Origin of the sequence: Phenylobacterium sp. RIFCSPHIGHO2_01_FULL_69_31 (genome assembly GCF_001824475.1) — a bacterium.
GTDB lineage: Bacteria > Pseudomonadota > Alphaproteobacteria > Caulobacterales > Caulobacteraceae > Phenylobacterium.
The window spans coordinates 1-56,476 of the sequence record NZ_MHXN01000006.1; the positions used below are offsets into that span (position 1 = coordinate 1).

The 56,476-nt window shown below is 69.2% G+C and carries 51 protein-coding genes (1 of these 51 cut by a window edge); 16 read left to right on the plus strand and 35 right to left on the minus strand.

Going from position 1 to position 56,476, the window contains the following annotated elements:
* Positions 1-195: 195 nt before the first annotated feature.
* Entirely contained in the window at positions 196-795 is a 600-nt protein-coding gene (locus A2790_RS02830) for a TetR/AcrR family transcriptional regulator (RefSeq protein WP_293387380.1), read from the minus strand.
* A 161-nt stretch (positions 796-956) separates the two neighbouring features.
* On the opposite strand from A2790_RS02830, the gene A2790_RS02835 reads away from it, so the two are divergent.
* From A2790_RS02835 to A2790_RS02860, 6 genes are all read left to right on the plus strand, one after another.
* The gene (locus A2790_RS02835; protein WP_293387382.1) at positions 957-2,147 is read left to right on the plus strand and encodes an efflux RND transporter periplasmic adaptor subunit; all 1,191 of its coding nucleotides are present in this window, start codon (positions 957-959) and stop codon (positions 2,145-2,147) included.
* Positions 2,148-2,356: 209 nt separating this feature from the next.
* Positions 2,357-5,530 carry an efflux RND transporter permease subunit gene (locus tag A2790_RS02840; protein WP_293387384.1) on the plus strand — a complete coding sequence of 1,058 codons (3,174 nt, stop codon included), beginning with the start codon at positions 2,357-2,359 and terminating at the stop codon, positions 5,528-5,530.
* A gap of 11 nt (positions 5,531-5,541) precedes the next feature.
* The gene (locus A2790_RS02845; protein WP_293387386.1) at positions 5,542-6,948 is read left to right on the plus strand and encodes a TolC family protein; all 1,407 of its coding nucleotides are present in this window, start codon (positions 5,542-5,544) and stop codon (positions 6,946-6,948) included.
* 136 nt (positions 6,949-7,084) lie between these two features.
* Positions 7,085-8,167 carry a recombinase RecA gene (gene recA / locus A2790_RS02850; protein WP_293387388.1) on the plus strand — a complete coding sequence of 361 codons (1,083 nt, stop codon included), beginning with the start codon at positions 7,085-7,087 and terminating at the stop codon, positions 8,165-8,167.
* A gap of 268 nt (positions 8,168-8,435) precedes the next feature.
* On the plus strand, positions 8,436-11,093 hold the full coding sequence (gene alaS, locus A2790_RS02855) for an alanine--tRNA ligase (protein ID WP_293387390.1): 2,658 nt from the start codon (positions 8,436-8,438) through the stop codon (positions 11,091-11,093).
* Between the two features lie 94 nt (positions 11,094-11,187).
* Positions 11,188-11,844: a PEPxxWA-CTERM sorting domain-containing protein gene (locus A2790_RS02860; RefSeq protein ID WP_293387392.1), complete on the plus strand. Its 657-nt coding sequence runs from the start codon at positions 11,188-11,190 to the stop codon at positions 11,842-11,844.
* Positions 11,845-11,908: 64 nt separating this feature from the next.
* Here A2790_RS02860 and A2790_RS02865 read toward each other — a convergent pair whose 3' ends face one another.
* Positions 11,909-12,292 carry a VOC family protein gene (locus A2790_RS02865; protein WP_293387394.1) on the minus strand — a complete coding sequence of 128 codons (384 nt, stop codon included), beginning with the start codon at positions 12,290-12,292 and terminating at the stop codon, positions 11,909-11,911.
* A 122-nt stretch (positions 12,293-12,414) separates the two neighbouring features.
* Between A2790_RS02865 and A2790_RS02870 the strand changes: the two genes are divergently transcribed.
* Entirely contained in the window at positions 12,415-12,675 is a 261-nt protein-coding gene (locus tag A2790_RS02870; protein ID WP_293387396.1) for a hypothetical protein, read from the plus strand.
* Between the two features lie 67 nt (positions 12,676-12,742).
* On the opposite strand, the gene A2790_RS02875 is transcribed toward A2790_RS02870, so the two are convergent.
* Positions 12,743-13,957 carry an NADP-dependent isocitrate dehydrogenase gene (locus A2790_RS02875; RefSeq protein WP_293387398.1) on the minus strand — a complete coding sequence of 405 codons (1,215 nt, stop codon included), beginning with the start codon at positions 13,955-13,957 and terminating at the stop codon, positions 12,743-12,745.
* A gap of 78 nt (positions 13,958-14,035) precedes the next feature.
* Positions 14,036-15,094: a class A beta-lactamase gene (bla, locus tag A2790_RS02880; RefSeq protein ID WP_293387400.1), complete on the minus strand. Its 1,059-nt coding sequence runs from the start codon at positions 15,092-15,094 to the stop codon at positions 14,036-14,038.
* Between bla and A2790_RS02885 the strand changes: the two genes are divergently transcribed.
* The 6 genes from A2790_RS02885 (at position 15,093) to A2790_RS02910 (ending at position 21,072) form a co-directional block, all read left to right on the plus strand.
* Positions 15,093-15,872 carry an RNA methyltransferase gene (locus A2790_RS02885; protein ID WP_293387402.1) on the plus strand — a complete coding sequence of 260 codons (780 nt, stop codon included), beginning with the start codon at positions 15,093-15,095 and terminating at the stop codon, positions 15,870-15,872. The genes bla and A2790_RS02885 overlap by 2 nt on opposite strands.
* On the plus strand, positions 15,869-16,957 hold the full coding sequence (locus tag A2790_RS02890) for a nitronate monooxygenase (RefSeq protein WP_293387404.1): 1,089 nt from the start codon (positions 15,869-15,871) through the stop codon (positions 16,955-16,957). The genes A2790_RS02885 and A2790_RS02890 overlap by 4 nt, the downstream gene beginning before the upstream one ends.
* Positions 16,954-18,195 (plus strand): DUF1254 domain-containing protein, encoded by a 1,242-nt coding sequence (locus A2790_RS02895; RefSeq protein ID WP_293387406.1) that lies wholly within the window; start codon positions 16,954-16,956, stop codon positions 18,193-18,195. Before A2790_RS02890 ends, A2790_RS02895 begins: the two co-directional genes overlap by 4 nt.
* A gap of 47 nt (positions 18,196-18,242) precedes the next feature.
* Entirely contained in the window at positions 18,243-19,568 is a 1,326-nt protein-coding gene (locus A2790_RS02900) for a DUF1254 domain-containing protein (protein WP_293387408.1), read from the plus strand.
* Positions 19,569-19,992: 424 nt separating this feature from the next.
* Positions 19,993-20,610, plus strand: a complete 618-nt coding sequence (gene rpsD / locus A2790_RS02905; protein WP_068873960.1) for a 30S ribosomal protein S4 — start codon at positions 19,993-19,995, stop codon at positions 20,608-20,610.
* A gap of 87 nt (positions 20,611-20,697) precedes the next feature.
* Positions 20,698-21,072: a hypothetical protein gene (locus A2790_RS02910; protein ID WP_293387411.1), complete on the plus strand. Its 375-nt coding sequence runs from the start codon at positions 20,698-20,700 to the stop codon at positions 21,070-21,072.
* Here A2790_RS02910 and A2790_RS02915 read toward each other — a convergent pair.
* From A2790_RS02915 to A2790_RS02945, 7 genes are all read right to left on the minus strand, one after another.
* Positions 21,031-22,161, minus strand: a complete 1,131-nt coding sequence (locus A2790_RS02915; protein WP_293387413.1) for a mechanosensitive ion channel family protein — start codon at positions 22,159-22,161, stop codon at positions 21,031-21,033. The two genes, A2790_RS02910 and A2790_RS02915, sit on opposite strands and share 42 nt — an antisense overlap.
* A 41-nt stretch (positions 22,162-22,202) precedes the next feature.
* Positions 22,203-22,622, minus strand: a complete 420-nt coding sequence (locus tag A2790_RS02920; RefSeq protein ID WP_293387415.1) for a thioesterase family protein — start codon at positions 22,620-22,622, stop codon at positions 22,203-22,205.
* The gene (gene grxD, locus A2790_RS02925) at positions 22,619-22,963 is read right to left on the minus strand and encodes a Grx4 family monothiol glutaredoxin (RefSeq protein WP_293387417.1); all 345 of its coding nucleotides are present in this window, start codon (positions 22,961-22,963) and stop codon (positions 22,619-22,621) included. The genes A2790_RS02920 and grxD overlap by 4 nt, the downstream gene beginning before the upstream one ends.
* 67 nt (positions 22,964-23,030) lie before the next feature.
* The gene (locus tag A2790_RS02930) at positions 23,031-23,264 is read right to left on the minus strand and encodes a BolA family transcriptional regulator (RefSeq protein WP_293387419.1); all 234 of its coding nucleotides are present in this window, start codon (positions 23,262-23,264) and stop codon (positions 23,031-23,033) included.
* 20 nt (positions 23,265-23,284) lie between these two features.
* Positions 23,285-23,902 (minus strand): LysE family transporter, encoded by a 618-nt coding sequence (locus tag A2790_RS02935; RefSeq protein ID WP_293387420.1) that lies wholly within the window; start codon positions 23,900-23,902, stop codon positions 23,285-23,287.
* Between the two features lie 7 nt (positions 23,903-23,909).
* A complete protein-coding gene (locus tag A2790_RS02940) occupies positions 23,910-24,389 on the minus strand; it encodes a DUF1579 domain-containing protein (RefSeq protein ID WP_293387421.1) in 480 nt (159 codons plus the stop codon).
* A gap of 81 nt (positions 24,390-24,470) precedes the next feature.
* Entirely contained in the window at positions 24,471-25,703 is a 1,233-nt protein-coding gene (locus tag A2790_RS02945; RefSeq protein WP_293387422.1) for a serine hydrolase domain-containing protein, read from the minus strand.
* Between the two features lie 87 nt (positions 25,704-25,790).
* Here A2790_RS02945 and A2790_RS02950 point away from each other — a divergent pair, with 87 nt between their 5' ends.
* Positions 25,791-26,273, plus strand: coding sequence for a CinA family protein (locus A2790_RS02950; protein WP_293387424.1), 483 nt, complete (start codon positions 25,791-25,793; stop codon positions 26,271-26,273).
* A gap of 42 nt (positions 26,274-26,315) precedes the next feature.
* Here A2790_RS02950 and A2790_RS24380 read toward each other — a convergent pair whose 3' ends face one another.
* The 17 genes from A2790_RS24380 to purC all read right to left on the minus strand — a co-directional run bounded on the left by A2790_RS24380 (position 26,316) and on the right by purC (position 45,349).
* Positions 26,316-27,923, minus strand: coding sequence for a TonB-dependent receptor (locus A2790_RS24380; protein ID WP_363080282.1), 1,608 nt, complete (start codon positions 27,921-27,923; stop codon positions 26,316-26,318).
* Positions 27,924-28,988 carry a TonB-dependent receptor plug domain-containing protein gene (locus A2790_RS24385; protein WP_363080284.1) on the minus strand — a complete coding sequence of 355 codons (1,065 nt, stop codon included), beginning with the start codon at positions 28,986-28,988 and terminating at the stop codon, positions 27,924-27,926.
* Between the two features lie 144 nt (positions 28,989-29,132).
* A complete protein-coding gene (locus tag A2790_RS02960; RefSeq protein ID WP_293387425.1) occupies positions 29,133-30,176 on the minus strand; it encodes an NADP-dependent oxidoreductase in 1,044 nt (347 codons plus the stop codon).
* On the minus strand, positions 30,173-31,345 hold the full coding sequence (locus A2790_RS02965) for an alanine racemase (protein ID WP_293387426.1): 1,173 nt from the start codon (positions 31,343-31,345) through the stop codon (positions 30,173-30,175). The genes A2790_RS02960 and A2790_RS02965 overlap by 4 nt, the downstream gene beginning before the upstream one ends.
* Positions 31,346-31,393: 48 nt before the next feature.
* Entirely contained in the window at positions 31,394-33,589 is a 2,196-nt protein-coding gene (gene purL / locus A2790_RS02970; RefSeq protein ID WP_293387427.1) for a phosphoribosylformylglycinamidine synthase subunit PurL, read from the minus strand.
* Between the two features lie 47 nt (positions 33,590-33,636).
* Positions 33,637-34,890 (minus strand): PepSY-associated TM helix domain-containing protein, encoded by a 1,254-nt coding sequence (locus A2790_RS02975; RefSeq protein WP_293387428.1) that lies wholly within the window; start codon positions 34,888-34,890, stop codon positions 33,637-33,639.
* Positions 34,884-37,007, minus strand: a complete 2,124-nt coding sequence (locus A2790_RS02980) for a TonB-dependent receptor (RefSeq protein ID WP_293387430.1) — start codon at positions 37,005-37,007, stop codon at positions 34,884-34,886. The genes A2790_RS02975 and A2790_RS02980 overlap by 7 nt, the downstream gene beginning before the upstream one ends.
* A gap of 72 nt (positions 37,008-37,079) precedes the next feature.
* Positions 37,080-37,853, minus strand: a complete 774-nt coding sequence (locus A2790_RS02985; RefSeq protein ID WP_293387432.1) for an SDR family oxidoreductase — start codon at positions 37,851-37,853, stop codon at positions 37,080-37,082.
* 9 nt (positions 37,854-37,862) lie between these two features.
* The gene (locus tag A2790_RS02990; protein ID WP_293387434.1) at positions 37,863-38,915 is read right to left on the minus strand and encodes a phosphotransferase family protein; all 1,053 of its coding nucleotides are present in this window, start codon (positions 38,913-38,915) and stop codon (positions 37,863-37,865) included.
* 52 nt (positions 38,916-38,967) lie between these two features.
* Positions 38,968-39,816 carry a flagellin gene (locus tag A2790_RS02995; protein ID WP_293387436.1) on the minus strand — a complete coding sequence of 283 codons (849 nt, stop codon included), beginning with the start codon at positions 39,814-39,816 and terminating at the stop codon, positions 38,968-38,970.
* Between the two features lie 84 nt (positions 39,817-39,900).
* On the minus strand, positions 39,901-40,551 hold the full coding sequence (locus A2790_RS03000) for a PEPxxWA-CTERM sorting domain-containing protein (RefSeq protein ID WP_293387438.1): 651 nt from the start codon (positions 40,549-40,551) through the stop codon (positions 39,901-39,903).
* A gap of 231 nt (positions 40,552-40,782) precedes the next feature.
* Entirely contained in the window at positions 40,783-42,717 is a 1,935-nt protein-coding gene (locus A2790_RS03005; protein WP_293387440.1) for a CocE/NonD family hydrolase, read from the minus strand.
* 75 nt (positions 42,718-42,792) lie between these two features.
* The gene (gene purQ, locus A2790_RS03010) at positions 42,793-43,455 is read right to left on the minus strand and encodes a phosphoribosylformylglycinamidine synthase subunit PurQ (RefSeq protein ID WP_068873984.1); all 663 of its coding nucleotides are present in this window, start codon (positions 43,453-43,455) and stop codon (positions 42,793-42,795) included.
* A 10-nt stretch (positions 43,456-43,465) separates the two neighbouring features.
* The gene (locus tag A2790_RS03015) at positions 43,466-43,951 is read right to left on the minus strand and encodes a DUF3291 domain-containing protein (RefSeq protein WP_293387443.1); all 486 of its coding nucleotides are present in this window, start codon (positions 43,949-43,951) and stop codon (positions 43,466-43,468) included.
* A complete protein-coding gene (locus A2790_RS03020; RefSeq protein ID WP_293387445.1) occupies positions 43,948-44,358 on the minus strand; it encodes a hypothetical protein in 411 nt (136 codons plus the stop codon). The genes A2790_RS03015 and A2790_RS03020 overlap by 4 nt, the downstream gene beginning before the upstream one ends.
* Positions 44,355-44,594, minus strand: a complete 240-nt coding sequence (purS, locus tag A2790_RS03025; protein WP_293387447.1) for a phosphoribosylformylglycinamidine synthase subunit PurS — start codon at positions 44,592-44,594, stop codon at positions 44,355-44,357. The genes A2790_RS03020 and purS overlap by 4 nt, the downstream gene beginning before the upstream one ends.
* The gene (gene purC / locus A2790_RS03030) at positions 44,594-45,349 is read right to left on the minus strand and encodes a phosphoribosylaminoimidazolesuccinocarboxamide synthase (protein ID WP_293387449.1); all 756 of its coding nucleotides are present in this window, start codon (positions 45,347-45,349) and stop codon (positions 44,594-44,596) included. Before purC ends, purS begins: the two co-directional genes overlap by 1 nt.
* A gap of 231 nt (positions 45,350-45,580) precedes the next feature.
* Here purC and A2790_RS03035 point away from each other — a divergent pair, with 231 nt between their 5' ends.
* Positions 45,581-45,904, plus strand: coding sequence for a DUF1476 domain-containing protein (locus A2790_RS03035; protein ID WP_293387451.1), 324 nt, complete (start codon positions 45,581-45,583; stop codon positions 45,902-45,904).
* Between the two features lie 172 nt (positions 45,905-46,076).
* On the opposite strand, the gene A2790_RS03040 is transcribed toward A2790_RS03035, so the two are convergent.
* The 7 genes from A2790_RS03040 to A2790_RS03070 all read right to left on the minus strand — a co-directional run bounded on the left by A2790_RS03040 (position 46,077) and on the right by A2790_RS03070 (position 55,323).
* Positions 46,077-47,495 (minus strand): coniferyl aldehyde dehydrogenase, encoded by a 1,419-nt coding sequence (locus A2790_RS03040; protein ID WP_293387453.1) that lies wholly within the window; start codon positions 47,493-47,495, stop codon positions 46,077-46,079.
* A gap of 74 nt (positions 47,496-47,569) precedes the next feature.
* Complete coding sequence (locus A2790_RS03045) at positions 47,570-47,905, minus strand: MmcQ/YjbR family DNA-binding protein (protein ID WP_293387455.1); 336 nt, start codon at positions 47,903-47,905, stop codon at positions 47,570-47,572.
* A gap of 74 nt (positions 47,906-47,979) precedes the next feature.
* Positions 47,980-49,284, minus strand: coding sequence for an adenylosuccinate lyase (gene purB, locus A2790_RS03050; RefSeq protein WP_293387457.1), 1,305 nt, complete (start codon positions 49,282-49,284; stop codon positions 47,980-47,982).
* A 45-nt stretch (positions 49,285-49,329) separates the two neighbouring features.
* Entirely contained in the window at positions 49,330-52,164 is a 2,835-nt protein-coding gene (locus A2790_RS03055; RefSeq protein WP_293387459.1) for a TonB-dependent receptor, read from the minus strand.
* A gap of 124 nt (positions 52,165-52,288) precedes the next feature.
* On the minus strand, positions 52,289-52,909 hold the full coding sequence (locus tag A2790_RS03060; protein ID WP_293387461.1) for a PEPxxWA-CTERM sorting domain-containing protein: 621 nt from the start codon (positions 52,907-52,909) through the stop codon (positions 52,289-52,291).
* Between the two features lie 129 nt (positions 52,910-53,038).
* Positions 53,039-53,701: a PEPxxWA-CTERM sorting domain-containing protein gene (locus A2790_RS03065; RefSeq protein ID WP_293387463.1), complete on the minus strand. Its 663-nt coding sequence runs from the start codon at positions 53,699-53,701 to the stop codon at positions 53,039-53,041.
* Positions 53,702-53,805: 104 nt separating this feature from the next.
* On the minus strand, positions 53,806-55,323 hold the full coding sequence (locus tag A2790_RS03070; protein WP_293387465.1) for an MFS transporter: 1,518 nt from the start codon (positions 55,321-55,323) through the stop codon (positions 53,806-53,808).
* A 225-nt stretch (positions 55,324-55,548) separates the two neighbouring features.
* On the opposite strand from A2790_RS03070, the gene A2790_RS03075 reads away from it, so the two are divergent.
* Positions 55,549-56,476, plus strand: the 5' portion of a protein-coding gene (locus tag A2790_RS03075) for a hypothetical protein (protein ID WP_293387467.1). It continues 281 nt past the right edge of the window; 928 of the gene's 1,209 nt are visible here — the first part of the coding sequence; its start codon is at positions 55,549-55,551; its stop codon lies off the right edge, out of view.

Genomic DNA, 56,476 nt, shown 5'->3' on the forward strand with positions numbered 1-56,476 from the left:
GGCTGCGCCGGCCTCGCCCCGTGGTCCCCCTCCCCCGCTTCGCAGGGGAGGTAAAGGTCACCGGGTCGGAGGCCGAAATTGGCGTCCCGCCGCAGAGTGGATGTTGCGCGAAGCCAGCCCTTAGCGAGAGCCAAACCGTCTCTCCAACACCTCGCCGCATCTTCGGGGGCCTTGCCGGCCCGCCGCGGCCCCCGCCTAACCCAGGAACGCCTTGATCAGCGTCCGGGCGGTCGTGGCCAGGGAGCGGACCGGCCCGGATTCCTGCAGGGTCACGCGCGAAACATGGCCGCCTTCCAGCAGCATCATCAGGGCGTCGGCGAGGCCGCTGTCCTTGGCGCCGGCCGCGGCCGCCATCTCGCTGAGCCGGCGGTGCATCTCGCGCTTGTGCTCGACGGCCACCATCCGGGCCGGATGGTCCGGCTCGTGCAGCTCCAGCGCGGCGTTCGACAGGGCGCAGCCATGGCTCTCTGCGCAGGTCTTGTTCGCGAAGCCCTCGAACAGCGCCTCCAGCTGGCGCCGCGGGTCGCCGGCGTAGGGGGCGATCACCTCGTCCCACCAGGCCAGGCCGTCGCGCGATTCCTCGCGGAGGCACTCGGCCACCAGTTCGTCCTTGGACGGGAAGTTCCGATAGAGCGTCATCTTGGTCGCGCCGGCCTCGGCCGCGATGGTCTCGACCCCCACGGCGCGGATGCCGCGCTCGTAGAACAGTTCCTTTGCCGTATCGAAGATCCGGTCGCGGGCCGACTTTCGCGTGAGGCCGGCGGTGTCCGCCGCGCCGCTGCGATCAGCTTCCATCCCCATTTTTATCGTTGTCCTTCCATTGACGTGAGAGTGACCGGTCAGTATCTATTGCGCAGATGATACCGAACGGTCTCGTCACATTTTCAATGTGCGCCTAGGCGACCCGGTTTTCAAGCGCCGGGCCCTGCGGCGCAAAATCACTCCCGGAGACGGTCATGCGTGTGTGGACCCTGGCGCGGACAGGCGCCCTTCTGGCTCTTTCGTTGTTCGTCGCCGGCTGCGGCGCCCAGGCCCAGGACAAGGCGGGCGATCCCCCGCCGCCCGAGGTCACCACCGCCGCCGTGGTCACCCGGGCGCTCCGCCCCTGGGACGAGTTCACCGGGCGACTGGAGGCCGTCGACACGGTTCAGGTCCGCCCGCGGGTCGGCGGCTATGTGGACAGCGTCCGCTTCACCGAGGGGGCCGTGGTCCGCCAGGGCCAGGTCCTGTTCCAGATCGACCCGCGCCCGTTCCAGGCCGAGGTCGCCCGCCTCACCGCCGAGGTGGCGGCGAACCGGGCCAAGCTCGATCTGGCCGCTGCGAACCGCCAGCGGGCCGAGCGCCTGGTGGAAGAGCAGGCGCTCTCGCGCAGCGAGTACGACCGCCTGGTGTCCGAGGAGAAGGCGCAGCGCGCCGTCCTGGACGCCGCCGCAGCCGCGCTGGATTCCGCCCGTCTCAACCTCGAATTCACCCGCATCACGGCCCCGATCAGCGGCCGCGTCTCGCGCGCCATCGTCACGCCGGGCAACCTGGTCACCAGCGCCGACGTGCTGACCACCGTGGTCTCCGACACCCCGATCTACGCGACCTTCAACGCCGACGAGCAGACCTACCTCCGCTATGCCGCCTCGGCGCGCAGCCGGCCGGGGCCGGTCTATCTCGGCCTGATGACCGACGAGGGCTACCCGCACGAGGGCCGGCTGGTGTTCGTCGACAACGTCGTCAACGCCCAGAGCGGCACCATCCAGGGGCGGGCCCTGTTCCAGAACGCCGACGGCCGGTTCACCCCGGGCCTCTTCGCCCGCATCAAGCTGGTGGGCGAGGAGGCGCAGCCGACGGCCCTGGTCCCCGACCGCGCCATCGCCGCCGACCTCGGCAAACGCTTCGTCCTCGCCGTGGGGCCGGGCGACGTGGCCCAGTACCGGGCCATCGAGGTCGGCCCGCGGGTCGGCGACCTGCGGATCGTGCGCAGCGGCCTCAAGCCCGGCGAGGTCATCATCGTCGGCGGCGGCCAGCGGGTGAAGCCGGGCCAGAAGGTCGCGCCCACCCGCACCGTGATCAAGCTGCCCGAAGCCGAACTGGCCCAGGTCGAGGCCCGCCCCGCGCGCATCGCCCTGGCCGACCGATCCGCGGTACGCGCCGAATAAGGCTCTTCTCCTCACCCGTAGGGGGAGGGGGACCGTCCGAAGGACGGTGGAGGGGGAGCGACCATACTCGGTGCTCCCGGCACACCCCCTCCACCATGCTGCGCATGGTCCCCCTCCCCCTACGGAGGAGGAGGGGTGATCACCCTCGAACGCCGAATTTGATCGGTCCGAGAGACCGACGCCATCCCCTCAAAGCCCGGACTCCGTCCATGAACTTCTCGCAGTTCTTCGTGAACCGCCCGCGCTTCGCGGCGGTGCTCTCGATCATCATCTTCGTGGTCGGCCTCATCGCCCTGCCGCGCCTGCCGATCAGCGAATATCCGGAGGTCGTGCCCCCCACGGTGGTGGTGCGCGCCGTCTATCCGGGCGCCAATCCCGCCACCATCGCCGAGACCGTGGCCTCGCCGCTGGAACAGGCGATCAACGGCGTGGAGGGGATGCTCTACCAGTCGTCCCAGACCACCGCCGACGGGGTGATGACGCTCACCGTCACCTTCGCGCTCGGCGTCGACCTGGATAAGGCCCAGGTCCAGGTGCAGAACCGGGTGGCCCAGACCCTGCCCAAGCTGCCGCAGGAAGTGCAGCGCGCCGGGGTGGTGACCAACAAGGCCTCGCCCGACCTGACCATGGTCGTCCACCTGATCTCGCCGGATCAGCGCTACGACATGCTGTACCTGTCCAACTACGCCCAGCTCCGGGTCCGCGACCAGCTCGCCCGGCTGGAGGGCGTGGGCGACGTGCAGATGTTCGGCTCCGGGCCCTACGCCATGCGCGTCTGGTTGGACCCTGAGAAGGTGGCGGCCCGCGGCCTGACCGCCGGCGACGTGATCCGCGCGATCCGCGAGCAGAATGTCCAGATCGCCGCCGGCCAGCTCGGCGCCCCGCCGGCGCCCGGGGCCGCAGACTTCCAGGTGGCGATCAACGCCCAGGGCCGCCTCAGCGACGAGGAGGACTTCCGGGGCATCATCATCCGCACCGGCGCGGCCGGCGAGATCACCCGCCTGGGCGACGTCTCGCGCGTCGAGCTGGGCTCCAACAGCTACGCCCTGCGCTCGCTTCTGAACAACAAGCCGGCCATCGCCCTGCCGATCTTCCAGCGCCCCGGCTCCAACGCCCTCGACATCTCCACTGAGGTCCGCGCGACCATGGAGACGCTGAAGAAGGACTTCCCGGAAGGCGTCGACTATCGGATCGCCTACGACCCCACCGTCTTCGTCCGCGGCTCCATCGACGCGGTCACCCACACCCTGGCCGAGGCCATCCTGCTGGTGGTCCTGGTGGTGGTGCTGTTCCTGCAGAGCTGGCGGGCCTCGGTGATCCCGCTCATCGCCGTGCCGGTCTCGCTGGTGGGCGCCTTCGCCGTCATGCACATGATGGGGTTCGGCCTGAACACCCTGACCCTGTTCGGCATGGTCCTGGCGATCGGGGTGGTGGTCGACGACGCCATCGTGGTGGTCGAGAACGTCGAGCGGAACATCGAGCTCGGCCTGCAGCCCGCCGAGGCGGCCCGCCGGGCGATGACCGAGGTGACCGGCCCAATCATCTCCACCGCCCTGGTGCTGTGCGCCGTCTTCATCCCCACGGCCTTCATCAGCGGCCTGACCGGCCAGTTCTATCGCCAGTTCGCCCTGACCATCGCCATCAGCACCCTGATCTCGGCGTTCAATTCCCTGACCCTGTCGCCGGCCCTGGCGGCGGTGCTGCTGAAGCCGCATGGCGCGCCCAAGGACCGCTTCCAGCGCCTGATCGACCGCGGCTTCGGCTGGCTGTTCGGCCCCTTCAACCGCTTCTTCGCCCGCGCCTCCGACGGCTACGTCGGCGGGGTGGGGCGCCTGCTGGGTCGGTCGAAGGCGGCGCTGGCGGTCTATGTGGTGCTGATCGGCTTCACCGGCCTGATGTTCGCCACCACGCCGTCGGGCTTCGTGCCGCCGCAGGACAAGCAGTACCTGGTGGCGGCCGCCCAGCTTCCGGACGCCGCTTCCCTGGACCGCACCGAGGCCGTGATCCGCCAGATGAGCGACATCGCGCTCAAGACCCCGGGCGTCGAGGACGCCATCGCCTTCCCGGGTCTGTCCATCAACGGCTTCACCAACAGCCCCAACGCCGGGATCGTCTTCGTCACCCTGAAGCCCTTCGACCAGCGCAAGGGCAAGACCCTGTCCGGCGTCGCCCTGACCGAGCAGCTCAACGCCAAGTTCGGCGCGATCCAGGACGCCAACGTGGCGGTTTTCGCCCCGCCCCCGGTGATGGGCCTGGGGCAGATCGGCGGCTTCAAGATCCAGATCGAGGACCGCGCCGGCGTCGGGGCCGAGGAGCTCTACAAGCAGACCCAGGCCGTGGTGGAGGCCGCCTCGAAGGAGCCCAGCCTCGCCGGCGTCTTCTCCGGCTTCCAGATCAACGTGCCCCAGGTCACCGCCGACATCGACCGCGAGAAGGCGAGGGCGCAGGGCATGTCGCTCACCGACCTATTCGAGACCATGCAGGTCTATCTTGGGTCTCTATACGTCAACGATTTCAACCGCTTCGGGCGGACTTATGAAGTCGACGTGCAGGCCGATCAGAAGTTCCGCCTGGATCCCGAGGACGTCCTGCGCCTGCAGACCCGCAACGGGGCGGGCGACATGATCCCGCTGGGCGCCTTCGTGACCTTGCGCCACACGTCCGGGCCCGACCGAGTGCCGCACTACAACGGCTACCTCTCCGCCGAGATCAACGGCGGGCCGGCGCCGGGCTACAGCTCGGGCCAGGCCGAGGCGGCCATGGCGCGCATCGCCCAGGAGACCCTGCCCAACGGCATGAGCTACGAATGGACCGACCTGACCTATCAGCAGATCCTGGCGGGCAACACGGCGATCTATATCTTCCCGCTCTGCGTGCTGCTGGCCTTCCTCGTGCTGGCCGCCCAGTACGAGAGCTGGACTCTGCCGCTGGTGGTCATCCTGATCGTGCCGATGTGCCTGCTCTGCGCCCTGGTCGGCGTGCGGCTGGTGGGCGGCGACAACAACATATTCACCCAAATAGGTTTGATTGTCCTCGTCGGCCTCGCCTGCAAGAACGCGATCTTGATCGTTGAATTTGCTAGGGAAAGGGAAGCCCATGGGGTCCCGACCTGGGACGCCGTGCTCGAGGCCTGCCGTCTGCGTCTGCGCCCGATCCTGATGACCTCCCTGGCCTTCATCATGGGCGTCGCCCCGCTGGTCTATTCCACCGGCGCCGGCTCCGAGATGCGCCGGGCGATGGGCGTGGCGGTGTTCTCCGGCATGCTGGGCGTCACCCTCTTCGGCCTGATGCTCACCCCCGTCTTCTACCTCCTGATCCGCCGGACCGTCGGCCGCCGGGGCCCCCGCCTCGTCGCCGCCGACGCGCCGCACGCGGCCGAGTAGGAACCCTTGCGATGACCAAGCTCATTGGCCCCCTGGCGGCGGCGCTCCTGCTGTCCGCCTGCGCCGTCGGCCCGCGCTACGAGACGCCGAAGACCCCGCCGGCCACGTTCGCCGTCAAGTCGGATAGCTTCGCGGCCGCGCCGTTCGAAGCGGCGTGGTGGACCGCCTTCGAGGACCCGATCCTCGACGACCTGGAGCGCCGCGCCCTGGCGGGAAACCTGGACCTGCGGGTGGCGGTAGCCCGTGTCCGCGAGGCCCGCGCCCTGTTCCGCGACACGCGGCTGGACCAGCTTCCCCGCGTCACGGCGTCAGGCGGCTATGCCGACGGCCGCACGCCCCAGCCGGGCGGGCCGCCGATCACGGACAGCACCTGGCAGGCCGGCTTCGACGCCGGCTGGGAGATCGATCTCTTCGGCCGCGTCCGTCGCCAGGTCGAGGCCGCCCGCGCCGACGTGGGCGCGGCTGAGGCGGATCTCCGCGACGCCCAGGTCTTGGTCGCCGCAGAGGTGGCGCGGAACTACTTCGAGTACCTGGGCGCCCGCGACCGCCTGGCCGTGGCCCGCCGCAACCTCGAGACCCAGCGCGACACCCTGCGCCTGACCAAGTCGCGCTTCGACGTGGGCCTGGGCGATGCGGTCGGCGTCGCCAGCGCCCAGGCGGCGCTCTCGGCCACCGAATCCAGCATTCCGCTCTTCACCATCCAGGCGACCCAGGCCGCGCATCGGCTGGCCGTGCTGGTGGGCGAGCGGCCCGGCGCCCTGGACGCCCAGCTGGCGCCGGAGCGCCCCCGCCGCGTGCTGGCGCGGGCCCTGCCGATCGGGGACGCCTCGGCGCTGCTCCGCCGCCGTCCCGACGTGGCCGCCGCCGAGCGTCGCTTGGCCGCGCAGACCGCGCGCGTGGGCGTCGCCACCGCCGACCTGTTCCCGCGGGTGACGGTTACCGGCTTCGTGGGCTTCCTGTCTGGCGACCTGTCGTCGCTGGGCGGCGACGCCAGCCGGATGTGGAGTGTCGCCCCGGCGGTCTCCTGGCCCGCCCTCGACTTCGGCGGCGCCCAGGCCCGGCTGCGCGTGCAGCAGGCTCGCAGCGACGCGGCGCTGGCGACCTACGAGCAGACGGTCCTGTTGGCGCTGGAGGACGTGCAGAACGCCCTGGTCGCCTATGCCCAGACCCAGTCCCGCGTCGCCAGCCTGGCCCAGCGCTCGGCCGCCTCCCGCCGGGCCGCCGAGTTGGCGCGCGTGCGATATCGCGAGGGCGCCACGGACTTCCTGACTCTGCTCGACGCGGAGCGGACCCTGCTCGAGGCGGAGGATGCGGAAAGCGCCGCGCAGACCACGCTGAACACCCAGGTGGTGGCTCTCTACAAGGCGCTAGGCGGCGGCTGGGAGGCGCCGGCTGCCACCGCGCTCGCCCGAAACTAGCCACGTCAAATCCGGACGTAGGCCGAAAAAGAACATGTTGCGAACATAGAACGAAGCCGGTACGTCTGAGTCCTGCGAAGGGTCCGGTGGTTGGGCCCGTCCGATTGGCGGAATCGTGGGATAGAGGGTGCATGGCATGGCACAGTCGGCATTGAAGCTCGTGGGCAAAGAAGACGGTGAGAAGCAGCGCGCCCTCGAGGCGGCGCTGACCCAGATCGACCGGGCGTTCGGCAAGGGCTCGGTCATGCGGCTGGGCGAAAAGGGCAAGGTCGAGATGGAGTCCTACTCCACCGGCTCGCTCGGCCTGGACCTGGCGCTTGGCATCGGCGGCCTGCCCAAGGGGCGGATCGTGGAGATCTACGGCCCGGAGTCGTCGGGCAAGACCACCCTGGCGCTGCACGTGGTCGCCGAGGTGCAGAAGTCCGGCGGCACCGCCGCCTTCGTCGACGCCGAGCATGCGCTCGACCCCGGCTACGCCCACAAGCTGGGCGTGAACCTGGACGACCTGCTGGTCGCCCAGCCCGACACGGGCGAGCAGGCGCTGGAGATCACCGACACCCTGGTGCGCTCGAACGCCGTGGACGTGATCGTGATCGACTCGGTGGCCGCCCTGACGCCGCGCGCCGAGATCGAGGGCGAGATGGGCGACAGCCTGCCCGGCCTGCAGGCCCGCCTGATGAGCCAGGCGCTGCGCAAGCTGACCGCCTCGATCTCCAAGGCCAAGACCCTGGTCATCTTCATCAACCAGATCCGCATGAAGATCGGGGTGATGTACGGCTCGCCCGAGACCACGACCGGCGGCAACGCCCTGAAGTTCTACGCCTCGGTCCGCCTGGACATCCGCCGCACCGGCTCGGTGAAGCTGCGGGACGAGATCGTCGGCAACAACGTCCGCGTGAAGGTGGTGAAGAACAAGACCGCCCCGCCGTTCCGCGAGGTCGAGTTCGACATCATGTACGGCCAGGGCATCTCCAAGCTGGGCGAGATCATCGACCTGGGCGTGAAGGCCGGCGTGATCGAGAAGTCGGGGTCCTGGTTCTCGTGGAACAGCCAGCGCATCGGCCAGGGCCGCGACAACGTCCGCGAATTCCTCAGGCAGAACCCCGACATCGCCGACCAGATCGAAAAGCAGGTCCGCGGCGCCAAGGACGTCATCGAAGAAGAACTGCTGGTCGGGCCCAGCCCGGGCGAGGCGGACGAGGAAGACGGTTCCCTCTAGGGAGCGCTTCACGGCGGCTCACGCCCCGGGGCGGGCCTTTCCGCCAACCCCCGGTCCGTCCCGACGAGCCACCCGACGCGGGGGCCGCCGGCGATCCTCAGGAGGCTGGACGCTCGGGGCGCACCCCCGGGCGTCCTTTCTTTTTGGCGCCGCGTCTCTCCGCGAGCCGCGCCTTTTCCTTTGGCGGTCCGGCCGAGGTTTCGTAAAGGGTCGGCGGTCCCCACCTGGGGGGTGGCGACCTGTCCAACAGCTTGATGAATGTAGCCCGATGCCGAGCCTGAACGAGATCCGGACCCACTTCCTGGACTTCTTCCAGCGGAACGACCACGCCGCCGTTCCGTCGGCTCCGCTCGTGCCGCAGAACGATCCGACGCTGCTGTTCGTCAACGCCGGCATGGTGCCGTTCAAGAACTACTTCACCGGCGCCGAGACCTCGCCCTGGCCGCGGGCGGCCAGCTCGCAGAAGTGCGTCCGCGCCGGCGGCAAGCACAACGACCTCGACAACGTGGGCTACACCGCCCGCCACCACACCTTCTTCGAGATGCTGGGGAATTTCTCCTTCGGCGACTATTTCAAGGAACAGGCGATCACTCACGCCTGGACCCTGCTCACCAAGGACTTCCAGCTTCCGGCCGAGAAGCTGACGGTGACCGTCTATCACACCGACGACGAAGCCCACGCCCTGTGGAAGAAGATCGCCGGCCTGCCCGACCACAAGATCATCCGCATCCCGACGAGCGACAACTTCTGGTCCATGGGTGACACCGGCCCGTGCGGCCCGTGCTCCGAGATCTTCTTCGATCACGGCGACCACATCTTCGGCGGGCCGCCCGGCAGTCCGGACGAGGATGGCGACCGGTTCGTGGAGATCTGGAACCTGGTCTTCATGCAGTTCGAGCAGTTCGCCGACGGCACGCGCACGGGTCTGCCCAAGCCGTCGATCGACACCGGCATGGGGCTGGAGCGGATCGCCGCCGTCATGCAGGGCGTGCACGACAACTACGATGTCGACCTGTTCCGCACGCTCATCGCCGCCAGCGAGGACGCGACGGGCGTGAAGGCCGATGGCGAGGCCAGGCCGTCACACCGCGTGATCGCCGACCACCTGCGCTCGTCCAGTTTCCTGATCGCCGACGGCGTGCTGCCGTCGAACGAAGGCCGCGGCTATGTCCTGCGCCGGATCATGCGCCGCGCCATGCGCCACGCCCACCTGCTGGGCGCCGAGGAGCCGTTGATGCACCGCCTGGCGCCGACGCTGGTGAAGGAGATGGGCGAGGCCTATCCCGAGCTGCGCCGCGCCGAGCCCGCCATCGTCGAGACCCTGCGACAGGAGGAGGAGCGGTTCCGTCGCACGCTCGGCCGCGGCATGACCCTGCTGGACGAGGCGACCGCCGGCCTTGCGGAAGGCGCCGTCCTGTCGGGCGAGACCGCCTTCAAGCTTTACGACACCTACGGGTTTCCGCTCGACCTGACCCAGGACGCGGTGCGCGCCAAGGGTCTGACCGTGAACCTCGACGAGTTCGACGCGGCCATGAAGCGTCAGCGCGACATGGCGCGCGAAGCCTGGACCGGCTCCGGCCAGGTGGCGGCAGCGGCCGAATGGTTCGCCATCCGCGACCGCCTCGGTCCCACGGTCTTCATCGGCTACGACAACACCGAGGCGACCGGCGAACTGCTGGCCCTGGTGGAAGGAGGACACGAGGTCGACACGGCCGGAACCGGCGCCAAGGTCCAGGCCCTGTTCGACCGCACGCCCTTCTATGCCGAGAGCGGCGGTCAGGCGGGCGACCGCGGCGAGATCGAATGGGACGGCGGCCGCGCGCGCGTCACCGACGTCCAGAAGCAGGCGGGCGACCTGCACGTGCACGACCTTGAGATCCTGGAGGGCGCGCTCGCGCCGGGCGCGCGCGTACGCCTGGCGGTGGACGCGGAGAACCGTGCGACGACGCGCTCGAACCACTCCGCCACCCACCTGCTGCACGCGGCGCTCCGCAACGTCCTCGGACCGCACGTCACCCAGAAGGGCCAGATGGTCGATGGCGAGCGGATCCGTTTCGACTTCAGCCATGGCCAGCCCCTGACCATCGACGAGCTCGACCGGATCGAGGCCGAGGTGAACGCGGTGGTCCGCCAGAACCTCGCGGCCGAGACCAAGAACATGCGCCCGCAGGAGGCCATCGAGGCGGGCGCCATGGCCCTGTTCGGTGAGAAGTACGGCGACACCGTGCGCGTGCTGACCCTCGGCCAGGCCCTCGGCGGCGACGGCGCCTATTCGGTCGAACTGTGCGGCGGCACCCACGTGGCGCGGACGGGCGACATCGCTCTCTTCAAGGTTGTGTCGGAGCAGGGCGTGGCGGCGGGCGTGCGCCGGATCGAGGCCCTGACCGGGGAGGCGGCGCGGCGCTGGCTGCTGGACCAGGCGGCGGTCGCCAAGGGCCTGGCCGAGCAGTTCAAGGTTCCGGTCGCCGAGGTGGCGGCGCGGGTGGAAGCGCTGCAGCTCCAGGCCCGGAAGCTCGAGAAGGAACTGGGCGACGCCAAGCGCCAGCTCGCCATGGGCGGCGGCGGCGGGGCGGCGGCCGGTCCCGAAGACATCGGCGGCGTGCAGGTGATGGCCCGCGTCATGGACGGCGTCGGCGGCAAGGACCTGCGGCCGATCGCCGAGGAGTTCAAGAAGCAGCTCCCCGACGGCGTGATCGTCCTCATCGGCACGGCGGACGGCAAGGCGGCGGTGACCGTCGCCGTAACCGGCGCGGCTCAGGCGAGGTTCAACGCCGCGGAGCTGGCGAAGGCCGGGGTCCTGGCGATGGGCGGGCAGGGTGCTGGCGGCCGTCCCGACTTCGCCCAAGGCGGGGCCCCCGACGGTGACAAGGCCGCCGACGGGCTGGTTGCAATCAAAACTGCATTGGGCGCCAAAAATCCCCTGTGAGTTGTCAGTGCTGGCGGCACGCCAAAGCCGCGCTTAAGGTCCTGTTTACGTTTCAGGGCCTGCTCGCAGGCTGTTCGGGGGTTTGAAAATGAGCATGAAATTCGTTGCGGCCTTGGCCGCTACCGCCGGCCTTGCGCTCGCGGCCACCCAGGCCAATGCGACCGTCTTCGCCGGCAACTGGGAACTGACGACCTATCAGGCCAGCGATCCGGGCCTGGTGCTGAACGTCTACAACATCGGCTCGACGAGCTTCAACGTGGACCTGTCCGCTCAGGATCCGCAGTACGATCCGCTCTTCTATCTCTACACGAACGAGACCCACCTGAACCCGGACGACCTCGCGGCGTCGCAAATCTCGCTGAAGTTCACCTTCACCTCGCCGGACGGCAATGACGGCCCGCTGGTGATCGGTGGGACGACGCAAGGCTCCTACGAGTTCTTCGGCCTGGTGCAAAACGGCCAGCTGACCTGGGCCAACGGCGGTCAGGCGCAGCTTCAGTGGGGCTTCAACGACCCGAACCTGATCACGCCGGGCATCATGACCCTCTCCGTCAATGGCGGCGAGTTCAACGAAGGCTTCCTGGGCCTGAACGAAGGCAAGCACCACGGCCTGAAGGTCAAGGCGAAGTTCGACTGGGACCAAGATCCGACCTTCGGCGTCGTGCCGGAGCCGGGCACCTGGGCCCTGATGATCGGCGGCTTCGGCATGGCCGGCGCCATGATCCGCCGCCGCCGGGCGATCGCCGCCTAGGCGCGCGACAGACGACGAGATGCGGACGGCCGGGGTTCTGCCCCGGCCGTTTTGCGTTGTGGTCCTAGCTGGCCAGATAGACGCAGTACTTGTTGCCCACGGGGTCGCGGAAATAGGCGGCGTAGAAGCCGCTGGTGGCCTCGGGCGGGCGGAAACCGGGGCCGCCTTCGTCGGAGCCGCCGGCCGACAGCGCCGCCGTGTGGGCGGCCTTCACCTGATCCTGGGTCTCGGCCTTGAATGCGACCATGATACCGTTGCCCGCGCGGGGCGCCTCGCCATCATACGGCCGGCAGATGCCCAGACAGGGCTCCCCGTCCTTCGGCCCATAGAACGCCCACCCCGGAAACGGTTCGCTGCGCGCCCAACCGAGGGCGCCCAGCGTGGAGTCGAAGAAGGGCAGCGCCGCCTCGACGTCGTGCGCCCCGATGGTCACATATCCGATGCTCATCCAGTCCTCCTGCAGATGCGGGCCGATGCTAGCGGAGCGGTCGAACAAAGCAAGAACGTTGACTTGTTCGTCAGTCAGGCGTTCCCTTGAGGTCGACGCTTGGTTTTTCCGGAGGATCCGACATGGAAGACCGTAGTCATTTCGGCGAGCAGACCCAGGACGTGGTCGAGCACGAGCGCACCTACCACGCCTTCAGTATCCTGGTGCGCTGGTCGATGCTGGCGATCGGCAACGCCATCTTCTGGTTCACCCTGTGGTTCGCCACGCCGGCGGGCTTCCTGGGCTCGACCGTGGCGGCGATCGCCACCTTCATCCTCGGCTACATGGTGCTTGTCCGGCGCGAGGAGAAACAGCCTCTGAACCTCTGGGTAGAAGGCCGCTGAAACGAAGCGCGCCGCGCACGGTCCCCCGTACGCGGCGCGGATCACTGCCGGTGACGCCAGGCGTCGGTCAGGCGGCGAGGGCCTTTTCCAGGTTGGCCGCCACCTTGTCGATGAAGCCTTCGGTCGTCAGCCAGCCCTGGGTGTCGCCGACCAGCAGCGCCAGGTCCTTGGTCATCGAGCCGCTCTCGACGGTCTCGACGCAGACGCGCTCGAGGATCTCGCAATAGCGGTTCAGCTCGGCGTTGCCGTCGAGCTTGGCGCGGTGCTTGAGGCCCTGGGTCCAGGCGAAGATCGAGGCGATGGAGTTGGTCGAGGTGCTTTCGCCGCGCTGATGCTGGCGGAAGTGGCGCGTGACCGTGCCGTGGGCGGCCTCGGCTTCCATGACCTTGCCGTCCGGGGTGATCAGCACCGAGGTCATCAGGCCCAGGGAGCCGAAGCCCTGGGCGACCTGGTCGGACTGCACGTCGCCGTCGTAGTTCTTGCAGGCCCAGATGAAGCCGCCGTTCCACTTCAGGGCCGAGGCGACCATGTCGTCGATCAGGCGGTGCTCGTAGACCAGGCCCGCGGCCTTGAACTGGTCGGCGAACTCGGCCTCGTAGATCCCCTGGAAGATGTCCTTGAAGTTGCCGTCGTAGGCCTTGAGGATCGTGTTCTTGGTCGACAGGTACAGCGGATACTTCCGCTGCAGCGCGTAAGCGAACGAGGCCCGCGCGAAGTCGGCGATCGAGTCGTCCAGGTTATACATGGCCATCGCCACGCCGGAGCTCGGGTAGTCGAAGACCTCGTGCTCGATGACCTTGCCGTCGGCGCCCTCGAACTTGATGGTCAGCTTACCGGGGCCGGGCACCTTGAAGTCCGTGGCGCGGTACTGGTCGCCGAAGGCGTGGCGGCCGATGATGATCGGCTGGGTCCAGCCGGGGATCAGGCGCGGCACGTTCTTGCAGATGATCGGCTCGCGGAAGACGACGCCGCCCAGGATGTTGCGGATCGTGCCGTTCGGCGACTTCCACATCTTCTTGAGGTTGAATTCCTTCACCCGGGCTTCGTCGGGGGTGATGGTGGCGCACTTGATGCCGACGCCGTGGCGCTTGATCGCCTCGGCCGCCTCGACCGTCACCTTGTCGTCGGTGGCGTCGCGGTGCTCCATGCCGAGGTCGTAGTAGTCGATCTGGAGGTCGAGGAACGGGAAGACGAGCTTGTCCTTGATCAGCTTCCAGATGATGCGGGTCATCTCGTCCCCGTCGAGGTCTACGACGGGGTTGGCGACTTTGATCTTGGCCATGAGGGGCGGGCGCTCCGGGCGTAATTCGTTTGGGGCCGTATAGCCGCCACAGCCGCCGACGCAAAGGCTCCCGAAGGGTTACCCCACCGCTCTGACCGCCGCGCGGGTCACTTCGGCGATGATCCGGTCGCGACCGCCCTCATCCAGGGTCGATCCTGAGAGGAAAACCGCCAGGGCGTACGACCGCCGGTCGGCGAGGGTGAAGATCCCCACGTCGTTGTGCGCGGTGCTGATTCCCTGATCGACGCCCGACGTGCCCGGCCGGTGCGCGAGGAACGCATCCCTGGGCAGGCCGGCCCTGATCCGCTCGCCGCCACGCCGGGTGCGGCCCATCAGCTCGATCAGCCGTTTCGTCGAGGCTGGCGAGACGAGCTCCTGGCGGTCCAGCATCTGCAGAAACTCCAGCATGCCGCGCGGGGTGGCGGTATCGCGTGGGTCGGACATGTAGCGGCGCATGGCGGCCAGGCGTTCCGGCGCCGGTGTCGCCGCCCGCGCCTCTGCGAAGCGTGCGCCGTCGCGCCAGGCCGGCCGGAACGAGGGCATCCCGTACACGGCAGGCTGAAGCTCGCGCTCGTAGCGGTCGACCCGCACCTCGGGCACCCGCCGCGCGGTCAGCCAGGCGGTCACCGCCCCCGGCCCGCCGATCCGCTTCATCAGGACATCGGCGGCGGTATTGTCGCTGTCGATCACCATGGCCTCGAACAGGGCCTGGGCGGTGTAGTCGCGCCGACCAGGCCAAGCGGCGGCGATGGGCGAAACGGCGGGGGAAAGCTGCTCCTCGGTGAGGACGAACGGCTCGGCGAGCATCATCCGGCCCGCGTCCGCCTCGGCCAGCACCGCGGCGGCCAGGGGCAGCTTGAAGACGCTCTGCATGGGAAAGCGCCGGTCGCCGTTGAACGTGTAGGCCTGGCCGCTCTCGAGGTTGCTGAGCCCGACGCCCAGGGCCGCCGGACGGGCCGCGCCGGCGATGGCGGAGACCGCCCGTCCCAGGCCTTCGATGTCGATCCGCGGCGTCGTGGCGACGGTCACCGGCATCTTCGGCTCGCACGCCGCCAGCAGGCCCGCGGGCGCGGCGGCGAGCAGGGCGCGACGGTCGAGGGTTGCCTTCCGGCGAGCGGGCTCTTCTAAACGCGGCATGGCCGAAGCGTCTCCTATCCCGCCTGTCATTATCCTGAACGCGCCACAGCTGGCCGAGAACATCGGCGCCGTCGCGCGGGTCATGGCCAATTTCGGCCTTTCAGAACTCAGACTCGTGAACCCCCGCGACGGCTGGCCCCAGGAACGGGCCTGGGCCCTGGCGTCGGGCGCCGAGTGGCCCCTGAACGCGGCCCGCGTCTACGACACCGTGGCGGAGGCCATCGCCGATCTGAACGTGGTCTTCGCCACCACCGCGCGGCCGCGGGAGCTGACCCTGCCGATTCTCACCCCGCGCAGCGCGGCCGGCGAGCTTGCGCAGGCCTGCGGGCGGGGCGAGCGGTGCGGCCTGCTGTTCGGCGGCGAGCGGGCAGGGTTGGAGACCGCCGACATCGCGCTCTGCCAGGCCGTGATCACCATTCCCATCGATCCCAAGTTCCGCTCGCTGAACCTGGGCCAGGCGGTGGCGATCAACGCCTACGAATGGCGGATGACCGTGGCCGATGCGGCGCCGCCGGCATTCCGACCCGGACCCGGCCCAGCCACGGGCGAGGCGATGCTGGGCCTCTACGAGCACTTGGAGCGGGAGCTTGAGGCCGCGGGCTTCTTCCATCCGCCTGAGAAGACCCCGAACATGATCCAGAACCTGCGCTCGGCCCTGGGCAAGGCGAAGTTCACGGACCAGGAGGTGCGCACGTTCCGGGGCGTGATCACCGCGCTCAGCCGCGGGCGGGGCAAGGTGCTGGAGAAGATCGCCCGCAAGACGGACACGCAGGAATGAACCTCGCCGCCCTCCTCGACAGCCTGCCGATCCCGATCGTCCAGGCGCCGATGGTGGGCGCCTCCCTGGATGCCCTGACCATCGCGGTGAGCGAGGCGGGCGGGATGGGGACCCTGGCGGCCGGCGCCCTGCCGCCCGCCGACATTGGCCCGATGGTGCAGGCGGTCCGGGATCGAACATCCAAACCCTTCGGGGTGAATTTGCTGATGGCGCCGAAGGCCGATCCGGCCCCTGGCGACATCGACGCGGCCCTGGCCCGGCTCGCGCCCTGGTACGCCGAACTCGGCGCGCCGCTGCCGGGGACGCCCAACGCCTTCGCGCCGGACTTCGAGGCCCAGTTCGACGCCCTCGTGGCCGCCGCGCCGCCGGTGGCCTCCTTCACCTTCTCGATCCTGACGCCGGCGCAGGTCCGGCGGCTGCAGGCGGCGGGGACCTACGTCGTCGGGACGGCTACGACCGCGGCCGAGGCGCGGGCGTGGGCGGAGGTCGGGGCGGACGGGATCTGCGCCCAGGGGTTCGAGGCCGGCGGCCATCGCGGCCACTTCCTCGCCGACATCGAGGAAAGCCTGGTCGGCACGCTGGCCCTGGTGGCGACCATCCGCGCGGCCGTCGATCTGCCGGTCATCGCTGCGGGCGGGATCATGGACGGGCGGGGCGTGGCGGCGGGGCTGGCCTTGGGCGCGGCGGCCGTCCAGATGGGCACGGCGTTCCTGCTGGCGGACGAGGCGACGACCTCGGCGCCGTGGCGCCGGGCCGTGGCGCAGCCAACCGACGATCCGACGCGCCTGACAAGGGCCTTCACCGGCCGCTACGCCCGCGGAATCGAGAACAGGTTCATGCGTCTGATGCATGGGGTGCAGGACGACGTCCCCGCCTATCCTGTCCAGAACCGGCTGACCCAGCCGTTGCGCGCCGCCGCCGCCAAGGCCGACGACCCGGAGATGCTGTCTCTCTGGGCCGGCCAGGCGGTGAGGCTGGCGAAGCCGGGTCGCGCGGCGGAGATGATCCGGGCGTGGTGGGCCGAGGCGGCGGAGGTCGCCGACGCGGTCGCCGCCCGGACCCGGAGAGGACTGGAGCGCGAGTGACCGACCTGAAGACCGCGGCGAGGGACGCCTACATCTACACCCTGCCGCTGATCGAGGTGGCCACCACACGCCAGCGCGGCCAGGCCGCAGGCCACCGGATGGGCGTCTTCGCCCACGTGCGGCACCTGGCCAACCACAAGCACCGGGCGGTGACCACACCCAACACCGACACCCTCTATTCCACGGCCCAGATCGACCTATCGGCCGGGCCGGTGACCATCACCTTGCCGCCCGCCGGCGACCGCTACCTCTCGCTGGCGCTGATGGACGCCTACACCAACAACTTCGCGATCCTGGGCACGCGGACCACCGGTCCCGACGGCGGGACGTTCCGGCTCGTTGGGCCGCGCGAGGCGGTGGAGGGCTGGAACGTCGTCCGCTCGCCCACCGACCACGTGTGGGCCCTGGCGCGGATCCTGGTGGAGAGCCCCGAGGACGTGGAGGCCGCCCGCGAGGTGCAGGCCGGGATCTCGCTGCAGGGGCCGGCGTCGGAGATGCCGGGGCCCTACGCGCCGCGCTCCGCCGACTGGCGCGAGTACTTCGCCAGCGCGGCGGCCCTGATGGCGGCCAACCCGCCGCCGGTCACGGACCTAGGACTGCTGCGCACCCTGGCGCCGCTGGGCCTGCTGGACGGCTTCGATCCCGCCCGGTTTTCGCCGGCCGAGGTCGCCGAGATCGAAGCCGGCGTGGCGGAGGGGCGCAAGGCGGTGCGGGGCGGCGGGGGCCTGTCGGGCACGGAGTTCGTGCAGGGCTGGTCCTATCCGAGCTCCCGGCTGGGCGACTTCGAGCAGGACTACCTGCTGCGCGGCGCCGTGGCCCTGGGGGGCCTCGCCGCCCTGCCGCCGGCCGAGGCGATGTACCTGCAGGCCGAGGGGCCGCTGCCGCGCAAGCTGTTCGACGGAGCGCAGGCCTGGCGGCTGCACTTCCCGGCCGGCGAGCACCTGCCGGTGAACTCGTTCTGGTCCCTCAGCCTCTACGAGGCGACCGACGACGGGCAGTTCTTCTTCTGGGACAACCCGTTGAACCGCTATGCGATCGGTGATCGCACGCCCAGGCTGCAGACCAACCCGGACGGTTCGCTCGACATCTGGATCGGCCACGAAAGCCCCGGCGCGGATCGGGAGAGCAACTGGCTGCCCGCCCCGGCCGCGCCGTTCGCGCTCTTCATGCGCGCCTACCTGCCGAAGCCGGAGTTGCTTCAGGGCTATTACCGTATGCCTCGGCTCGCGGTTGCCTGAGGCCGCCCGGCCCATCAGGTTCCCGCCACTTGAGGGAGGCGTTGCAGGTGAACAGGCGTGAGCTTCTGGCGGCGGTGGCCGTGGTCGGGATGATTCCGGGAGCGCGGGCGTTCGCGGCCGCCGGCGACCTGAAATCGGCCGCGCGCGAGGCATGGCTCTACGGCCTGCCCTGGATCGAGATGGCCGCGGCCCGCGACCGTATGCTGGGCAACAAGGGCGGTCAGCCGGCGGGGCTCAACGCCTTCGGCCACAGCCGGAAGCTGATCGGTCCCGAGGGCCTGACCATCACGTCGCCAAACAATGACACGATCTACTCCAGCGCCTGGCTGGACCTGACTCAGGGCCCACTGACGCTGACCGTCCCGCCGACCGGGGATCGGTACATCTCGCTGGCCGGGATGAACATGTACACCGACAACGACTTCGTCCTGGGCACGCGAACCACGGGCGGGGCCGGCGGGCGCTACACCATCGTCGGGCCGGGGCAGGCGGGGGCGGGGCCCAACACGGTGCGCCTCAACACCGCCCACGGGTGGCTTCTGGCTCGGACGCTGGTCGACGGGCCGCAGGACCTGCCGGCCGTCCACAAGATCCAGGACCAGCTGCGGCTGTCGGGTCCGGCGGGCGTGCGCCCGGCCAAGGTCTACGCGACCCGGCACTCGCCGGCGCTCGAGTACTTCGCCTCCCTGGCGGAGCTTCTGAAGTCGGATCCGCCGCCCGCCACGGACGGCGTCCTCTTCGGCCGCGCCACGCCGCTGGGGCTGTCGGCTGTCGGCGGGTTCGACCCCAGGCGGTTCGACGCGGCGGCCGTCGCCGAGATCGAGGCCGGGGTGGCCGAGGCCCGGAAGGCAATCGACGGCATCCGGCCCGGCGCGTCCGTGCAGGGCTGGACCTATCCGCGGCACACGCTCGGCTATTTCCACCAGGACTATCTATTCCGCGCGGCGGTGGCGGTGATCGGGCTGGCCGCGCTTCCACCCGCCGAGGCGATGTACATGCAGCCGGTCGCCGACAAGGGCCGGATCTTCGACGGGACCGGCCCTTATCGCCTGCACTTCCCGGCCGGCCAGATGCCGCAGGTGAATGCGTTCTGGTCGCTGACCATGTACCGGCCGACGAAGGACGGGCAGTTCTTCCTCGTGGAGAACCCCATCAAGCGCTACTCGATCGGCGACCGTACGCCGGGGCTCAGGAAGAATGCGGATGGCTCGCTGGACCTGTGGATCGCGCGCAGCGATCCCGGCGGCGACATGAGCGCCAACTGGTTGCCGGCGCCGTCCGATGGCCCGTTCAGCCTGAGCTTCCGCGCCTATCTGCCGACCCCGGACTTCCAGGACGGCCGCTACCGCTTGCCCGCGCTGCAGCAGGTGTGAGGCGAGGCCAGCAGGGCGTCGCGACGACGACACGAAGGGTTGCTCCGCACGCCGCTCTCGGGCGGCGGCGGCTACAACCGCCGCCGCAGGCCGTGATCGGCCGACCGCCCCGGCGACAGGGGAGGCCGGCCTCACGGCGAGCTGTCCGGCCAGGGTCAGCCCGCTGATCTGACGTCGATCCTCTGGATCGACGCCTCTAGCGGCCCTGCCAGGAGACGGCGACGGTCGCGCGCATGCGTTGACCTGGCGCAAAAACCTGCGGGTTTCTTGACTCGGGGGCCTCCGGAAGCCATACACCGCCCCTTCCAGCCGCCGGGGTTTCCTCGCGTGGCCGGAAACCTATGACGGGTTGATGCGAAGCCGCCGTTGAGATCGCGATCCTCATCCGAAGGGTCGCCGGCTCGGATCGAATGAAGAGTGGAATATGTCCAAGCGCCATAGCGCCAAGTACAAACTCGACCGCCGGATGGGCGAAAACGTCTGGGGTCGCCCGAAGTCTCCGATCAACACCCGCGCCTACGGCCCCGGCCAGCACGGCCAGCGCCGGAAGAGCAAGGTCTCGGACTTTGGCCTCCAGCTCCGCGCCAAGCAGAAGCTGAAGGGCTACTACGGCAACATCACCGAGAAGCAGTTCGTCCGCATCTACACGGAAGCTGCGCGCCGCAAGGGCAACACCTCGGAGAACCTGATCGCCCTGCTCGAGTCGCGCCTGGATGCGGTCGTCTACCGCTCCAAGTTCGTCCCGACCCCGTTCGCCGCCCGCCAGTTCGTCAACCACGGCCACGTTCTGGTGAACGGCAAGCGCGTGAACATCGCCTCCTACCGCGTGAAGCCGGGCGACGTCGTCTCGGTCCGCGAGCGCTCGCGCAACATGGCCCTGGTCCTGGAAGCCCTGCAGTCGTCGGAGCGTGACACGCCCGACTACATCACGGTCGACGCCAAGGGCATGGCCGCTACGTTCGTCCGCGCGCCGGAACTGGCCGAAGTGCCGTACCCGGTGAAGATGGAACCGAACCTCGTGGTCGAATTCTACGCGTCGTAAGGCGCCCCGACCTCGAAGCGATTTCGCGAAGGCCCCGGAGTGATCCGGGGCCTTTTGCTTTGGCCGCCGCTGTGGCGGAGTGGGGCCATGAACCGCCGCCTCTTCATCCTGACCGCACTGGCCCTCTGCGGCTGCGCGACCGCGCCGCCGCCGGTCCTGGCGCCGGCCGGCTCGGGGCTTGCCGAGCTGGAGCCGCTGTACCGCGCCGACGCCGGGCGCGAGGCGCTGACCATCAGCGTCGCCTCCAATGGCTGCACGGCCAAGGCCGACTTCGCCTTCTACCTCGAGCGAAAGGGGGAGGCGGTCACCCTGGCCTTCGGGCGTAAGCGCCTCGACACCTGCCGGTCGTTCGCCATGGGCAAGACGGACATGGCCTTCACCTGGGCCGAGTTGGGCGTGCCGCCGCGGACGCCGGTGTTCCTACTGAACCCGCTGCTCGCCTGGACGGGCCCCGGCCGCTGAGCCGTCCTCTCCTGCGGCGGTCCGCAGCGCGATCCGGTCGACCGGCAGGGCCTCCGGGTGCTCTTCGCGAAGCCATTCGATCATCCGCTCGCGGATCTCGCAGCGCAGGTCGAAGGCGGCGCCCGCACTGCCGGCGCTAGCCAGGATGCGGACTTCCACCGTGCGCTCCTTCAGGTCGGTGACCTGCACCACCGAGACCTTGCGGTCCCAGTGCGGCGAGGCGTCCAGGACCGCCTTCAGCTTGCCGCGGATGGCTTCGACCGGCACGTGGTAATCGACGTACAGCATCACGACGCCCAGCATGTCGGCGGACTCCCGGGTCCAGTTCTGGAACGGCTTCTCCAGGAAGTACTTCAGCGGCACGATCAGCCGCCGCAGATCCCAGATGCGGATCACCACATAGGTCGAGGTGATCTCCTCCACATTGCCCCATTCGCCCTCGACGATGACGGCGTCGTCGATGCGGATGGGCTGGGTGAGCGCGATCTGGACGCCGGCCAGCAGGTTGGAGAGCACCGGCTGGAGCGCCAGGCCGACGATGATCCCCGCCGCGCCGCCCGCGGCCAGCAGGCTGACCCCAAGCTGGCGGACGCCCGGTATCGTCATCAGGGCGAAGGACGCCGTGAGGAGGACCACCAGCGTGGCCAGGGCGCGCCGCAGGATCCGGATCTGGGTCTGGTGTTTGCGGGCCAGGAGGTTGTCCGCCACGTCGATCCGGTAGCGCCGCAGATAGAGGTCGGAGGCGATGTCCAGCGCGGTCATCGCGGCCCAGCCCCAGAGCAGGATGAAGGCGATCAGCAGGCCGTGCTGGACCAGGTTGGCCTCGCGGACGGGCAGCGGCGCCGCATGGATCGCCCACGCAATGGCGATGAGGCCCAGTGCGAGCCTTGCCGGACCCCGGGTCCGGAGCAGCAGCGGCCGCCAGAACGAGTCCTTGGCGCGCAGGCGGCGCCGGAGCACGCGCACCACGCCGCCGTAGAGTAGTTGTGCGGCCAGTAGGGCGGCGGCGATCAGGATGAGGCTGAACACCCAGGCGGGCGCCCAGTCGAAGCGGGCTTCGACGGTTCGTACGAGCTGGTCGAGGGTCATGGAGAGCCAACCCGCCACGCGGCGGATTGTTCACCGCAGGCCTAGGTGAACATCTCCGGGATCCAGTCGGGCACGCGGCGGGGGCGGCCGGTGGCCTGCTCGATCAGGACCCAGGTCGTGTGGACCTGGGCGCACATCTGCCCGTCCGGCCCGTCGATGCGGATGAAGCGGTCGAACCGTGGCCCGCTGGGCGCCTCGGCGACCCAGGTCCGCCCCTGGGCCGTCTCGCCGGGGAGGAGGGCTCGCCGGTAGTCGATCTCGTGGCGCAGCGCGATCCAGGCCCACTCCGCCTGGGCCTCGGCGGAGGCCCGGCTCTTCCAATGGGCGACGCCCATGTCCTGGGCCCAGCGCAGGTAGACCACGTTGTTGACGTGGCCGTTCTCGTCGATGTCGTCGGGCGTGGGCTCGAACGTCAGGCGGAAGACCTGCCGGCCCTCCGGTGGTTCGAGCAACTTGGTCACGCGGTCAGGAGGCCTTGCTCCTCAAGCATCGTCTTGAGCTCGCCGGACTGGAACATCTCCTTGACGATGTCGCAGCCGCCCACGAACTCGCCCTTCACGTAGAGCTGCGGGATCGTCGGCCAGTCGGAGAAGGTCTTGATGCCTTCGCGCAGCGGCTCGCTCTGCAGCACGTCCACGCCGACGAATTCCACGCCCAGGTGGTCGAGGATCTGGACGGTCACGGCGGAGAAGCCGCAGCGGGGCTGTTCCGGCTCGCCCTTCATGAACAGGATCACCGGATGCTCGGCCACGGACTTGGCGATCCAGTCGTGGACGGGGTTCTGGGTGGCGGTATCGGTCATCGGACGCCCTTTCGGCGCAAAGTCTTGGCCCAAGAGCTAGGGAGCCGTGGGCGCGGGGTCAAGCGCGTCAGGCTGGCGCGGAGGTCTCCAGCGCCAGGGCGTGTAGTTCGCCGCCCATCCGGCCTTTCAGCGCCGCGTACACGAGCTGGTGCTGGCGCACGCGCGGCAGGCCCTTGAAGGCGGACGAGACGATGCGGGCCTTGTAGTGGTCGCCGTCGCCGGCGAGGTCCGTGATCTCGATCTCGGCGTCGGGGAAGCCGTCGCGCAGCGCGGCTTCCAGGTCGGGTTGGGACATCGGCATGACGCCGACTTAGGCTGTGGTCAGCCCGAGGTCCAGAGCAGCGAGAGCCCGAAGGCTCCCATCAGCCCGGCCGCGCCCCTGTCGAGCGGCTTCTGGGCCCGGGCATAGGCCTGGGCGGCGCGCAGGGCCGAGAAGGCGAGCGCCAGGCCCGCCTGCCAGACGAGGCAGGTGGCGGTGACCACGGCCACGGCGGCCCAGTGCACCCACTGCGGCGTCTCGGGACCGACGTAGGCGGAGAAGACGCTGGCGAAGAACAGGACGGACTTGGGGTTGGTCAGGCAGATCGCCAGGCCCTGCCAGAAGGCGGCCTGCGTCGCGCCCGGCGGCGGCTCGGCCGCCTCGGGCTCCGGCTTAGCGCGCCAGAGGGCGATGGCGAACCAGATAAGGTAGAGGCCACCCACGACGCGCAGGATCTTGTAGAGCCATGGCGCGGCCGCGAGCACGGCGGCCAGGCCCACGGCGGCGGCCACGCACCAGATGACACAGCCCAGCGTCGTGCCGAGCGCCGCAGCCAGGGCCGGTCCACGCCCGCGGCGCATGGCGATCCGCATCGTGAGGAAGTTCGAGGGCCCTGGGATCACCGACGTGCCCAGCGCCAGCAGGAACAAGGCGCCCAGCGAGAGGATGTGCTCGGTCATGGTCCCTTCAGGCCGTGCGGGTGAAGGCCATGATCCAGTTGGTCTCCCAGGTCTGGCCGTCGTCGTAGGAGAAGGCCTGGCTCCAACGGGCGGAGCCCGAGGTGATCTCCTCCCAGCGATAGACCACCTTCACCGGCCGGTCGCCGTCCACATCCTCGCCATAGAACAGTCCAATGCCATTCTGGAAGCGGCCGAACACCGGGTCCTGCAGCGTGCCCGTCTGGCTGTTCACCCAGTAGATGGCCCAGAGGCCGCTCTCGACGTCGAAGGTCCGGAACGAGAGGCCCTGGAAGCCGCGCTCGGGGAAGTCGTTCTCGTCGACGTTGCAGAGGCCGCCCATCAGGCCCTGGCAGAAGGTCGTGCCGTGGAACACGTCCCAATCCTGCGCGCCGACCCCGCGCGCCTTGAGGCGCCGGTGCTCGACGGCCCAGCGGCCGTAGAGGAAGTGGAAGTCGCGCCGTCCGTCGTCGTGGGCGTCGTAAGCCATGTGATGTCCCTCGCTCTTGGGGACAGGCATAGCTGGCGGCTGCTGACACCAGCGTGTCAGCAGCCGCCAGCGTGCGGAGCATCAGTCGATGATCGCGGAGTAGATGATGTTCTTGAGCTGGCCGCGGAAGTTGAAGGTGCCGGACGGCATGAGCTGGGTCATGAACACGACGCAGAGATCTTCCTTCGGGTCGACCCAGAAGATCGTCGAGGCCGCGCCGCCCCAGTAGTAGTCGCCGCCGCCGAGCCCGCCCGACTCCACCTCGCCCAGGGTGGAGGCAAAGCCCAGGCCGAACCCGACACCGTCGTAGGCCGTCTCGGAAAAACCGCCGATGGCCAGGTCGGTCAGCTGCTTGCCGCCGGGCAGGTGGTTCATGTGCATCAGGGCGATGGTGCGCGGCCCCAGCACCCGATGCCCGTCCAGCTCGCCGCCTCGCCGCAGCATCTCGCAGAAACGCAGGTAGTCGGCGCTGGTCCCGGTCAGGCCGCCGCCGCCGGACTTGAAGCCGGGCTCGTAGTTGAAGCCCGAAGTGTCGGGATCGTCGATCAGCTTGAGCTTCTTGTCCGGCCCGCGCTGGTAGTTGGCGGCAAAGCGGTCCTTCTTGTCCGGCGCCACCTGGAAGGCGGTGTCTTTCATCCCGAGAGGTTGGAAGATGACCTCGTCCAGATACTGGGCGAAGGGTTTGCCCGAGATGATCTCGACGAGGGCGCCGCAGACGTCGGTGGCCAGCGAGTACATCCAGGCCGTGCCCGGCTGATAGCGCAGCGGCACCTGGGCGAGCTTGTCCATGAACTGCATCATGGTGTCCGCGCCTCCGATCGAGCGGACCTTCAGCTCGCGGTAGATCTTGTCGATCGGATGCTGGATGCCGACGCCGGGCAGGCCGCCGCCGTAGGTGAAGCCGGCGGTATGGGAGAGGACGTCGCGGAAGGTGACCGGGCGGTCGGGCCGCTCGGTCTGCATCGCCTCACCCTCGCCCGAGATCCACACCCGGTGGTTCTTCCAGGACGGCACGTAGCGGGAGACGGGGTCGTTGAGCTGGAAATAGCCCTGCTCATAGAGCGTCATCAGGGCGACCGAGGTGATCGGCTTGGTCATGGAATAGATGCGGTAGATCGTGTCGTCCCGCGTCGGCTTCCCGCGCTCGGCGTCCATCAGGCCGAGCGAGCGGAAGTAGGCCAGGTGCCCATGACGGGCGACGCTGACCTGGCAGCCGGCGATCTTGCCGGGGGCGATGTAGTTGCGTTCCAGATGTTCGGTGATGCGTTCCAGGCGGCCGGCGTCGAGGCCGGTCCACTGCGACTGGGCGTCCATCCAAAATTCCTCCCGGCAGTATGGCTTTCTCTTGAATGACGGCATCATGACCGCCGAACAGGTGTTTGGCCAAGGGGCGAGGAACGGATGGACGAGCTGGAGGCCCTGGCGGCCGAGATCGGCGAGGCGCTGAAGGCGCGGGGCGAGAAGATCGCGGTGGCGGAGAGTTCGTCCGGCGGGCTGATCTCGGCGGCGCTGCTGAGCGTGCCGGGAGCCAGCGCCTACTACCTGGGCGGCGCGGTGGTCTACACGCCCAAGGCCAGGGTGCTGCTCACCGACATTCCCCGTGAGGCGTTGGAGGGCATGCGCTCGGCCAGCGAGGCCTATGCCCTGCTGCTGGCCCGCAACCAGGTGGAGCGCTATGGCGCGACCTGGGGCGTCTCCGAGACCGGCGCGGCGGGGCCCACCGGCAATCCCTACGGCGATGCGGCGGGTCACACCTGCGTGGCCGTGTCGGGTCCGGTGGAGGCGGTGCTGACGATCGAGACCGGATCGAGCGACCGCTCGGCCAACATGCGCGCGTTCGCCGCCGCGGCCCTCGACCTGCTGAAACGGGCGGTGGTGGGGTAGGGCATCGGAGCCCCCGCCGGCGCGGAGGCTCCTCCCAGTTCCTCAGAACTGGATGTTGGCCCCGGCGAAGACCGTGCGGCCGCTGCTCGTGGTGTTCCACAGGCGCTTGGCCTGGGCGCCGTTGAACTGCTCCTCGCGCTCGTCGGTGAGGTTGACCCCGTCGATCGTCAGCCGGATCCGATCTGTCAGTTGGTAGAAGGCCGCGGCGTCGACGTAGGTGGTGGCCCGGAAGCCGCCGCCGTCGATCGGGTACTCGGACCGATAGTTGGCCGAGACGCGCGCGCCCCACTTCGGCGTCTCGTAGTAGAGCGTGACGTTATAGGTCAGGTCGCTCATCCCGAAGATCTCGCCGGTCTCCCCGCTGGGATAGGTGGTCTTGGAGTCGATGAAGGTCACGTTGGCGACGACCCCCATGTCTTTCAGCGCGCCCGGCAGGAAGAAGAAGTCGCTCTGGGCGCTGAGCTCGAGGCCCGTGAGCGTGGCGTCGTTCAGGTTGATCGGCCGGGTGAACTCGTTGACCACCCTCGAGCCCGACACGCCGGCGACCAGGTTGTCCGGCAGCCCCGTGCTGGAATACGCCACGTTGGTCACCCGCTGGCTGACCACGAACCCGTCGATCTTCTTGTGGAAGAGACCGGCGGAGACGATGCCGATGTCGCCGAAGTACCATTCCGCCGACAGATCGAACTCGTCCGAGGTGTACGGGTCGAGGTCGGGGTTGCCCACGTTGACGGTCAGGAACCCGGTGGCGGAGTCCAGGCTGACCGTGCCGTTCATAGCGTAGGCGGTCAGCGACGGCCGGTTGATGTTCTGCGCCGCCGCCAGCCGGACTTGGAAGTTCTCGCTGACCTCCATGACCGCGTTGAAGGCCGGCAACACGCCCGAGTATTTCGACTTCACGCTGATCGGGCCGACGTTGGCCGTGCCCGACGAGGTGAGCTCGGTCTCATAGGCGCGCAGGCCGAGGTTGCCGCGGACGGTCCGGCCGAACAGGCTGCCGGTCCAGTCGAGCTGGGCGTAGGCGGCCTTGGTGTCTTCCTCCACGGCGTAGATGGACCGTGGGGCGCCCAGGGTGCGGGTCACCCCGTACTTGGCCAGGGCCTTGTCCCAGTCGACGATCAGCCAGGACTGGTCGTCGTGCTCGTCAAAGATCTCGTAGTAGTCATTGACCCGGTCATCGAGCGTCCCGTTTTCCCAGGCCGTCTTTAGCAGGTCGTCCGTCGCCTGCTGGAAGCCGGAGTTTCGGAAGCCCCTGAACGAGGCGCCGGTCTTCAGCGTCGCCGCCTCGCTGATCACGTACGCCGCGTTGAACTCGGCGTTCTCGAGCTTGGTGGACTGGTAGGTCGCCGAGAAGTCGATCTCGTGGGCGCGGTAGTTGTTGGGGTCGGTGGTGTCCCACTTGTAGGTGTTGTGGGCGTTGTTCCCGCCGGCTGTGTAGTCGGTGATCAGGCCGCCGAACGCTTCGGTGTAGAACTTGTCCGAGACGGGAGTGTCATAGTCCGACGTCTCGCGGCCGATGTGGCCGGACACGCTGAGGCGGTCGGAAAGCTCCCACTCGCCGGTCAGCACCAGCTGGTCGAACTTGTTCTCGGTGCTCTGCCGCCGGGTCTCGGTGGCAAAGACCGTGTTGTCCACGTCGGCGTAGGTCACCTAGCTGAACCGGTCGTAGCGGACCTCGTTGACCCGCGGCGGCGGCGTGGTGATCCCCGAGTGACGGACGGAGCCGCCGAGGATGGTGGACGCCTGCGAGGCGCGGGTGGCCAGGTGCAGCTCGTTCCGGTCGTTGGTGAACTCGCCGTGGAGCGCATCGAGGGTGAGGGTTAGGTTCTCGACCGGCCGCCACTGCACCGCGGCGGTGAGGCCCAGGCGCTCCTGGTCCGAGCTCCAGACCGACAGGCGGTTGCCCCGCTGGAAGACCAGCGTGCCAGCGTTGATCAGCGCCTGGTCGGCCGCGCTAAGGCGGGAGATGTCGGTGCCGCCGGAGGTCACGCGGCTGGGGGAATAGGTGTTGTAGCCCTGCTCCTCGGTCTCCCGCCTGGAGTAGGCCGCCGAGATCAGCACCCCGAAACGGTCGTCCCAGTTGCGGCTCAGCATGCCCGCAAACCTGGGCTGGAAGTCCTTGGTGGCCGAGTTGGTGCCGCCCTGCAACGACAGCGCCGCGCGCGTGCCGTCATAGGCGAACGGCTTGGCCGTATAGAGCCCGACCGTGCCGGCCATGCCGCCTTCGTCCTGCTCGGCCGAGAACGACTTGCGCACCTCGACCTTGGTGAAGAGTTCGGAGGCGAAGATGTTGAAGTCGAAGGCCCGGTCCCGCGAGGTCTGGCCGCGGCTGTCCATCGGCGAATCGACGTTGCCGAGCACCTCCATCCCGTTGAGCTGCACGCGGGTGAAGTCGGGGCCCAGCCCGCGCAGGCTGACCCGCCGGCCTTCGCCGCCTTCGCGGGTGATCGCCAGGCCGGGCAGGCGCTGCAGCGACTCGGCCAGGTTCAGGTCGGGGAACTTGGCCATGTCCTCGGCCACGATGACGTCGGAGGTGACCTCGGCCGAGCGCTTCAGCTCGCGCGCCGCCGCGAGAGACCCGCGGAAGCCGGTCACCACCAGCTCCTCGACCTCGCCCCCCGCTGCTTCCTGGGCCTGGGCTCCGCCGCTCAGCAGCGCGAACGCAATGATGCCGGTCGCCGCGCTCGCGGCGAGCGTCTTCCTGGATCTGTACATGATGCCCCTACTGTCCAAGCCCGCTTGCCACGTCACGGGCCGGCGGGTGGGAGGGCGTTAGAGGGGCCCCGTGACAGAGGCTTGATGGTTAGGGCAAGGCTTCGTGACGCGGGCGCCGCAGGGGCGGTTGGGCGCCTCGGACCCTTAGGCCCGCAGCGTCGGGTCGTCGCCCACGCGGACCAGCATCTTGCCGAAGTTGCCGCCCTTCAGCATCTCGGCGAAGGCGGCCGGTACGGTTTCCAGACCCTCGCGAATGTCCTCCAGGTAGCGGACCTTACCCTCGGCGACCCAAGGCGCCATGTCGGCGAGGAAGGCGTCGTGATGGCTCTCCACATAGTCGCCCACGAAGAGATTTTGCACGCGGACGCCCCGGGCCTCGGCCGCAGCCTTCTCCGCCGCGCCGGCGTTGGCGTCGGCCGCGTCGCCATAGTGGGCGATAAGCCCGCAGATGGTCATCCGCGCGCCGGGGTTGAACAGCGGCAGGACCGCCTCGAACACCGCCCCGCCCACGTTCTCGAAATAGACGTCGACCCCGGCGGGGCAGGCAGCCTTCAGATCGTCCGCGAAGGTGGGGCTGAGGTGGCTGACGCAGGCGTCGAAGCCGAGATCCTCGGTGACGAACCGGCACTTCTCGGACTTGCCGGCTATGCCGACCACCCGGGCGCCCTTGAGCCGCGCGAGCTGCCCGGCGATCTGGCCTACGCCGCCGGACGCCGCCGAGACCACCACGGTGTCCCCCGGCTGCGGATCGCACTGCAGGATCATGCCCGCATAGGCCGTCAGCCCCAGCATGCCCAGGACGCCAACGGCGTGGGAGAGCTTACCGCGCGCGGGATCGAGCTTGCGCGGGACCATGTAGGCCGGTCGCGCGATCCCGTCGCCCATGAGGCCATAGGCGGCCCAGCCGTTGGTGTTGAACACGAAGTCGCCCGCCTCGAGGCCATCGATATGGCTTTCCACCACCTGGCTGACGGTCCGGGCGTGGCAGGGGGCGCCCTTGGGCTCGACGCCACGACGCTTGTAACCCCACTGGTAGGGATCGAGGCTGACGTAGATGGTCCGCGTCAGGGCCTGGCCAGGACCCGGCGCAGGGATGGGCCCTTCGCGCAGTTCGAAGGTCTCGGCGGCGGGCCAGGCGGGGACGGGCTTGTCGGCGAGCGTCCAGTAGCGGTTCACGGACAGGCTCATTGCGACGCGCCGCGGGCTCCGATGCGGACGATGTCGACCAGCACGTCGCCCTGGACCAGGTGCATCAGGTCGTACCGGTCGAGGGTGGGGTCGATGTGGCCCGGCGCCAGGGCCACGCGCTCGCCGCGCGCGACGGGCTCGCCGGCGGGGCGGCCGATCATGCCGTGCTCGTCGCCGAAGAAGCGATAGGCGCAGGCCGCGAACTTGGGCGTCAGCGGCTGGGGCATGGGGCCTTCGGTGGAGAAGGCCTTCAGGCCCGCGTCCAGCGTCACCCACTTGGGATGGTTGGCGCTGATCACCGTGGCGACGATGGTCGCGGCCTGTTCGAAGGCGCCGTCGGGATCGTCCTTCAGCGCGTCGCGGTACTCCTTGTCCATGAAGGCGTAGGAGCCGGGCTGGACTTCGCTCAGCACGCCCTGGGCGGCGTCGGCGGCGAAGGTGCCCGTGCCGCCACCCGTGACGACGTCCACGGGTCCGCCGGCCGCGCGGATGGCGGCGATGGCGGCCTGCAGCGCCTTCATGCCCTCGGCGGCGGCCGCGGCGCGGGCGTTGGCGCCCTGGATGTGCTGCCAGCCTCCGCCATAGCCCTGGACGCCGAGCAACTTCAGGTTCGGCTGGGCGAGGACCGCTCGCGCCACCGCGGCGGCCTGGTCGGCGTCGTGGCAGCCGGTCCGGCCCATGCCGACGTCGACGTCGATCACCACCTGGATGGTCCCTTGCGCCGCGGCGCCCAGTTCGGCGGCGGCGTCGGGGTGGTCCACCACGATCCGGAAGTCCGCCAGCTCGGCCGCCAGGCGCGCGGCGCGGGCGGCGTTCGCGGTCCCGGCGATGGGCGAGGTGACCAGGATCTGGCCCACGCCCGCGGCGGCCAAGGCCTCCGCCTCGGCCAGCTTGGCGCAGCAGACGCCCACGGCGCCCGCCGCGATCTGGCGATGCGCGAGCGCGGCGGTCTTGTGCGACTTGGCGTGAGGGCGCAGCGCCAGGCCGGCCTGCGCCGCCCGCTGCGCCATCTTGGCGACGTTGCGGTCGAAGGCGTCGAGGTCGAGGACGGCGGCCGGCGTCGGGATCAGGTCCGCGGAGCCCGGCTCGCCCAGGTGCGCCAGGGCGAAGGCCACATGGGGCCGCGCGGCGAGGGGGCCCAAGCGGTCGCGGACGGCGTCTCGGTTCATGTCAGCCCCTTGGAACTCGCCGCGACCGCCCGATCTCGAAACGCCGCCTCAGTCGCCCATGAAGGCCGGCATCCAACCCTCGTGGGCCTTGCGCAGTTCGGCAAGCGGAAGGTCGAGCGCGGCCTCGATGCGGATCGCCTCGCCGCCGGCCTCGCCCAGGATGGCGGCCGGAACGCCGGCCGCCCGGCAGGCGGTGAGCACCGGCGTCGGATCGTTGAGGGCCACAAGATAGCGGGCCTGGTCCTCGGCGAAGAGGGTGACCCAGGGCACGCCTTCCAGCCGCAGGTCGCAGCCGACATTCGAGGCCAGGCACGTCTCGCAGAGCGCGGCGGCCAGGCCGCCGTCCGACAGGTCGTGGACGGTGTGGAGCTGGCCCGACTGGATCAGGCCGCGGACCACGTCGCCGGTCTTGCGCTCCAGGGCCAGGTCCACCGGCGGCGGCGCGCCATCTTCGCGGCCGGCAATCTCGCGCAGGTACATGGAGGCGCCGAGCTCGCCCTTGGTGGCGCCGATCAGCACCAGGACGTCGCCCGGCTTCATCGAGCCGAAGTCCGCGCGGCGGGCGTAGTCGGCGATCAGGCCCACGCCGCCCACGGTGGGGGTCGGGGGGATCGCTGCGCCATTGGTCTCGTTGTAGAGGCTGACGTTCCCGCTCACGACCGGGAAGTCCAGGGCCGCGCAGGCCTCGGCCATGCCCTCGATGGCGCGGACGATCTGGCCCATGATCTCAGGCCGCTCGGGATTGCCGAAGTTAAGGTTGTCGGTGATCGCGATGGGCGTCGCGCCCACGGCGGTGAGGTTGCGCCAGGCCTCGGCGACGGCCTGCTTGCCGCCCTCGTAGGGGTCGTTCTGGACATAGCGCGGCGTGACGTCGGAGGTGACGGCCAGGGCCTTCCTCGTGCCGTGCACGCGCACGATCCCGGCGTCGGCGCCGGTGGCGGAATCCTCCAGCGTGTCGGCCATGACGTGGCGGTCGTACTGCTCCCAGAGCCAGCGCTTCGAGGCCATGTCGGGCGCGGACATCAGCTTCAACACCGCGGCCTTGAGGTCGCCCGGCGTCGGGGCGTCGGCCAGTTCGATCCGCGGTTGCAGCGCAGGGGCGACCCAGGGGCGGTCGTAGAGCGGGGCGTCGTCGAAGAGCGGCGCCAGCGGCACGTCGGCGACCGTCTGGCCCTTGTGCTGCAGCACCAGGTGGCCGGTGTCGGTGGTCTTGCCGATGACGGCGGCGTCCAGGCCCCACTTCTCGAAGATGGCGTGACCCTCGGACTCCCGGCCCGGCTTCAGGATCGCCAGCATCCGCTCCTGGCTTTCCGACAGCATCATCTCATAGGCGGTCATGCCCTCTTCGCGCTGGGGCACGGCGTCCAGGTCGAGCTCGATGCCGACGCCGCCCTTGCCGGCCATCTCGACCGAGGAGGAGGTGAGGCCAGCCGCGCCCATGTCCTGGATCGCCGCGACGGCGCCGGTGGCCATCAGCTCCAGCGTGGCCTCGATCAGCAGCTTCTCGGCGAAGGGGTCGCCGACCTGGACCGTGGGCCGCTTCTCCTCCGAGGCGTCGTCGAACTCCTGGCTGGCCATGGTGGCGCCGTGGATGCCGTCGCGGCCGGTCTTGGAGCCGAAATAGACGACCGAGAGGCCCGCCGAGGGGGCGGCCGAGTAGAAGATCTTGTCCGCGTCGGCCAGGCCCACGCACATGGCGTTGACCAGGATGTTGCCGTCGTAGCCGCGGTGGAAATTGGTCTCGCCGGCCACGGTGGGCACGCCGACGCAGTTGCCGTAGCCGCCGATGCCGCTGACCACGCCCGAGACCAGCCGCTTGGTCTTCGGATGGCTGGGATCGCCGAAGCGCAGGGCGTTGAGCAGCGCCACCGGCCGCGCGCCCATGGTGAAGACGTCGCGCATGATGCCGCCCACGCCCGTCGCCGCGCCCTGGTAGGGCTCGATGTAGGAGGGGTGGTTGTGGCTCTCCATCTTGAAGATGCAGGCCTGGCCATCGCCGATGTCGATCACGCCCGCGTTCTCGCCCGGGCCGCAGATCACCTTGGGCCCCTTGGTGGGGAACTTCACCAGATGCTTCCGGGACGACTTGTACGAGCAGTGCTCGGACCACATCACCGAGAAGACGCCCAGCTCGACGTCGTTCGGCTCGCGGTTCAGGCGGCGGACGATGAGGTCATATTCGTCGGCCTTCAGGCCGTACTCGGCGGCCTTTTCGGCCATGGTCTTCGAAGGCGCGGCGCTCATGGCGCGCCTTCTAGCGGGACTCTCCGACGCGCGCGAGGGGGCGGACGTCAGTCGCCGCCCATCTGGAACACCTGGGGCAGCAGGACGAAGGCGGTGAGGACCAGGCCCAGCGCCGGCCAGCGCCACCAGCCCATGCCGACCCAGGCGCGGGCGAGGACGGCGCGCAGGCCCCCCGGCCGCCGTTCCGCCCGCAGCAGCCGCAGGCTGTAGATCGCCACGCCCGAGACCGAGAGGCCGGTAAGCAGGGCGCCGAACAGGAACCACACGATCTTGGTCGTCAGGCCGCCCCAGGTCCCGAAGTGCAGCGGGTCGGCCATTTCGGAGATGCGCTGGTGAACCGAAAGGTCGCGGCCGTCGGCGAGCAGGCGGGCCTGGCCCGTGGCGGCGTCCGTCCACACGCTGTTGGCGCGCGGCCGGACCAGGATGGCCTTGTCTTGGCCCTGAAAGACGAAGGCGCCGGACTTGGCGGTGGGGAAGGCGACGTGCTCGATGCGCAGGTCGGGGTTGGCGGCCTGGGCGGCGGCGAGACTGGCGGGGAGCCGGGCGGCGATCTCGGAGGGGGATAGCCGGGCCGCCTCCATCCTTGCGCGGGGGAGGGGCGGGGCTTTGAGGCCCGTGCTCTCGGCCAGATACCAGACGCCCGTCAGGATCATCAGCACGACGAACCACAGGGTCCAGACGCCCGCCAGGCGGTGGAAGTCCCCGAAGGCGGTGCGCGCGTCCGTGAAGCGGATCGGCCGGAAGAAGCCGCGCCACCACTTCTTGTAGACCACGAACGAGGTCACAAGGCTGACCAGCAGGAGCACGGCCAGCGACGAGACGATGGGCACGCCCCACTTCACCGGCATCATCAGATGGCGATGCATGTTGCGGAAAATCCGCTTGGCGCCCACCCAGTGGCCGTCGCCCTGCACCACGCCGGTGGTGGGATGGGCGTAGACGAAAGCGCGGCCGCCCTCCGGCAGGAGAACGGTCGCCGTGACCGCGAAGCCGCGGTCGGGCGGCGCGTCCAGGTTGGCGATCTTCGCGTCCGGCGCGTGGCGGGCCACGTTCCGGGCCACCGCGGCCCAGTCGACGGGCCCCGCCACGGTGGCGGGATCCACGCGCATCGCCGGTCGCAGCAGCCAGTCGATCTCGTTGGAGAAGACGGCGATGGTCCCCGTCAGGAACACGAAGCTCAGCAGGATCGCCAGCTTCAGTCCCACCCACTGGTGGACCGCCCACCAGAGGCGCGCGGCCTTGGGCTTGCCGCGCCGAACCGCCGGCGCTGCGCCGATGCGGGGGCCGGCGGCGTCTACCACTGGCGCGACAGCTCCAGAAACACCGAGCGCGGGGCGCCGGGGAAGTGGCCGGTCCGGTCGATGAAGCCCGACGCCGCGTAGGTCTCGTCGAGCAGGTTGTTGATCCGCAGCAGGGCCTGCCAGGGCCCGCGCGTATAGATCACCGAGGCGTCGAAGATGGTGTAGGGCCGCACCTTCTGGCCGCTGATCGAGGTGCGCACGTCCACGTAGTCGCCGCCCAGCGCCACGGCCAGGCCGAGGTCCGGGAACTGGTATCGAGTCCAGAAGCCGAGCTTGTTCTCCGGCGCGTTGGCGAAGCGATCCCCCACAGCATTGGACAGCACCGTGCGGCCGTTGTCCTCGGTGATGCGCGTGTCGTTGTAGGCGTAGGACGCGGTCAGCACCCAGTTCGGCGTGATGTCGGCCGCCACGTCGAATTCGAAGCCCTTGGACGTGATCTCGCCGAAGGCGACCTGGTCGTTCACCCCGTCCCCGTCCACGTCCCCGCGGGGATCGGCCTGCAGGATGTTGGTGCGGACGATGTGATAGACGGCGGCGGTGGTCTGGATGCGGCCGCCGAGCAACTCGGTCTTCACGCCGCCTTCGAACATCTCGCCCTCGGTGGGGGCGAAGGGGCCGCCGGCCAGGGGCGTCTGGCTGCTCGCCGACTGCGGCTCGAAGCTCTGGGCCCACTGGCCATAGAGCGAGACGTCGGGGCGCAGGCGGTAGACCAGCCCGGCGCGCCAAGTGAGGGAATCGTCCTCGAAGCGCGCAGCGCCGGTGTCATCCTCGAACTCGTCGTACCGCGCGCCGACGGTGGCGATCAGCTGGCCCACCGTGGCCTCGTACAGCAGGTAGCCGCCCATCCGCTTCTGGTCGGTGAAGGTGCGCGTGAAGGCGGGCAGGGCGTAGGTCGAGGTCGAGACCACGCCGTACACCGGGTTGAGCAGGCTGAGCGGCGGCGGGAACCCCGCGCGGACGGTGGTTCCGCCCGTGACGTTGCGGTTGTCCAGGGTGGCGTCCTGCTTGAACCAGTCGCCGCCGAACAGGACGCGGCTCTCCGCGGCGCCCACCTCGCCCGACCAGACGCCGTTGAAGCCCAGCGACCAGTAGTCCTGCTTGCGGATCTGGTCGCGGAACTGGCGGCGGGTGGAATCGACCACGCCGTCGCCGTTGGAATCGAACAGGCCCTGGGGCTCGTGGTACTGCTGGGTCTCCAGGCTGTTGCTGAAGCGGATCCCGGCGCTGAGGGTCAGGCTCTCGGTCGGCTGGAGGTTCACCAGCGCCTGCAGAACGTCGGCCTCCAGGTTCAGGAAGTCGGTCGGCTCGTTGTGATTCCAGCGGCGGTCGGCGAGGAACCGGCCGGTGGCGTCCACCGGCACGCCGCGCAGGCGGTTGGCGGGCAGGTCCTGTTCGTAGCGGGTGGCCTGCAGCGTCACGTCGCCCAGTTCGAACGCGTAGCGCAGGCCGCCATCCAGGATCAGCACCTCGTTGCCGGCGCCGCGGCGGGGGCCGTTCTGGTCCTCGTAGAATACGCCGGCGCGCGCGCTCAGCCCGCTGACCGGCAAGGCGCCGTTGACCTCGGCCGAGGCGCCCTTGCGGCCCTCGGTCCCGTAGACGCCGGCCACCCGCGCCGAGAACTGGTCGCTGGGCTTCTTGGTGATGTAGTTGAAGAGGCCGCCCGGCGCGCCCGGCCCATAGAGCATGCCGGCAGGCCCTTTGAGGAACTCCAGGCGCTCGACGTTGAAGAGCTGCGGCACCGAGAAGCCGGCGTAGGGGTCGCCGCGCAGGCCGTCGAAGAAGATCTCCTCCTGCCGGAAACCCCGCGCGGTGACGCCGGCGTAGGAGAAGACGCTGACCCCCGAGATGTTGCGGTAGAGATCCTGGGCGTCGCGCGCGCCCTGGTCGTGGATCAGCTCGGCGTTGATGACCTGGACCGTCTGGCTCGACTCCAGCGGCTCGGTCGGCAGGCGCCCGACGGTGACCTCCTCGACCCGGTACAGCTTCTGCGCGCGGCCCGTCACCACGACCTCGTCCACAGCCGGCGCGGCCGCATCGTCCGCGGCGGAAGCGACGCTTCCGCCCAGTAGCGAAATGGACGTGGCGGCGAACAGCGCCGCGCGAAGCTTACTCGTCAAGGCAACCCCCTATTGCGAATGCTCCTGCAAATCACTCGCAATTATGTCGTTGTCAAGCTGGGCCTGCGCCGGTCAGCGGGTCTGGCCTCCATCGACGGGCACGACGGCGCCGGTGACGAAGCTTGCCAGCGGGCTCATGAGAAAGGCCGCGACGGCGCCGATCTCCTCCGGGCGGCCGAAGCGGTTGAGGGGGACCTCGCGCTTGATCCAGCGGGTCCAGGCCTCGGCGCGGGGGCCCGTGGCGTTGGCCTCCCACGACCCGCCGGGGAAGATGATGTTGCCGGGCGCGATGGCGTTGACGCGCACGTTGTTCGGGCCGGCGATCCGCGCCAGTTCCTTGGTCAGGTGGTTCATCCCCGCCTTGGCCGTGCCGTAGGTCAGCGGCGTGCCCAGCGCGCCCAGGCCGGCGATGGAGCTGATCAGCAGCACCGATCCGTCGCCGCGGGGCGTCATCCGGCGGAGGGCCGCGCGGGCGAGCCTCCAGGCCGAATCCAGGTTCTGGCTGAAACCCGCGTCCCAGGTCTCGTCGTCCACCTCAAAGCCGGGCGGGCAGGGGTGCAGGCCGACGTTGGCGACGGCGCCGAAGATCGGGCCGAGTTCCTCCTCGGTGCGGGCCACGGCGTCCTCGATCACCTTGGTGTCGCGCATGTCGCCCGAGATCGCGAGCAGCCGGTCGGCGCCATAGGCTTCGGCCAGGCGGGCGCGGGTTTCCTCTAGCGCCTCGGCGCCGCGGGCGGTGATCGCCAGCTTGGCGCCCTCCGCCAAGCAGGCCTCGACGATGCCAAGCCCGATGCCGCGGCTGGCGCCCGCGACGAAGATGACCTTGCCGTCCAGTTGCAGGTGCATGGGGCGCTCCTATTCGCGGCCTTCGAGGATCGCCAGCGCCTGCTCGGCGAGCGGCGGGCAGCCGTTGACGGCCTCGCGCTCGCTGGCCAGGACGCCGGCCAGGGTGCGGGCGTAGACGCCCTGCGAGATCGAGGCGAGGCGGAAGATCGAGAAGGCCATCAGGAACGGCCAGTCCGGGATCTCGCCCCGGCCGGTGCGGCGGCAGTAGGCGGCCACGTACTCGGCCTCGGTGGGGATGCCGCTGGCCGCCAGGTCGACGCCGTCCAGGCTGCCCCAGCTCGGCGAGTGCGAACGCCAGATGAAGGCGTTGTAGGCGATGTCGGCCAGCGGGTGGCCGATGGTCGAGAGCTCCCAGTCGAGAACGGCGATGATCCGCGGCTCCGTAGGGTGGAACATCACGTTCTCGAGCCGGTAGTCGCCGTGGGCGATCGACACCGACTGGTCAGCCGGAATGCGGGCCGGCAGGGCCTCGATCAGGGCGTCCATGGCGGGAATCGTCTCGGTGGCGGCGTCGCGGTACTGGCGGGTCCAGCGGGCCACTTGGCGCTCGAAGTAGTTCCCCGGCCGGCCGTAGTCGCCCAGGCCCACCGCGTCGAAGTCCACCTGGTGCAGCTTGGCGAGGGTGGCGTTCAGGTCGTCGTAGATGGCGGTGCGTTCGGCCGGGGTCATGCCGGGCAGGGATGCATCGCGGAAAATCCGGCCCTCCAGGTAGTCCATGACGTAGAAGGCCGTGCCGATGACCTCCGGATCCTCGCATAGCGCGCGCATCTTCGGGACCGGGATGTGGCCACCCAGCGCCTTCATCACCCGGTACTCGCGATCGACCTGGTGGGCGCTGGAGAGCAGCTGGCCCGGCGGCTTCTTGCGCAGGACGTAGTGGCGGCCGGTCCCGCTGGTCAGCAGGAAGGTCGGGTTGGACGCGCCGCCCTGGAACTGTCGCACGCGCAGGGTGTCGCCGATCTCCGGCAGTTCGGCCTTGAGCCAGGCGTGAAGCCGCACCTCGTCGAAACGGTGCTTGTCGACGACGTCGCGGACGGGGGGATCGGTCGCAGTGGCGCTCATGGCCGCCAGACTGACGCGCCGGGCGCCCGGGTCAATCGTGTCCTAAGGGCAGCTACCGGAAGAGCTGGAGTAGATAGGAGGGCTGCTGGTTGGCGATCCGCATGGCGTAGATGGCCAACTGCTGGCGCACCTGCAGCGCCTGCCAGCGGGCGCTCTCCTTGGCGAGGTCGGCGTCGACGAGGTTGCCGATCCCGGCCTCCAGGGCGTCCTGCTGCTTTTCCACGAACTTCAGGTGGCTCTCCAGCCGCTTGGAGCCGGTCCCCAGGCGGGAGATCGCGTTGTTGACGTTCGCTGTGGCCGTCGCGACGTCGGCGACCGAGGTGGGCGTGAAGCTTCCCATCAGGTCGGCGGGGAGGCCCGAGAGCAGTGCGCCGCTGGTCGACAGGTCGAGGTGGTCGACATCGATGGTCGAGGTGGCGCTGGTGTTGGCCAGGGCGCGGACCCGGTCGGTCGAGCCGCCGCCGGCCAGTAGATTGAGACCGCCGAAGCTGGCGTTCTGGACGGCGGTGTCGATCTGGCGGCGCAGCGCCAGGTAGTTCTCGTTGATCGCCGTGCGGGCCGGGTCGGAGGCGGGATAGTCGGCGGCCGAGACCGCCAGGGCCTTCATCTCGTTCAGCAGCTCGGAAACGGACTCGGCGGCGGTGATCGCTATGTCGACCACCGACATGCCGCGCTGAAGCGAGCTCTTGACGGCGTCCAGGCCGCGAACCTCGGCGCGCTGGTTCTGGGCGATGGCCCAGATGGCGGGGTTGTCCTTGACGCTGTTGACCTTGCGGCCGGTCGTGATGCGCATCTGCACCTCGGCCATTTCCGCATTGATCGCGTTGAACGTGGAGATAGCGACCATCGCGCCCACGTTCGTATTGATGCTGTTCGACGGCATCGCGCGACCCAGTTGCATCTCGGGACGGCCCGAGGGCCGTGGAGCGTTCTGCCCCACGGCCACCATGCACGGTCAGGTTTAGCCAAGCGTTACTGCACGCCGCTATGCGAACTGCGACGTGCGCCGGCGCAGGGCCGCGCCGGCGAGGCCGAAGCCCAGGATCATCACCGCCCAGGTCGACGGCTCGGGAATGCCCGGCGTCGGCGTGAAGGTCGTGATGACCAGCTGACCCGCGTCGTCGTTGCCGGCGACCGCCTGGATCAGCCCCGAGCCCCGCAGGCCATTCGAGAAGTCGACGTAGACCAGAGCGCCGATCAGATCGCTGCCGAGGACGGTGGGCGTTGCGAACGGATCCGCCTGGTCGACGTCCAACAGCCAGCTGAAGGTTTCGCCAACGCCGAAGTTGGTGAAGTTCATCGAGAAGAAGGTCGATCCGTCGATGACGCTGACGGGGTTGACCAGACCCGTGGTCACGTCCGTCCCACCCTGCGGGGTGAATGGCGTGCCCAAGGTCCCATTGCCAGGCGGACCGCCGTCCACCGGGTCGAACACCACGCCGGTGCCCGCGAGATTGAACCCGAAGCCGAGGACCGATTCCCCGGCCGTCGAGTTGTTGGTGATCGAGAACGGCTGCGTGAACGTATCGCCGTCGATCAGAAAGAACAGATTGCCGTCGGCCTGGGCCGGTGCGGCGATCGATACTGTCATGGCCCCGGCGAGACACGCCAAAGGCAAGGCCTTCCCCAGCTTCATAGTGCAGCTCCTTGATGGGATTGGAACACTGCACCCCCCGGCGGGCGGACCCGCACGGACAGCTAAGCTCAGGCGTTACCAAAAGTAAACTGGCGGTAGCAAGTAGTGGCGGAATCTATTAAAGGTTGCATTAGGTCGCAACCCTCCATAACCATGTTCAACTAACGAGGGTTTCAAATTGTTCCGGGCGCCCGCACAGCAAGTCCGAGCGCCCGAAGCTGGCACCAACCTCTACTGTACCGGGACCACGGGCAGCTCGATCGACGAGGCGCTGTCGCCGGTCAGGTAGATGCGCTGGGTGGCCTTCCTGTAGTCCGACGGCTTGGCGAAGAAGACGTTGGGCACGAAGGTCTGCGGGTTGCGGTCGTAGAGCGGGAACCAGCTGGACTGGACCTGCACCATGATCCGGTGCCCAGGCTTGAAGACGTGGTTTGTGGGCGGCAGTTCGTAGCGGTACTTCTGCACCTTGCCGGCCGGGATGGGCGTGGGTTTCTCGAAGCTCTCGCGGTAGCGGCCGCGGAAGATCTCCATCGCGACACCCAGCTCGTAGCCGCCCATCTGGGGGTCCGAGGGGACCGTGTCTGGATAGACGTCGATGAGCTTCACCACCCAGTCGGAGTCCGTGCCGGACGTGGAGGCGAAGAGGTTCACCACCGGCTCGCCCGAGATCTTGAGAGGCGCTTTCAGGGGCTCGGTGACGAAGGTCAGGACGTCGGGGCGGCCGTCCACGTGGCGCTGGTCCGAAGTCAGCCAGAAGCGCCACTGGTCGGGATCGTCCCAGCGCACCGGCCTGCGCACGTAGGGGACGGGTTTGGCGGGGTCGGAAACGTACTCTTCGTAGGCCTCACCCTTGGTCGCCTTGTCGAAGGAAAGGCCGAGGCCGGGCGTCAGGTAGATCGGCTTCATCGCCGCGGCGCAGCCGCTCTCGCAGGCCTGCGGATATTTCTGCAGGCGGTTCCACTCCATGGCGCCGGAATCGAAGATGAAGACGGGCGGGATGTCCGCCTTCGGCGGGTTCGACTTCAGGTGCTGGTCCAGGAACGGCTTCATCACCTTGGTGCGGAACTCGGTGGCGGTGTCGCCGGGCAGCTTCAGGTTCGGGCCAAGCTGGCGCTGCTCGTAGTTGACGCCGGAGTGCCGCCAGGGGCCCAGCGCCAGGAAGTTCATGTCGTTGGCCGCATCCTTGGGCTCGGTCGCCTGGTAGGCCTTGATGGCGCCGTAGATGTCTTCCTGGTCCCAAAGGGCGCCGACCCAGAGGGTGGGCACCTTCAGCGGCTGTTTCGCCAGGATCTTGTCCAGGGCCTGGCCCTGCCACCAGGCGTCGTAGCTGGGATGCTCGCTGATCTTGCGCCAGGCGGGGATCTGGTCGAGCCCCGCGGCCTTGGCGTAGTCGCCCGCCGAGCCGGCGCGCAGGAAGTTGTCGTAGTCGTCGAAGCCCTGACGGGGGATGTCGTCGCCTTCGCCCTTCACCGTCATCTGGCTGGTGAACCAGTCGAAGTTGATCATCCGGAATGCGCCGTTCTGGAACCAGTCGTCGCCCATCCAGCCGTCGACCATGGGGCTCTGCGGCACGGCCGCCTTCAGCGCCGGGTGGGGGTTGATCAGGGCCATGGCCGAGGTGAAGCCGGGGTAGGACGAGCCGGTGATCCCGACGCGCCCGTTGCTTTCCTTCAGGTTCTTCACCAGCCAGTCGATGGTGTCGTAGGCGTCGGTCGAATGGTCGACGTCGGTGCTGTTCAGCGGGCCGCGGAGGGGCCGGTTCAGGACGTAGTCGCCCTCTGAGCCGTACTTGCCGCGGACGTCCTGGTACACGCGGATGTACCCGTCGGCGAGGAAGGGCTCGTCCACCTGCTGGCCGGTGGCGGCGGCGTGGGGCGAGAGCGCCCGCTGGGCGGCCCGCTTGGCGTTGTAGGGCGTGCGGGTCAGCAGGATAGGCGCATCCTTGGCGCCCTTGGGGATGATCATCACCGTGTAGAGCTTGGTCCCGTCGCGCATGGGGACCATCTCGACCCGCTTGACGTAGTCGTAGGCCGCAGTCGGCCACTGGAAGTCCTTGGCGATGTCCGGCGCCATGGTCGGCGTGGGCGCCTGGGCCGCGGCCGGGGCAAACGACAGGGCGAGCGCGGCGCAGGCAGCGGCGCTTCGAAGCAGAAGTTTGAAGGTCATGCGGGTCCTCGGGAGTCGTGGCGTGACCTTAGGGCCGCTTCCCCTTGGGCCGCAATTCCGCCGCGACGGGAGGCCCTAGGCGCTGGCCAGGGCGCTCTGGAAGAGGATGGCGCCGTCGGCCGACCCCAGCTCCGCCTCGAAGGCGCGGTCCGGGTGGGGCATCAGGCCGAGGACGTTGCCACGGGCGTTGACGATCCCGGCGATGTCGCGCGACGAGCCGTTGGGATTGTCGCGATAGCGGAAGACCACCTGGCCCTCGCCCTCCAGCCGGTCGAGGGTGGCCTCGTCGGCGAAGAAGTTCCCCTCGCCGTTGCCCACGGTCATGGCCACCTCGCGGCGGCCAGCGTAGCCGGCGGTGAAGCGGGTCTGGCTGTTGGTGACCTCGAGCTCGACCGCCTTGCAGACGTACTTGAGCTTCTCGTTGCGCAGCAGGGCGCCGGGCAGCATCTGGGCCTCGCACAGCACCTGGAAGCCGTTGCAGATGCCCACCACCGCGACGCCCCGCTCGGCGGCGGCCTTCACCTCGGTCATCGCCGGGGAGAGCGAGGCCATGGCCCCGCAGCGCAGGTAGTCGCCATAGGAGAAGCCGCCGGGCAGCACGATCAGGTCCAAGCCGTCGGGCAGGGCGGTGTCGCCGTGCCAGACCATCTCCACCTTCGCGCCCGTTGAGCGCTCGATCGCCACTTTGCAGTCGCGGTCGCAGTTCGAGCCGGGGAAGACGATGACGGCGGCTTTCATCTCGGGGTCCTTATGCGCATTCGTCCAGCACGGGTAGGGCGGGGCGGCCATCCGGAGCCGGGTAGGGGGTCTTGAACGTGAACGCCGCGGGCGTGGGTCCCAGGCGCTCCAGCAACTCCAGCGTCGCCAGGCCTTCCTCGACCGAGGGCGTGTGGCCGACGGGAACCCACCAGAGGGTCTGGTAGACCTCCATCGCCTCGAACCATTCGCGTCGGCGGCGCATGATGTCGCGATGGGCGCTGCGGTAGACGAAACCGGCCAGGGCGTCCATGTCGGTCCACACCGACATGTTCACGGCGAAGAGGGGATCGTCGGGTCGGGGCTGCAGGTCCGTGGCGTTGTTGCCCTCGCCGACCAGGCGCCAGACGAAGCCGGGCATGCCGTCAGCCAGGGCGTTGATCCGGTCGAGGTTGTTCTTGAAGTCGGCGATCTGTGGGTGGTCCACCGGCTGCAGCAGCCGCCCCACATTGATCTGCGCCAGGTGGAAGCCGGTCATTTCTTGCGCGTCCAGTGCTTCAGGCCATCGAGGTAGGCGTGGAGCTGGTCGTAGCCCTTCCGGTCGCCGTAAGGGCAGCCGGTGGTGACCACGTCCGAGCCCTTGGCCTGCTGCATCATGATCGCAGGGTGGCCCGGCGCGCCTGTCTTGGTGATCAGATAGGAGGTCCGGCCGTCGGCGCTACTGTAGAAGCGGTAGGGCTCGGCGGGATCTTCGGGCGCGGGCACAAGCTGCGCCTGGGCGACCAGGGCCGCCGACTGGGCCTCGAACGGCTGGGCGCAGTCGAGGGCCAGGTAGGTCGCCGGCGCCTCGGCCGGTTTCGCGCAGGCCCCGAGCGCGAGGAGGGCGGGAAGGGCCGCGCGGATTCCGAGTGTTCTGCTCCCCCGGCGGGGGAGCGGGGCCCTCACGCCAGCTCCACCCGGTAGCTTTCGATCACGGTGTTCGCGAGCAACTTCTCGCACATGGCCTTGACCTCGGCCTCGGCCGCGGCGGCATCGCCAGACTTGAGGTCGAACTCGATGGTCTTGCCCACGCGGACGTGCTCGACCTCGTTCCAGCCGAGGCCGTGCAGGGCCTGCTCGACAGCCTTGCCCTGCACGTCGAGGACGCCGGGCTTCAAGAACACATGGACCTTGGCGCGCACTAGTGGAGGCCCCCCTGAATCACGGTGGGCATCTCCTTCATGATCCCGAGCCGCCGCGCAACCTCGGTGTAGCTTTCGATGACGTTGCCCAGGTCGCGGCGGAAGCGGTCCTTGTCCATCTTCTCGTTGGTGATCGAGTCCCAGAGCCGGCAGCTGTCCGGGCTGATCTCGTCGGCCAGGATGATGCGGGCGAAGTCGTTCTCGTAGACGCGGCCGAACTCGATCTTGAAGTCCACCAGTGTGATGCCGACGCCGGCGAAGAGGCCGGTGAGGAAGTCGTTCACCCGCAGGGTGAGCGCCATCATGTCGTCGATCTCCTGGGTCGAGGCCCAGTTGAAGGCGGTGATGTGCTCCTCCGAAACCATGGGGTCGTGGAGCTTGTCGTCCTTCAGGTAGAACTCGATGATCGACCGCGGCAGGGCCTGGCCCTCGGGCAGGCCGTAGCGGGTGCTGAGCGAGCCGGCCGCGACATTGCGGCACACCACCTCCAGCGGGATGATCTCGACTTCCTTGATCAGCTGCTCGCGCAGGTTCAGCCGCTTGATGAAGTGGTTCTGAACCCCGATCGAGTTCAGCTTCGTCATGATGTATTCGCTGATCCGGTTGTTGATCACGCCCTTGCCCTCGAGCACGGCCTTCTTGGTCGCGTCGAAAGCTGTCGTGTCGTCCTTGAAGTACTGGATCAGGGTGCCGGGTTCGGGGCCCTCATAGAGGATCTTGGCCTTCCCCTCGTAGATCTTCTTACGGCGGGTCATCTCGGGGCCTTCTCCATGGCGAGGACTTACCGGTTCGGGAAACGAAAACGCGCGCGGTTTCATGCTCGCGCGCGGGTCCGACTCGGCCTCTCGCCCCATTACAGGCGTGGCAAAAATAGCGTGTGCGACGCTGCGGTGCAAACTCGGCCAGCGATGCCTCTTTCCATTGCGGCCCCGGTCGGCGCACGATATGGGATCGCCCGCTCCAAAGACGCTGACCCCCAGGACCCGATGACCACCTTCGACGATCGCGAACAAGGCTTCGAGCGGAAGTTCGCCCTCGACCAGGAGCAAGAGTTCAAGGCCCATGCGCGTCGCAACCGCGCGCTGGGCGAGTGGGCCGCCGGCCTGATGGGCCTGCAGGCGCCCCATATCGACGAGTACGCCAAGGCGGTGGTGAAGTCGGACTTCGAGCTGCCGGGCGACGAGGACGTGCTGCGCAAGGTCTTCGAGGACCTGAAGGGCGCCGGCGTCGCCGTGTCCGAGGGCGAGGTCCGCATGAAGATGGCCGAGCTGCTGGCCCAGGCCCGCGAAGGCGTCCGCAGCGGGAACTAGGTCTCCTCTGCGCTGTCATCCCGGTTTCGCCGAAGGCGAAGACCGGGACCCCGATCTGTTGAACTTTTTGTCGGAGCGCGGCTTGGCGGCCGCGTTTCATGAAGCATGCGCCCCACATCGGGGTCCCGGTCTCCGGCTGCGCCGGAGCCGGGATGACAGCCGTTGAGGTCGATCAGCGCCGGATCTGCGCCGCCAGCATCTTGCGGATCGCCGGGCCGTAGGGCGGGCGGAGGGCCAGGAGCGGGCCGATATCCTTCTTGATCTGGCTGTAGATCGCCTTGCGGTGGCTGAACTCGCGGAAGCCGTCGAAGCCGTGATAGCTGCCCATGCCCGAGGGGCCGACGCCGCCGAAGGGCAGTTCTTCCTGCGCCACGTGCATGATCACGTCGTTGACGGTCACGCCGCCGGGCGTGGTCCGGGTCAGCACCTTCTCCCGCTCGGCCTCGTCGTCGCCGAAGTAGTAGAGGCCCAGCGGCCGGTCGCGGCCGTTCACGAAGGCGATCGCCTCGTCGACGCTGCGGTAGCTCTTCACCGGCAGGACGGGGCCGAAGATCTCCTCCTGCATCACCTTCATGTCGTCGGTGGGCTCCAGGATCAGGGTGGGGGCGATCTTGCGATGCTCCTGCTGGGTCAGGTCCTCGCCCTCGGGCTTCAGCTCGACGATCCGGGCGCCCTTGGCGCGGGCGTCGTCGATGTAGCCGGTGATCCGCTCGTAGTGCCGCTGGGCGACGATGGAGGTGTAGTCCGGGTTGTCCTTGATGGTGGGGAACATCTTGGAGACCGAAGCGCGGGCCGCCTCGACGAAGCCCTCGACCCGGTCGTGCGGGGCCAGGACGTAGTCGGGCGCCAGGCAGATCTGGCCGGCGTTCAGCGTCTTGCCGTTCATGATCCGCGCCGCGGCCACGCCGAGGTCGGCGGACTTGCCCAGGATCACCGGGCTCTTGCCGCCCAGCTCCAGGGTCAGCGGGACGAGGTTGTCCGCCGCGGCCCGCATCACGTGGCGGGCGATGGAGGTGGCGCCGGTGAAGATCAGGTGGTCGAAGGGCAGGTGGGCGAAGGCCTCGCCGATCTCCGGCCCGCCGGTGACCACGGCGATCTCCTCCTCGGAGAACACCTTGCCGAACATGGTCTTCATCAGCTCCGAGGTGGCCGGGGTGTATTCCGAGGGCTTGATCATCGCCCGGTTGCCCGCCGCCAAGATGCCGGCCAGGGGCGCGAAGGTCAGGTTCACCGGGAAGTTCCAAGGGCTGATCACCCCCACCACGCCCTTGGGCTGGAAGCGGATCTCGGCCTTGGCGCCGAAGAGGCCGAGGATCGCCGGCGTGGTCTTCCGCTTCTCCGGCCGCATCCACTTGGCCAGGTGCGCCTTGGCATGCTTGAGCGGCCCGATGGAGCCGGCCACGTCGGTGAAGGCGGTGGCCTCGCGCGAACGGGAGCCGAAGTCGACGTTGAGCGCCTCCTCGATCTGGGCGCGGTGGTCGATCAGGAGGCCGATGCAGCGGTCGATCCGCTCGATCCGCTGCTCCGCCGTCGGCGCGCCGTCGCGCAGGTGGGCGGCCTTCTGGCGCGCCAGGATCCCTTGCATGTCCATGTGTGACGTCCTCCCGTTGCGCGAGAGGTGACGGGCTTTCCCTGGGGGGCGTCAAGGGCGGAGGCGGGTGAGGTTCAGCCTGCGTCTTCGATCAGAGGCCGGCTGACCTTCTTCGGCACGATCTGGGCCCAGGCCTCGCGGACCAGGGCCGCCAGCTCCGCCTCGTCGAGCTGGGCGATCTCCACGTAGGCCCAGTGGACGGTGGCGACCTTGCAGGGCTGGAAGGTGTCGGGGCGGATCTCGAAGAGGAGTTCCTGGTGGGGCTTGTCGAGCTTGAGCACCACGCGACTGCCGAGGGCCAGGGCGAAGGTCTTCTTGCCTACGTTGAACCAGGGGTCGCCCTTGTAGGAGACCTCGTGCGCGCCAGGCAGGGCGAGGGCGAGGCGGCGAACGTCTTCGATGTCGGCCATGGCGGCGGCTCCCCACGTCGCAGGGAGACGATAACCGTCTTGGCGGTCAATACGACAGCGCCGGCGGCGCGGGATCAGGCCTGTTCGCCGAAGACGCGGGCGAAGACGCGGTCGACGTTCTTGAAGTGGTAGCCGAGGTCGAAGAGCTGTTCGAGTTCGGCGTCGGAGAGGGTGATCTCCGGGTCGGCCTTCAGGAAGTCCAGGAAGTTTCCTTCGCCGCGCCAGACCTTCATGGCGTTGCGCTGGACGGCTGCATAGCTGGCCTCGCGCGACAGGCCTTTCTGGGTCAGGCCCAGGAGCACACGTTGGGAGTGGACGAGGCCGCCCAGGCGGTCGAGGTTCCGGGCCATGTTCTCGGGGTAGATCACCAGCCGCTCGACCACGCTGGCCAGGCGGCGCAGGGCGAAGTCGAGGTGAACGGTGGCGTCCGGGCAGATGCCGCGCTCGACCGAGGAGTGGCTGATGTCGCGCTCGTGCCAGAGGGCCACGTTCTCCATGGCCGGCACGACGGCCGAGCGGACCAGCCGGGCGAGGCCGGTGAGGTTCTCGGTCAGGATCGGGTTGCGCTTGTGCGGCATGGCCGACGAGCCCTTCTGGCCCACGTCGAACGGCTCCTCGGCTTCGAGGACCTCGGTGCGCTGGAGGTGCCGGATCTCGACGGCGAGGCGCTCGATGGAGCTGGCGACCACGGCCAGGGCGGCGAAGTAGGCGGCGTGGCGGTCGCGGGGGATGACCTGCGTCGAGACCGGCTCGACGGCTAGGCCCATCTTGTCGGCCACGTAGGCTTCGACCTCCGGGGCCACGTTGGCGAAGGTGCCGACGGCGCCGGAGATGGCGCAGGTGGCGATCTCGAACTTGGCCATCGCCAGGCGCTCCTTGGCGCGCTGGAACTCGGCGTAGTGGCCGGCGAGCTTGAGGCCGAAGGTGGTGGGCTCGGCGTGGATTCCGTGGCTGCGGCCGACGGTGGGGGTCAGCTTGTGCTCGAAGGCCCGCTTCTTGAGGGCGGCCAGCACCATGTCGACGTCCTCGATGAGGAGGTCGGTGGCCTGGACGAGCTGGACGGCGAGGGTGGTGTCGTTGACGTCGGAGGACGTCATCCCCTGGTGCAGGAAGCGGGCCTCGGGGCCGACGATTTCGGTGACGTGGGTCAGGAAGGCGATGACGTCGTGCTTCACCTCGCGCTCGATATCGTCGATGCGGTCGGCGTCCCAGATGGCGTCGCGGCCCTTTTCCCAGATGACCCGCGCGGCCTCCTTGGGAATCACGCCCAGGTCCGCCATGGCGTCGGCGGCGTGGGCCTCGATCTCGAACATGATCTTGAAGCGGGTCTGGGGGGCCCAGATCGCGGCGGCTTCCTTGCGGGCGTAGCGGGGGATCATGGGCGGGGTGTCTGAGACGACACCCCGCCCAAGTCAACCTCGGCCTTAGTGGCGGTAGCTGAGCCGCAGGTACATGAAGCGGCCCGGGGCGTCGTAGGCGTTCGGGTCGTAGTTGTTTAGGCCGCAGGTGACGCAGCCCGGCGGGTCCTTGTCGAACAGGTTGTTGACGCCGATGGCCACGCTCATGTCCTCGGTGAGGAAGGTCGGGCGCCAGCGGAACTGGGCGTCCACGTAAAGCCGGGCTTCCAGCTTGTTGGCGTCGCCCGCCTCCTGGACCTTGGAGATGTAGCGGCCCGTCAGGGTGGCGCCGACGTCGGCCTTGTCCCAGTCGAGCATCAGGGTGGACTTGGTCTTGGGATAGGCCTGGTCGGGGCTGCCGCGCTCGGTGCCCTCACGCTCGATGGCAAGCAGGCCGCCGGACGCGGGGACGTACTCGGTGAACTCCAGCAGCCGGGTGGTGTACCAGCGGGCCCCGAACTGGCCGATGTCCCATTCCGGCGAGGTCCAGATCAGGTTGACGTCCAGCGACCGGGTCTTGATGCCCCCGATGTTGATCAGCGGGTTGGCGATGCCGGCGATCTGGCCCGAGGCGGTGCGCGTGATGGTGGCGCAGGCCAGGGCGTCGTTGGTCTGGGCGCAGCGGTCGACCAGGCTCTGGCCGTTCTGGGCCTGGATGGCGTTGTCGAGCTCGATGTTGGAGTAGGCGACCTCCAGCGAGACGGCGCGCGAGACGCCGGTGTCGCGGAAGAACCTGGGCTCCCACACGCCGCTGAAGTTCCAGCTCTCGCTGGTCTCGGGCTTCAGGTTGCGGTTGCCGCTGGTGATGACCGAGATCTGGGAGTTGAGCTGGGTGTAGCTGCCGTTGGCCGGCACGCCCTGCAGGACGCAGTTGGCGCGGACGTTGGCCGGGGTGGCGCCGCTGAAGCCCGAGCAGGGGTCATTGATCTCCTGGTCGAAGCGCGAAGCGGTGCCGAACAGCTCGCCGATGGACGGCGCCCGGAAGCCCTCGCCCCACGAGCCGCGGAACAGGAGCTCCTCGGTCGGCCGCCAGGAGAGGCCGGCCTTGAAGGTCTCGTCCGAGCCCGAGGTGGAATAGTCGAAGAAGCGGGCCGCCAGCGAGGCTTCCAGCCGGTGGAACATCGGCACGTCGGCCAGGATCGGCACACGCAGCTCGCCGTAGGCCTCCTTGACCGTGATCTTGCCGCGGGCGGGCTGGGCCGGGATGTCGGACGACAGGCCGGCGGCGACGATGGCGTCGGGCTGGAAGTATCCCTCGGTCCGGCGGCGCTCCAGGCCCACGGCGAACGACAGCGGCCCGGCCGGCAGGTCGAACAGGTCGCCGGTCAGGTTGGCGGAGAAGTCGGTCAGCTCCTGTTGGCTGGTGTCCTGCTGGGTGAAGCCGATGAACTGCAGCATGGCCGGGGTGATCGTACCGGCGCCGCCGAAGATGTTCAGCGGCGTGCAGGCGCCGGTGCAGAGCGCCGCCGGGCCGAGGGCCTGCTGCACGCGCTGGGCGTTCACATTGCCGGTGAAGGTCTGTTCGGCGTGGTTGCGCGAATAGAGGGCGTTGACGTCCCAGGCCCAGGTGCGGTCGCCGACGCCGAACTCACCGGAGAGGACGGCGGTGACGTTCCAGGTATCGACCTCCTGTTCGTAGTGGCGGGGGCCGGCCTCGACCAGGCGGCGGCCGATGAAGGCGTAGGTGCCGGGCTGCAGGGTGAAGCCGAAGGGGTTGAAGGGGTTGGTGGCGTCGACGCTGACCGTATCCAGCAGGTTGCCGTTGCCGGCGTCGGGGCCGACGAACAGGGGCAGCGGCGCAGCCTGGTTGGCCGACTTGCGCTGGACGTAGCTGGCGCGGACCCGCAGGCGGGTGGTCTCGGTGATCCGCTGGGTGACCGAGCCGAACAGGCTGACCCGCTCCAGCGGCGTGGAGATGTAGTTGAACGGCTGGAAGTTGAACCGGTCGGCAGTGGTGAAGCCCTTGAAGCTGGAGGCCGCGCCGGTGGGGTCGCCGGGGACATAGACCGGGCGCTGGCCGGGCTGGAGCGGCTGCTTCAGGGTGAGGTTCAGGTCCTGGCCGGTGTTGGGGTCGCTGACGATGAAGCGGCCCAGTGGGGTGCCCGACGAGCAGCTGGCGTCGCAGGCGGTGGCGAAGGGCTGCGGGAAGCGGCTGATCTTGCGGTCGGCGGCGAAGATCGGATCCTGCTTGAAGTAGCCGCCGCCGACGACGATCTCGGTCCCGTCCGAGGCGGCGCCCCAGGTGACGTTGTAGTCCTGGGCGAAGCCGTCGTCGTGGTCGGTCTGGCCGATCTGGGCGGTGGCCTGGAAGCCCTGCTGCCGCTGCTTGGTGATGATGTTGACCACGCCGGCGATGGCGTCGGAGCCGTAGATCGGCGAGGCGCCTTCCTGCAGCACCTCCATCCGGCTGATCATGGCGGTGGGGATGGTGTTGAGGTCGACCGAGCCCGGGACGCCCGAGGCCGCGGCCCCGGGCACCCAGCGCAGGCCGTCCACCAGCACCAGCACGCGCCGGCTGGAGAGGTAGCGCAGGTCGATCTCGGCCGAGCCCGCGCCCACGCCGCCGCCGTCCGGCGGATTGCCGAAGTTACCGGAGTTGTTGAACTTGGCGTTGAGGCCGCCGCCAGCCGACGGGATGCGCTGCAGCACGTCGACGGTGGAGGTGAGGCCCTGCTTGGCCACCAGCGCCTCGTCGATCTGGACGACGGGCTGGGCCTGGTCGAGCGGGCTGGTGCGGATGCGCGAGCCGGTGACCACCACCTCCTCGACGGCGGATCCGGCCTGGGCGGCGGCGGTCCCCACACCTGCGCCCAGCGTGATCAGGACCGCCCAAGAGGCGGCCTGCGCAAATTGCTTTTGCATGAACGTCTTCTCCCCGCGCCCGGCGTGCGCCGGGCGCTTCATGGGGATGATGACCGTTTCAGCAACGAGTCATGTCAATCCAGCAACACCCCTGTAACGGGATGTTTTCTCGGCTCGGTTGCAGCTAGGCCACAACGCGCGAGCGGCGGCGCAGGGCCGCGCCGGCCATTCCGAAGCCGCCGATCATCAGCGCCCAGGTGGCCGGCTCGGGCACGAGGCCCGGAACGATCGCATCGACGCCCGACCCGCCGCCCAGGTTGGGAAGCTCGTTATCCTGAATGTTGTTGGGCGCGCTTCCGCCCGGCGCGCTGAGGGCGCTGAAGCCGCCCACGCCGGTCTTGGGCTTGTAGATCTCGAGCACCAGGGTGAGTTCGCCGTCCTCGGGGTTCCAGGTGAAGGCCTGGCCGTTGAACAGCAGCTCATCCCCGGCGATGCCGCCCATGGTGAAGTTGCCCCAGGAGCCCAGCTCCTGGCCGTTGAGCTGGAAGGAGAGGCGGAAGGTCTTGCCGTCCAGGTCCCCCAGCACGCCCCGGTCCAGCATGAGCTGGCCGACCGTCATGGGCCCGCCGGCGTTGTTGGCCGACCAGGTCTGGGTGAAGACGCCCTTGTCGTTGAAGCAGGTGGATTTGCCGCAACCCTCGTTGCGACCCGCCTGCAGGATGGTCGCCCCCTGCGCGGGCGCAACCCAAACCGAAAGCGCGGTCGCCATAGCGATCGCGGAGACCGCCGTCGTAACCCTGCGCATGGAGCACCCCATTAGCTTTACTGTAGCGCATCTGACTCGTCTTAAGGTGGAATCGCAAGCCCCCACCCTTTCGGAGGGAACCCAATTCGCGTCCTGGGCGAGTTCTGACGGGGCGCGTTCTGGCGGTGGTCAGGCGGATTTGAGGCGGGCGCGGCGGCGCAGGCGGGCGCCGGCGAGGGCGAAGCCGCCGATCATCAGCGCCCAGGTTCCCGGTTCGGGCACGGCGGTGGCGAAGAGCGGGTTGCCGCCGCCGTTGGGTCCGGCGCCGTTGACCAGGGGGGCGCCCTTGGCGAACACCGGGGCGATGGCCAGGCTGGCGGCGGTCGGGATCGGGCCGCCGGCCGTCAGGCTTGCGCCCGCGCCACCGAAGCCGCCGGCGCCGCCCTTGCCCGGAACCAGCAACTCCAGCTTCAGGAGCAGGGCGCCGTCGGCAGAGTCCCAGGTGAAGCCGGGTCCGCCGATGGTCACGAAATCGCCCGAGGCGATGGCGGCGAGGGTGTAGGCGCCCCAGCTCTCGACCACCGTGCCGTCGGCGCGGGTGAAGCTGATCCGTACGGCGTGGTTCTGCATGTCGCCGACGATGCCGCGGAAGAGGCGCAAGGCCGAGATGTCGACCTTGCCGCTCGCGGGGGTGAAGGCCTGGGTGAAGGTGCGGCTGTCGCCGCCGAAGCATCCCGAGGCGCTGCAGCGCTCGGATGGACCAAGGTCGATCACGGTGGCCGCCTGGGCGGCCGGCGCCGCCATGATGCAGGCGGCGGAGGCAATGGCGAGCGCGACGCTCTTCTTCGACATGTCAGCCCCACGTCAGGTCACGGTTGTTCCCCCGACGCTGCCGTAAACTCGCCACAATCCCAGAAAGTTGCAGCTCTGGGCTGACGCGGCGGCTTTTTCTCGGGCTACCCCGCCGCGCGCGCCGCCGCCGCCGCATCGCCCGCGTCGGCCGCGGCCCGGGCGCGGGCCATGTCCTTGGGCAGGGTGATGGCGGCCAGCAGGTAGTGGACGCCGGCCCAGCCATAGATCAGCAGGTTCGAGAGCAGGCCCATCCGGGTGCCCTCGGACATCGAGGTCGTGCAGGCGGCCGAGAGCTCGGCCGACGAGCCCGCCGGCGCCACGCCGCCCTTGCAGACCTCCAGGAAGTCGCCGGCCATGCCCTTGGCCGTGAAGGCGGCGCGGGCGAACTGGTCGATGCACCAGCCGCAGAAGGGCGGGCCGAAGCCCAGGGCGATCAGGTTGAGCACGAAGAACAGCAACGCCACGGCGGTGGCGCGCATGCGCACGTCCATGGCGTTCTGCACCACACCGAACGTCGGGCCGAGGTAGGTGTAGTGCAGCACCCCGGCCAGCAGCCAGAAGGGCACGGCCAGCTGCCAGACGTCGCGCGAGAAGGCGAAGAGGTAGAGGGGCGTTGCGACCAGCAGGCCGATGCCGGGCACCAGGGCGTACCAGCGGGTGTTGCGCTTGCTGGCCCAGTCGGTGAGGAAGCCGCCGAGCAGGGTGCCCGCGCCGTTGGCGACGCCGGCGACCAGACCCACGAGCAGGCCGACGGTGGCTAGGTCGAGGCCGAACTCGCGGATGAAATAGGGCGGCACGTACTGGCCGGTGCCGTAGCCCGCGAAGCTGGCCATGGTGATGCCGGCGATCATGTGAAACATGCCCCACGAGCCGAACAGGCGCTTGGCCACGGCCACGATCGAGGGCGGCGGATCGGCGGTGCGGCCCGGGCCTTCGGACGGGGCGCCGGCTTCCGAGGCCTCCTGGCCCAGGGCGGCGGGGGGCTCGGTTTCGAGGGCGACCTGCTTGTCGCTCCAGCCCCGGGGCGGCTCTTTGATGATCAGCTTGATGGCGATGGCCACCGCGATGCCCGGCAGGCCCACCAGCATGAAGGCCGCCTGCCAGGAGACGTTCTGGGCGATCCAGCCCCCGGCGATGGCCCCGAACATGGTGCCCAGCGGGATGCCGAAGGCGTAGATCGACAGCGCCGAGGCCCGCTTCTTGGGCTCGAAGTAGTCGCTGATCAGGCTGTGGGCCGGCGGCGACATGCCCGCCTCACCGACGCCCACGCCCACGCGGTAGAGCAGGAGCTGCACGAACGAGGTCGCGGTGCCGCAGAGGGCGGTGAAGGCCGACCAGACCACGATGGCGATGGCGATGATGTTGACCCGGCTCTTGCGCTCGGCCAGCCGGGCGATGGGGATGCCCAGGGTGGTGTAGAGGAGGGCGAACGACAGGCCCCCCAGCCAGCCGAGCTGCTGGTCCGACAGCTCCAGGTCGACCTTGATGGCCTGGCCGATGGTCGAGATGATCGTGCGGTCGATGAAGTTGAAGGTGTAGGCGACCACCAGCAGCCACAGGACCGTGTTGCGGTAGCCCAGGGAATAGGCGGGCGATCCGGGCGCGGCATTGGCTGGCGGCATGGTGTGACTACGCTCCCCGCGCTCCCGGTGGCCGGGGCTGTTGTGGTTGGCCCGACGTTAGCGGGCGTTTCGCGCCGGCGGTAGGGGGACGCTAGGGGACCCCTTCATGGCACGCCTTGTCCTGTAACTCGCCCACCGCGCCCGTTCGCTAAAGATTCCGACAGCGGGAGCGGGCGGACGGCGGCTAGGCAGCCGGCAGGATCAACTGTCGGGCGGGGCCGTGGCATGGGTAGGGACGAACGAGGGCGCCGTTTCAGGGCGCGGGTGCTGGCGGCCGGGGTGATTGCCCTGGCGGGCGCCGGCGCGACGCGGGCGTCGGACCACCTGGACAGTGCCGCGGTGGTGGCTGACCCGGCGGCGGATATTGGGGACGTCTATGCCTGGATGTCGCCGGATGCGAGGCGGCTGAACCTGGCGATGACCATTGTGGGCAAGGCGTTCTCCGACCGGCACACCTATGTCTTCCACGTGGACAGCGGGCCGCGGTTTGGGGCGACGCAGGCGAGCGTCGAGATCAGCTGCAGGTTCGATGGGGCGACCGCCGACTGCCGGGCCGGGGACTTCGACAGGGTCCGCGGCGCGGCCGGCGGGCCGGAAGGCCTGGCCGGAGCCGAGGGGCGGATGCGGGTGTTCGCCGGCCCCCGGGACGATCCGTTCTTCAACAACGTGCGGGGCACGCGGGACGCTTACGATGCCGCGGGAGCGGCGGTGAGAGCCGGGGCGGCGTTGGATCGGGCCGGATGCCCGGCGTTCGACGCGGGCGTCTCGCGGGATATCCTGCGCCGCTGGGGCCACACGGCGGGTGGGCCGGCGGAGAACCTGCTGGCGGGCTGGACCCCGGCCGCGCTGGTGGTGTCGGTGGAGGTGGACGCCGCGGCCCCCGGCGGCCGCATGCTGGCGGTGTGGGCCGAGACGGCGACCGCCGAGGGGCGGATCGACCGTATGGGCCGGCCGCTGACCGGCAACGCCCTGCTGGGGACGCTGGGACCTGCCGAGACGGCCGAGACGCTGAAGGCGCAGTACAACCGCGCGACGCCCGCCGCCGCGGACGCCTTCGTGGGCGAGATCGAGAGAAGCCTGGCGCTGTACGACGGCTTCGACGGCGAATGCGGGAACGCGTGGCTCGCCGATGCCGACAGCGGGCCGTCCCGCT

Excerpts from the sequence above, each read along its gene's own strand:
- A2790_RS02830 (WP_293387380.1), bottom strand. The coding sequence starts at position 795 with ATGGAAGCTGATCGCAGCGGCGCGGCGGACACCGCCGGCCTCACGCGA.
- A2790_RS02835 (WP_293387382.1), top strand. The coding sequence starts at position 957 with ATGCGTGTGTGGACCCTGGCGCGGACAGGCGCCCTTCTGGCTCTTTCG.
- A2790_RS02840 (WP_293387384.1), top strand. The coding sequence starts at position 2,357 with ATGAACTTCTCGCAGTTCTTCGTGAACCGCCCGCGCTTCGCGGCGGTG.
- A2790_RS02845 (WP_293387386.1), top strand. The coding sequence starts at position 5,542 with ATGACCAAGCTCATTGGCCCCCTGGCGGCGGCGCTCCTGCTGTCCGCC.
- recA (WP_293387388.1), top strand. The coding sequence starts at position 7,085 with ATGGCACAGTCGGCATTGAAGCTCGTGGGCAAAGAAGACGGTGAGAAG.
- alaS (WP_293387390.1), top strand. The coding sequence starts at position 8,436 with ATGCCGAGCCTGAACGAGATCCGGACCCACTTCCTGGACTTCTTCCAG.
- A2790_RS02860 (WP_293387392.1), top strand. The coding sequence starts at position 11,188 with ATGAAATTCGTTGCGGCCTTGGCCGCTACCGCCGGCCTTGCGCTCGCG.
- A2790_RS02865 (WP_293387394.1), bottom strand. The coding sequence starts at position 12,292 with ATGAGCATCGGATATGTGACCATCGGGGCGCACGACGTCGAGGCGGCG.
- A2790_RS02870 (WP_293387396.1), top strand. The coding sequence starts at position 12,415 with ATGGAAGACCGTAGTCATTTCGGCGAGCAGACCCAGGACGTGGTCGAG.
- A2790_RS02875 (WP_293387398.1), bottom strand. The coding sequence starts at position 13,957 with ATGGCCAAGATCAAAGTCGCCAACCCCGTCGTAGACCTCGACGGGGAC.
- A2790_RS02885 (WP_293387402.1), top strand. The coding sequence starts at position 15,093 with ATGGCCGAAGCGTCTCCTATCCCGCCTGTCATTATCCTGAACGCGCCA.
- bla (WP_293387400.1), bottom strand. The coding sequence starts at position 15,094 with ATGCCGCGTTTAGAAGAGCCCGCTCGCCGGAAGGCAACCCTCGACCGT.
- A2790_RS02890 (WP_293387404.1), top strand. The coding sequence starts at position 15,869 with ATGAACCTCGCCGCCCTCCTCGACAGCCTGCCGATCCCGATCGTCCAG.
- rpsD (WP_068873960.1), top strand. The coding sequence starts at position 19,993 with ATGTCCAAGCGCCATAGCGCCAAGTACAAACTCGACCGCCGGATGGGC.
- A2790_RS02910 (WP_293387411.1), top strand. The coding sequence starts at position 20,698 with ATGAACCGCCGCCTCTTCATCCTGACCGCACTGGCCCTCTGCGGCTGC.
- A2790_RS02915 (WP_293387413.1), bottom strand. The coding sequence starts at position 22,161 with ATGACCCTCGACCAGCTCGTACGAACCGTCGAAGCCCGCTTCGACTGG.
- grxD (WP_293387417.1), bottom strand. The coding sequence starts at position 22,963 with ATGACCGATACCGCCACCCAGAACCCCGTCCACGACTGGATCGCCAAG.
- A2790_RS02930 (WP_293387419.1), bottom strand. The coding sequence starts at position 23,264 with ATGCCGATGTCCCAACCCGACCTGGAAGCCGCGCTGCGCGACGGCTTC.
- A2790_RS02935 (WP_293387420.1), bottom strand. The coding sequence starts at position 23,902 with ATGACCGAGCACATCCTCTCGCTGGGCGCCTTGTTCCTGCTGGCGCTG.
- A2790_RS02940 (WP_293387421.1), bottom strand. The coding sequence starts at position 24,389 with ATGGCTTACGACGCCCACGACGACGGACGGCGCGACTTCCACTTCCTC.
- A2790_RS02945 (WP_293387422.1), bottom strand. The coding sequence starts at position 25,703 with ATGGACGCCCAGTCGCAGTGGACCGGCCTCGACGCCGGCCGCCTGGAA.
- A2790_RS02950 (WP_293387424.1), top strand. The coding sequence starts at position 25,791 with ATGGACGAGCTGGAGGCCCTGGCGGCCGAGATCGGCGAGGCGCTGAAG.
- A2790_RS24385 (WP_363080284.1), bottom strand. The coding sequence starts at position 28,988 with ATGTACAGATCCAGGAAGACGCTCGCCGCGAGCGCGGCGACCGGCATC.
- A2790_RS02960 (WP_293387425.1), bottom strand. The coding sequence starts at position 30,176 with ATGAGCCTGTCCGTGAACCGCTACTGGACGCTCGCCGACAAGCCCGTC.
- A2790_RS02965 (WP_293387426.1), bottom strand. The coding sequence starts at position 31,345 with ATGAACCGAGACGCCGTCCGCGACCGCTTGGGCCCCCTCGCCGCGCGG.
- purL (WP_293387427.1), bottom strand. The coding sequence starts at position 33,589 with ATGAGCGCCGCGCCTTCGAAGACCATGGCCGAAAAGGCCGCCGAGTAC.
- A2790_RS02985 (WP_293387432.1), bottom strand. The coding sequence starts at position 37,853 with ATGCACCTGCAACTGGACGGCAAGGTCATCTTCGTCGCGGGCGCCAGC.
- A2790_RS02990 (WP_293387434.1), bottom strand. The coding sequence starts at position 38,915 with ATGAGCGCCACTGCGACCGATCCCCCCGTCCGCGACGTCGTCGACAAG.
- A2790_RS02995 (WP_293387436.1), bottom strand. The coding sequence starts at position 39,816 with ATGCAACTGGGTCGCGCGATGCCGTCGAACAGCATCAATACGAACGTG.
- A2790_RS03000 (WP_293387438.1), bottom strand. The coding sequence starts at position 40,551 with ATGAAGCTGGGGAAGGCCTTGCCTTTGGCGTGTCTCGCCGGGGCCATG.
- A2790_RS03005 (WP_293387440.1), bottom strand. The coding sequence starts at position 42,717 with ATGACCTTCAAACTTCTGCTTCGAAGCGCCGCTGCCTGCGCCGCGCTC.
- purQ (WP_068873984.1), bottom strand. The coding sequence starts at position 43,455 with ATGAAAGCCGCCGTCATCGTCTTCCCCGGCTCGAACTGCGACCGCGAC.
- A2790_RS03015 (WP_293387443.1), bottom strand. The coding sequence starts at position 43,951 with ATGACCGGCTTCCACCTGGCGCAGATCAATGTGGGGCGGCTGCTGCAG.
- purC (WP_293387449.1), bottom strand. The coding sequence starts at position 45,349 with ATGACCCGCCGTAAGAAGATCTACGAGGGGAAGGCCAAGATCCTCTAT.
- A2790_RS03035 (WP_293387451.1), top strand. The coding sequence starts at position 45,581 with ATGACCACCTTCGACGATCGCGAACAAGGCTTCGAGCGGAAGTTCGCC.
- A2790_RS03040 (WP_293387453.1), bottom strand. The coding sequence starts at position 47,495 with ATGGACATGCAAGGGATCCTGGCGCGCCAGAAGGCCGCCCACCTGCGC.
- A2790_RS03045 (WP_293387455.1), bottom strand. The coding sequence starts at position 47,905 with ATGGCCGACATCGAAGACGTTCGCCGCCTCGCCCTCGCCCTGCCTGGC.
- purB (WP_293387457.1), bottom strand. The coding sequence starts at position 49,284 with ATGATCCCCCGCTACGCCCGCAAGGAAGCCGCCGCGATCTGGGCCCCC.
- A2790_RS03055 (WP_293387459.1), bottom strand. The coding sequence starts at position 52,164 with ATGCAAAAGCAATTTGCGCAGGCCGCCTCTTGGGCGGTCCTGATCACG.
- A2790_RS03060 (WP_293387461.1), bottom strand. The coding sequence starts at position 52,909 with ATGCGCAGGGTTACGACGGCGGTCTCCGCGATCGCTATGGCGACCGCG.
- A2790_RS03065 (WP_293387463.1), bottom strand. The coding sequence starts at position 53,701 with ATGTCGAAGAAGAGCGTCGCGCTCGCCATTGCCTCCGCCGCCTGCATC.
- A2790_RS03070 (WP_293387465.1), bottom strand. The coding sequence starts at position 55,323 with ATGCCGCCAGCCAATGCCGCGCCCGGATCGCCCGCCTATTCCCTGGGC.